The 57,155-nt window shown below is 61.9% G+C and carries 47 protein-coding genes (1 of these 47 running past the window's edge); 20 read left to right on the forward strand and 27 right to left on the reverse strand.

Annotated elements, in window-relative coordinates:
* Positions 1–429: 429 nt before the first annotated feature.
* Positions 430–1,980, forward strand: coding sequence for a glycosyltransferase family 39 protein (locus AC5ZG1_RS20640; RefSeq protein WP_496134004.1), 1,551 nt, complete (start codon positions 430–432; stop codon positions 1,978–1,980).
* Positions 1,981–2,085: 105 nt separating this feature from the next.
* On the opposite strand, the gene AC5ZG1_RS20645 is transcribed toward AC5ZG1_RS20640, so the two are convergent.
* Together AC5ZG1_RS20645 and AC5ZG1_RS20650 are read right to left on the reverse strand one after the other, a co-directional pair.
* The gene (locus AC5ZG1_RS20645) at positions 2,086–3,129 is read right to left on the reverse strand and encodes a YcjF family protein (RefSeq protein WP_496133911.1); all 1,044 of its coding nucleotides are present in this window, start codon (positions 3,127–3,129) and stop codon (positions 2,086–2,088) included.
* Positions 3,126–4,589 carry a YcjX family GTP-binding protein gene (locus AC5ZG1_RS20650; RefSeq protein WP_463328149.1) on the reverse strand — a complete coding sequence of 488 codons (1,464 nt, stop codon included), beginning with the start codon at positions 4,587–4,589 and terminating at the stop codon, positions 3,126–3,128. Before AC5ZG1_RS20650 ends, AC5ZG1_RS20645 begins: the two co-directional genes overlap by 4 nt.
* Positions 4,590–4,803: 214 nt before the next feature.
* Here AC5ZG1_RS20650 and trhA point away from each other — a divergent pair, with 214 nt between their 5' ends.
* The 3 genes from trhA to AC5ZG1_RS20665 all read left to right on the forward strand — a co-directional run bounded on the left by trhA (position 4,804) and on the right by AC5ZG1_RS20665 (position 7,531).
* The gene (trhA, locus tag AC5ZG1_RS20655) at positions 4,804–5,499 is read left to right on the forward strand and encodes a PAQR family membrane homeostasis protein TrhA (RefSeq protein ID WP_496133912.1); all 696 of its coding nucleotides are present in this window, start codon (positions 4,804–4,806) and stop codon (positions 5,497–5,499) included.
* A 31-nt stretch (positions 5,500–5,530) separates the two neighbouring features.
* Positions 5,531–6,325 (forward strand): SDR family oxidoreductase, encoded by a 795-nt coding sequence (locus AC5ZG1_RS20660; RefSeq protein ID WP_456643637.1) that lies wholly within the window; start codon positions 5,531–5,533, stop codon positions 6,323–6,325.
* Between the two features lie 252 nt (positions 6,326–6,577).
* A complete protein-coding gene (locus tag AC5ZG1_RS20665) occupies positions 6,578–7,531 on the forward strand; it encodes an alpha/beta fold hydrolase (RefSeq protein WP_496133913.1) in 954 nt (317 codons plus the stop codon).
* A 26-nt stretch (positions 7,532–7,557) separates the two neighbouring features.
* Here the strand turns inward: AC5ZG1_RS20665 and AC5ZG1_RS20670 are convergent, their stop codons facing one another.
* Positions 7,558–8,205, reverse strand: a complete 648-nt coding sequence (locus AC5ZG1_RS20670) for a winged helix-turn-helix transcriptional regulator (protein WP_496133914.1) — start codon at positions 8,203–8,205, stop codon at positions 7,558–7,560.
* 263 nt (positions 8,206–8,468) lie between these two features.
* Between AC5ZG1_RS20670 and AC5ZG1_RS20675 the strand changes: the two genes are divergently transcribed.
* The 4 genes from AC5ZG1_RS20675 to AC5ZG1_RS20690 all read left to right on the forward strand — a co-directional run bounded on the left by AC5ZG1_RS20675 (position 8,469) and on the right by AC5ZG1_RS20690 (position 12,186).
* Positions 8,469–9,563, forward strand: coding sequence for an NmrA family NAD(P)-binding protein (locus AC5ZG1_RS20675; protein WP_496133915.1), 1,095 nt, complete (start codon positions 8,469–8,471; stop codon positions 9,561–9,563).
* A gap of 108 nt (positions 9,564–9,671) precedes the next feature.
* Complete coding sequence (locus AC5ZG1_RS20680) at positions 9,672–10,010, forward strand: MarR family winged helix-turn-helix transcriptional regulator (protein ID WP_456643633.1); 339 nt, start codon at positions 9,672–9,674, stop codon at positions 10,008–10,010.
* 69 nt (positions 10,011–10,079) lie between these two features.
* Entirely contained in the window at positions 10,080–10,700 is a 621-nt protein-coding gene (locus tag AC5ZG1_RS20685) for a DUF8737 domain-containing protein (protein WP_456643632.1), read from the forward strand.
* A gap of 313 nt (positions 10,701–11,013) precedes the next feature.
* Positions 11,014–12,186 carry an alpha/beta fold hydrolase gene (locus AC5ZG1_RS20690; protein WP_496133916.1) on the forward strand — a complete coding sequence of 391 codons (1,173 nt, stop codon included), beginning with the start codon at positions 11,014–11,016 and terminating at the stop codon, positions 12,184–12,186.
* On the opposite strand, the gene AC5ZG1_RS20695 is transcribed toward AC5ZG1_RS20690, so the two are convergent.
* The 6 genes from AC5ZG1_RS20695 to AC5ZG1_RS20720 all read right to left on the reverse strand — a co-directional run bounded on the left by AC5ZG1_RS20695 (position 12,183) and on the right by AC5ZG1_RS20720 (position 20,208).
* On the reverse strand, positions 12,183–12,473 hold the full coding sequence (locus AC5ZG1_RS20695; RefSeq protein WP_496133917.1) for a DUF3325 domain-containing protein: 291 nt from the start codon (positions 12,471–12,473) through the stop codon (positions 12,183–12,185). The two genes, AC5ZG1_RS20690 and AC5ZG1_RS20695, sit on opposite strands and share 4 nt — an antisense overlap.
* A complete protein-coding gene (locus AC5ZG1_RS20700; RefSeq protein ID WP_496134005.1) occupies positions 12,470–14,047 on the reverse strand; it encodes a PepSY-associated TM helix domain-containing protein in 1,578 nt (525 codons plus the stop codon). Before AC5ZG1_RS20700 ends, AC5ZG1_RS20695 begins: the two co-directional genes overlap by 4 nt.
* Before the next feature lie 65 nt (positions 14,048–14,112).
* On the reverse strand, positions 14,113–14,394 hold the full coding sequence (locus tag AC5ZG1_RS20705; protein ID WP_028161756.1) for a DUF3649 domain-containing protein: 282 nt from the start codon (positions 14,392–14,394) through the stop codon (positions 14,113–14,115).
* Positions 14,391–15,119: a cobalt ABC transporter substrate-binding protein gene (locus tag AC5ZG1_RS20710; RefSeq protein ID WP_496133918.1), complete on the reverse strand. Its 729-nt coding sequence runs from the start codon at positions 15,117–15,119 to the stop codon at positions 14,391–14,393. Before AC5ZG1_RS20710 ends, AC5ZG1_RS20705 begins: the two co-directional genes overlap by 4 nt.
* 10 nt (positions 15,120–15,129) lie before the next feature.
* A complete protein-coding gene (locus tag AC5ZG1_RS20715) occupies positions 15,130–17,439 on the reverse strand; it encodes a TonB-dependent receptor (RefSeq protein ID WP_496133919.1) in 2,310 nt (769 codons plus the stop codon).
* Between the two features lie 417 nt (positions 17,440–17,856).
* Entirely contained in the window at positions 17,857–20,208 is a 2,352-nt protein-coding gene (locus AC5ZG1_RS20720; protein ID WP_496133920.1) for a phosphocholine-specific phospholipase C, read from the reverse strand.
* A gap of 365 nt (positions 20,209–20,573) precedes the next feature.
* Here AC5ZG1_RS20720 and AC5ZG1_RS20725 point away from each other — a divergent pair, with 365 nt between their 5' ends.
* Complete coding sequence (locus AC5ZG1_RS20725) at positions 20,574–21,416, forward strand: MurR/RpiR family transcriptional regulator (protein WP_474418685.1); 843 nt, start codon at positions 20,574–20,576, stop codon at positions 21,414–21,416.
* Positions 21,417–21,712: 296 nt separating this feature from the next.
* Positions 21,713–22,150: a hypothetical protein gene (locus AC5ZG1_RS20730; RefSeq protein WP_130227259.1), complete on the forward strand. Its 438-nt coding sequence runs from the start codon at positions 21,713–21,715 to the stop codon at positions 22,148–22,150.
* A 167-nt stretch (positions 22,151–22,317) separates the two neighbouring features.
* Here AC5ZG1_RS20730 and AC5ZG1_RS20735 read toward each other — a convergent pair whose 3' ends face one another.
* The 3 genes from AC5ZG1_RS20735 to AC5ZG1_RS20745 all read right to left on the reverse strand — a co-directional run bounded on the left by AC5ZG1_RS20735 (position 22,318) and on the right by AC5ZG1_RS20745 (position 25,152).
* Positions 22,318–23,748, reverse strand: a complete 1,431-nt coding sequence (locus AC5ZG1_RS20735; protein ID WP_496133921.1) for a DUF1254 domain-containing protein — start codon at positions 23,746–23,748, stop codon at positions 22,318–22,320.
* Between the two features lie 128 nt (positions 23,749–23,876).
* The gene (locus AC5ZG1_RS20740) at positions 23,877–24,635 is read right to left on the reverse strand and encodes a hypothetical protein (protein WP_496133922.1); all 759 of its coding nucleotides are present in this window, start codon (positions 24,633–24,635) and stop codon (positions 23,877–23,879) included.
* Between the two features lie 130 nt (positions 24,636–24,765).
* On the reverse strand, positions 24,766–25,152 hold the full coding sequence (locus tag AC5ZG1_RS20745) for a helix-turn-helix domain-containing protein (protein WP_496133923.1): 387 nt from the start codon (positions 25,150–25,152) through the stop codon (positions 24,766–24,768).
* Positions 25,153–25,372: 220 nt separating this feature from the next.
* Here AC5ZG1_RS20745 and AC5ZG1_RS20750 point away from each other — a divergent pair, with 220 nt between their 5' ends.
* The 4 genes from AC5ZG1_RS20750 (at position 25,373) to AC5ZG1_RS20765 (ending at position 28,740) form a co-directional block, all read left to right on the forward strand.
* Complete coding sequence (locus AC5ZG1_RS20750) at positions 25,373–26,422, forward strand: AraC family transcriptional regulator (RefSeq protein ID WP_130227256.1); 1,050 nt, start codon at positions 25,373–25,375, stop codon at positions 26,420–26,422.
* Positions 26,423–26,484: 62 nt separating this feature from the next.
* The gene (locus AC5ZG1_RS20755; protein WP_496133924.1) at positions 26,485–27,354 is read left to right on the forward strand and encodes a hypothetical protein; all 870 of its coding nucleotides are present in this window, start codon (positions 26,485–26,487) and stop codon (positions 27,352–27,354) included.
* A gap of 43 nt (positions 27,355–27,397) precedes the next feature.
* Positions 27,398–27,520 (forward strand): hypothetical protein, encoded by a 123-nt coding sequence (locus tag AC5ZG1_RS20760; RefSeq protein ID WP_496133925.1) that lies wholly within the window; start codon positions 27,398–27,400, stop codon positions 27,518–27,520.
* 269 nt (positions 27,521–27,789) lie between these two features.
* Entirely contained in the window at positions 27,790–28,740 is a 951-nt protein-coding gene (locus AC5ZG1_RS20765; RefSeq protein ID WP_496133926.1) for an oxygenase MpaB family protein, read from the forward strand.
* 125 nt (positions 28,741–28,865) lie between these two features.
* Here AC5ZG1_RS20765 and mdlC read toward each other — a convergent pair whose 3' ends face one another.
* The 4 genes from mdlC to AC5ZG1_RS20785 form a co-directional block, all read right to left on the reverse strand.
* Entirely contained in the window at positions 28,866–30,494 is a 1,629-nt protein-coding gene (mdlC, locus tag AC5ZG1_RS20770; protein ID WP_496133927.1) for a benzoylformate decarboxylase, read from the reverse strand.
* A 130-nt stretch (positions 30,495–30,624) separates the two neighbouring features.
* Positions 30,625–31,479, reverse strand: a complete 855-nt coding sequence (locus AC5ZG1_RS20775) for an HTD2 family dehydratase (RefSeq protein ID WP_496133928.1) — start codon at positions 31,477–31,479, stop codon at positions 30,625–30,627.
* On the reverse strand, positions 31,476–32,606 hold the full coding sequence (locus AC5ZG1_RS20780) for a CaiB/BaiF CoA transferase family protein (protein WP_496133929.1): 1,131 nt from the start codon (positions 32,604–32,606) through the stop codon (positions 31,476–31,478). The genes AC5ZG1_RS20775 and AC5ZG1_RS20780 overlap by 4 nt, the downstream gene beginning before the upstream one ends.
* A gap of 10 nt (positions 32,607–32,616) precedes the next feature.
* Positions 32,617–33,783, reverse strand: a complete 1,167-nt coding sequence (locus AC5ZG1_RS20785; protein ID WP_028161769.1) for an acyl-CoA dehydrogenase family protein — start codon at positions 33,781–33,783, stop codon at positions 32,617–32,619.
* A gap of 130 nt (positions 33,784–33,913) precedes the next feature.
* On the opposite strand from AC5ZG1_RS20785, the gene AC5ZG1_RS20790 reads away from it, so the two are divergent.
* Positions 33,914–34,834 (forward strand): LysR substrate-binding domain-containing protein, encoded by a 921-nt coding sequence (locus tag AC5ZG1_RS20790; RefSeq protein WP_496133930.1) that lies wholly within the window; start codon positions 33,914–33,916, stop codon positions 34,832–34,834.
* A 358-nt stretch (positions 34,835–35,192) separates the two neighbouring features.
* Here AC5ZG1_RS20790 and AC5ZG1_RS20795 read toward each other — a convergent pair whose 3' ends face one another.
* Together AC5ZG1_RS20795 and AC5ZG1_RS20800 are read right to left on the reverse strand one after the other, a co-directional pair.
* Entirely contained in the window at positions 35,193–36,467 is a 1,275-nt protein-coding gene (locus AC5ZG1_RS20795; RefSeq protein ID WP_130227250.1) for a cytochrome P450, read from the reverse strand.
* Between the two features lie 123 nt (positions 36,468–36,590).
* Complete coding sequence (locus tag AC5ZG1_RS20800; RefSeq protein WP_496133931.1) at positions 36,591–37,862, reverse strand: cytochrome P450; 1,272 nt, start codon at positions 37,860–37,862, stop codon at positions 36,591–36,593.
* Positions 37,863–38,226: 364 nt separating this feature from the next.
* Here AC5ZG1_RS20800 and AC5ZG1_RS20805 point away from each other — a divergent pair, with 364 nt between their 5' ends.
* The 3 genes from AC5ZG1_RS20805 to AC5ZG1_RS20815 all read left to right on the forward strand — a co-directional run bounded on the left by AC5ZG1_RS20805 (position 38,227) and on the right by AC5ZG1_RS20815 (position 42,000).
* On the forward strand, positions 38,227–39,399 hold the full coding sequence (locus tag AC5ZG1_RS20805; RefSeq protein ID WP_130227248.1) for an isovaleryl-CoA dehydrogenase: 1,173 nt from the start codon (positions 38,227–38,229) through the stop codon (positions 39,397–39,399).
* Between the two features lie 348 nt (positions 39,400–39,747).
* The gene (locus AC5ZG1_RS20810) at positions 39,748–40,899 is read left to right on the forward strand and encodes a DUF898 family protein (protein WP_496134006.1); all 1,152 of its coding nucleotides are present in this window, start codon (positions 39,748–39,750) and stop codon (positions 40,897–40,899) included.
* 3 nt (positions 40,900–40,902) lie between these two features.
* Positions 40,903–42,000 carry a M48 family metallopeptidase gene (locus AC5ZG1_RS20815; RefSeq protein WP_496133932.1) on the forward strand — a complete coding sequence of 366 codons (1,098 nt, stop codon included), beginning with the start codon at positions 40,903–40,905 and terminating at the stop codon, positions 41,998–42,000.
* 1,091 nt (positions 42,001–43,091) lie between these two features.
* Here the strand turns inward: AC5ZG1_RS20815 and AC5ZG1_RS20820 are convergent.
* Both AC5ZG1_RS20820 and AC5ZG1_RS20825 read right to left on the reverse strand, forming a co-directional pair.
* A complete protein-coding gene (locus tag AC5ZG1_RS20820; RefSeq protein WP_496134007.1) occupies positions 43,092–43,841 on the reverse strand; it encodes a DUF2927 domain-containing protein in 750 nt (249 codons plus the stop codon).
* A 134-nt stretch (positions 43,842–43,975) separates the two neighbouring features.
* Entirely contained in the window at positions 43,976–44,548 is a 573-nt protein-coding gene (locus AC5ZG1_RS20825; RefSeq protein ID WP_496133933.1) for a L,D-transpeptidase, read from the reverse strand.
* 273 nt (positions 44,549–44,821) lie between these two features.
* On the opposite strand from AC5ZG1_RS20825, the gene AC5ZG1_RS20830 reads away from it, so the two are divergent.
* Positions 44,822–46,369, forward strand: coding sequence for an acetolactate synthase large subunit (locus tag AC5ZG1_RS20830; RefSeq protein WP_028165416.1), 1,548 nt, complete (start codon positions 44,822–44,824; stop codon positions 46,367–46,369).
* 11 nt (positions 46,370–46,380) lie between these two features.
* On the opposite strand, the gene AC5ZG1_RS20835 is transcribed toward AC5ZG1_RS20830, so the two are convergent.
* Together AC5ZG1_RS20835 and AC5ZG1_RS20840 are read right to left on the reverse strand one after the other, a co-directional pair.
* On the reverse strand, positions 46,381–47,415 hold the full coding sequence (locus AC5ZG1_RS20835) for an HWE histidine kinase domain-containing protein (RefSeq protein ID WP_496133934.1): 1,035 nt from the start codon (positions 47,413–47,415) through the stop codon (positions 46,381–46,383).
* Between the two features lie 181 nt (positions 47,416–47,596).
* Positions 47,597–47,812 carry a hypothetical protein gene (locus AC5ZG1_RS20840; protein ID WP_028165417.1) on the reverse strand — a complete coding sequence of 72 codons (216 nt, stop codon included), beginning with the start codon at positions 47,810–47,812 and terminating at the stop codon, positions 47,597–47,599.
* Between the two features lie 288 nt (positions 47,813–48,100).
* Here AC5ZG1_RS20840 and AC5ZG1_RS20845 point away from each other — a divergent pair, with 288 nt between their 5' ends.
* On the forward strand, positions 48,101–48,265 hold the full coding sequence (locus AC5ZG1_RS20845; RefSeq protein ID WP_496133935.1) for a hypothetical protein: 165 nt from the start codon (positions 48,101–48,103) through the stop codon (positions 48,263–48,265).
* A 21-nt stretch (positions 48,266–48,286) separates the two neighbouring features.
* Here AC5ZG1_RS20845 and AC5ZG1_RS20850 read toward each other — a convergent pair whose 3' ends face one another.
* The 5 genes from AC5ZG1_RS20850 to pgi all read right to left on the reverse strand — a co-directional run.
* The gene (locus AC5ZG1_RS20850; protein WP_496133936.1) at positions 48,287–51,007 is read right to left on the reverse strand and encodes an MGH1-like glycoside hydrolase domain-containing protein; all 2,721 of its coding nucleotides are present in this window, start codon (positions 51,005–51,007) and stop codon (positions 48,287–48,289) included.
* 2 nt (positions 51,008–51,009) lie between these two features.
* Positions 51,010–53,076: a transketolase gene (gene tkt / locus AC5ZG1_RS20855; protein WP_496133937.1), complete on the reverse strand. Its 2,067-nt coding sequence runs from the start codon at positions 53,074–53,076 to the stop codon at positions 51,010–51,012.
* Between the two features lie 144 nt (positions 53,077–53,220).
* Positions 53,221–54,594, reverse strand: a complete 1,374-nt coding sequence (gene zwf / locus AC5ZG1_RS20860) for a glucose-6-phosphate dehydrogenase (RefSeq protein ID WP_496133938.1) — start codon at positions 54,592–54,594, stop codon at positions 53,221–53,223.
* Positions 54,595–54,596: 2 nt separating this feature from the next.
* Entirely contained in the window at positions 54,597–55,628 is a 1,032-nt protein-coding gene (gene gnd, locus AC5ZG1_RS20865; protein WP_496133939.1) for a phosphogluconate dehydrogenase (NAD(+)-dependent, decarboxylating), read from the reverse strand.
* Between the two features lie 73 nt (positions 55,629–55,701).
* Positions 55,702–57,155 carry the 3' portion of a glucose-6-phosphate isomerase gene (gene pgi / locus AC5ZG1_RS20870; protein ID WP_496133940.1) on the reverse strand. Its footprint extends 193 nt past the window's final position, so the window shows 1,454 of its 1,647 coding nt (coding positions 194–1,647); its start codon lies beyond the right edge, outside the window — the gene reads right to left on this strand; it ends in the stop codon at positions 55,702–55,704.

Genomic DNA, 57,155 nt, shown 5'->3' on the forward strand with positions numbered 1-57,155 from the left:
CAACAGACCTGAACGAAACGAGAATTGTGTTACCTATGTCGTCGGTCTGAACTGTTACCTATGTCGCCGGTTGCTCATCGCATCGACAGATGCAATCCGGGTGAGGGGTCCCGGCCTCTCGAGGAACGTCCGCCCACAGATAGACCTGGACCCCTCACCCGGATTCCACGCGTGCCGCGTGAAATCCGACCTCTCCCAAGGGAGAGGTGGGAGCTCGCTGCTCCAGTCGCGCCCAAATTACACACCTGTCATGAGCCGGTCTTCCGGAACGCCCGCCTATCATTCTTTTCCCGCGACACGTTGACACCCCGCTGGGAGTCTAGGAAAAGCGCGGCCGTGACGAATATCCCGCTCAAAACCGGCCGCGCAACGCCGGACGACTATCCTTCCGCGCCGTCATGGCCCGTCGTGATCGCCCTGATCGCGGCGATGACGGTTCTGCGCCTGATCTATGCGGCCGTGCTCGACCTGCGCACGGACGAGGCCTATTACTGGACCTGGTCGAAGGAGAACGTGCTGTCGTTCCTCGATCATCCCCCCATGATCGCCTGGTTCATCCGCTTCGGCACCGCGATCTTCGGCGACACCAATCTCGGGGCGCGCTTTGCCGGCATTCTGGCGATGCTCGTGACCCAGCTCCTGCTCGCCGATATCGTCCGCCGCGTTACCCATGATTTCAGGGCGGTCGTGCTGGCGCTGCTGTTGCCGGAGGCCGCGCTCTATTACGGCCTCTTGATGGCGAAGGTCGCGCCCGACATCGCGATGATCCCGTTTGCGGTCGCGATGTTGTGGTCGCTGGTGCGGCTCACCCAAAGCGGCGAGCCGCGCTGGTGGCTCGCCGCCGGCCTGTTCGGTGGACTTGCGCTGCTCTCGAAATTCACCGCGATCATGCTGCTGCCGGCAGTCGTGGCGTTCATACTGGTGCCGTCCTGGCGGTGGCGCTGGCTCTCCAGCCCCTATCCTTATCTTGCCGTCGTGATCGCGATCCTCGTGTTCTCGCCGGTGCTGATCTGGAATTTCCAGCATGATTGGGCCTCGTTCCGCTTCCAGTCGGTGCGCGCCACCGCCGATCATCCGTTCTCGCTCCGCACCCTGGGTGAGTTTTTCGCGCTGCAGCTCGGCCTGGTCGGATTCGTGGTGCTGCCGGTGGTGCTGTCGGGCATCACGCTGACCGCATGGCGCGGCTATCGCACCGGCGAGCCGGTGGCGATCCTGCTCTCGACCGCGGTGATCGTGCCGTTCTTCTATTTCCTGTGGAAGTCGCTGACACTGCGGGTCGGCGACACCTGGCCGATGTTCCTGTGGCCCGCCGGCTTTGCCGCCACCGCCATCAACATCGCCATGCTCCCGCGCGAAGGTTGGCCGAAATGGATGATCCGCGCGACCATCTCCTGGGCGCGGATCGCGGTGATCTCAGGCATCGCCTTCGTCATCTGCGTGTTCGTCTACTATGTCGCGACGCCCTTCAATTTCATCGGCCGCACCGATCCGATCGGCGGCGAAGCCGGTTACGAGCAGCTCGCCGCGCGGGTCGAAGATCAATTGCAGAAGCAGGGCGCGAGCTGGATCGCGACCACTGACTACCGCACCTATGCGATGCTGCGCTGGTTCTTCAATGGCCGCGTGTCCGTGGTCCAGCTCAACGAGCGCGGCCGCTTCCAGGGCTTCCGCGATCCCGGCATGGACCGCATCAGGGATCACGCCGGCATCTATGTCGTGCGCGAGCTCGACAGCCAGATGCCATTTTTGGATGCGGCAGGCGCCGTGCGCCAGCCGCTCGAACGCGTCGAGCGCGTCTGGCGGGGCATGGTGATGGACAGTTTTTTGCTTGAGAAGCTGACCGGCTACACCCCCGAACTCGCGCCGCCACCGGATTCGCCGCTCTTCCGCTGGCGCGTGCTGGCGATATTGCTCGCGCCGGACGCGACCTGCACCTTCTCCCCTTGTGGGAGAAGGTGGCAGCCGAAGGCTGCCGGATGAGGGGTTCTCTCCGCGAGCGCCCATGCATGTGGAGAGAGACCCCTCACCCGACCGAGTTCGTTGCTGGCGCCGGAGCAGCCCTCTCCCACAAGGGGCGAGGGCACATCAACCCGCGCCACGCTCTTCGTCGTCGCGCTTGCGCAGCAAGTCCTTTGCAAGATCAGCCAGCGCCGGCCTTGGCAATGCGGTGAACGGCAACGGCCGGGTCACCTCGATCGCGGCGAGGCCGAGGCGGGCGGTGAGGAGGCCGTTGAGGACGCCTTCGCCGAGGCGCTGCGAGAGCTTGGCGGCGATGCCGTGGCCGAGCATCTGTTGGATCACGCTGTCGCTGGCGGCCACGCCGCCGGTGATCGCCAGATGCGTGATCACGTGGCGCATCAGGCTGAACATGCCGAGCGCGCCGGGCCGGCCGCCATAGAGATAGGCCAATTGCCGGATCATGCGCAGCGCCGCTACGAACACGAACAGCACGTCGATCGCCGCACGCGGGCTCACGGCCGTCACGACCGAGACCCGCTGCGCCGCCGATGATACCAGCCGGCGCGCTTCCTCATCGAGCGGCGTCATCAATTCGCGCTCGGCGAGCTTGATCATGTCGGCGCCGTCGATGATGTCATCGGCATGGCCTTGCAGCGTGGCGCGGGCGCGGGCGAGTTGCGGGTTCTCGTGCGCGAGCTTGAGCAGATCATTCACGATCGCGCGGCTTGCCGCGCGGTCGTCGCTGAGCAGCACGTCAGCGGCGCGCAGATGGAGTTTCTCGATCGTCGCCAGCCGCGCTAGTCCAAAGGCCTCGCGGCCGATGACGACGAGCAACGCGACCGTCGCGACCACGGCCAATGCGAGTCCGACGAAACCGAGCCCTTGGTTGCGCGCAAACAGATCCTCGATCAGGTGGATGACGCCGAGGCCGGCGCCGAGCAGCATCAATCCACCGGCCGCGGCCCAGAACAGCGTGCCCCAGCGGAAGCCGCGGCGCGCCGGCGCAAGCGACGCATCGACCGGCACCGGCAACAGCGCCGGGTCGGGCTCCGGCGTGATCTGGATGGTGCCGCGGGCGGGCCGGCCCTTCTCGTCCGCGTCGATCACGATTACGGAGGGGTCGTCGAGCTTGAAGGTCGCCGGCCGCCGATGGGGCGTTTTCTCGCTCATTGCAGTCGGTCTCCGATCAGGAACTGGAGCGCGCGGTCAAGACGGATATGGGGCAGGGCGGGTTCCTCGTCACCCTCCCGCACCAGCTTCGGAGGCCGAAATCGCAGGAAGCGGTAATCGGCCTTGTCGGCGGTCGCGCTGGACAGGCCGCGGAAGGTGCCCCTGAACAGTTCCTCGGGATCGGCGGGCAGGTCGCCCGGAAAGGTCGCGACCTCAGTCTCGCCGTCGAAGGCCTCGCCGTTGGCGGTCTCGCCCGGCGCCGGCGTGCCCAGGATCGACGGCAGCTTTTCGCGGCCGCGCGCCACCTGCGCTTCGCGGGTCGCGCGCACCGCGGCGAGCGCCACCACGTCGATTGCGGCGCCGGCAAATTCGGCGCGGTCGGCGGCCTTCGCCACCGTGCGCCGCAGGATCGCTTCCAGCCGGTCATGGCTCTGGTGATGCAGATGATCGGCCTTGGTTGCCGCAAATAAAATGCGGTCGATCCGCGGCCGGAACAGCGCGCTCAGGATCGTGCTGCGTCCGATGCGGAAGCAATCCAGGATGCCGGCCAGCGCGGCTTCGAGATCGTGCAGCGCCTCCGGCCCGGCATTGAAAGCGGCGAGCGCATCGACCAGCACGATCTGGCGATCGAGCCGCGCAAAATGATCGCGGAAGAACGGGCGCACCACGACGTCCTTGTAGGCCTCATACCGCCGCCGCATCATTGCCCATAGCGAGCCGTCGGGCGCGCTGCCATCGATGGGAACCTCGAGCGGCGCGAAGGTCAGCGCCGGCGAGCCGGCGAGGTTGCCCGGCATCAGGAAGCGGCCGGGCGGCAACAGGCTCATGGCAAAGCGTTCGTCGCGACAGGCACGAAGATAGTCGGTGAAGAGTTTCGCCGCCTTAAGCGCCGCCTGCTCGTCCTCGCGGCCTTCGGCATCAAGCGTCTTCAGATGCTCATGCCAGGGTGCGGCGAGTTCGGCGCGAAGCGGTTCGCGTGAAAGCGCAAGGCTCTCCGCCGACCACTGCTCAAAGCTCTTGCTCAGCAGCGGCAGGTCGAGCAGCCACTCGCCGGGATAGTCGACGATGTCGAGGGTGAGCGTGCGGTCCGCGCCATTTTGCCGCTGGTAGTCAATGACGAGGCGAAGCTCGCTGATGTCGGTGGTCGAGTTCGGCCAGCGCCGTTCCTCGACGAGGGTGCGGACATGGTTCTCATAGTCGAAGCGCGGCACCGCATCGTCGGGCTGCGGCTCCAGACGCGCCCGGGCGATCCGGCCCGAGGCATAGGCCTCGAACACCGGAAAGCGGCCGCCGCGGGTCAATCCATGGATCAGCGCCGTGATGAACACCGTCTTGCCGGCACGCGATAGCCCGGTGACGCCGAGCCGCACGGTCGGGTTGAAGAAACTGTCGCCATAGTCCCAGAGCGCCCGCGCCGACAGGCGCGCTTCCTCGACGATATCGGTGAGATTGAGGGCCATGCAGGCGAGGAGCAACCCGGGCGGGAGGAGGGCAGTTGGCGAACGATTATCCGCAAAATGGCAATTGATGGGCCAAAATCAAGCACTTCGTCAGTCTGCCGCTGGCGGCCCCGTTCATCGCCGGTTCAAAAAACAGCCACGACGATAGGGTACTAGATCGGCTAACCTCCCAACGCCGATGTCCCCTCGCTTCTACTGTGCGCGCCGACTGGTCATGACGATATTCCGACTGAAGCAACTCGCCTCCAATTCGATCCACGCGGCCGGTGCCGTGATCTGGAACTATGACCGCGCCGAACTGATCGCCGACGGCATCGTCCATGTCGTCGGCATCTGTTTCGGCCTGATCGCCGCCACCGTGCTGATCGTGCTGACGGCTATCTACGCGACACCGGGCGATGTCGCGGTGGTCTCGGTCTACGTTGCGGGCCTCTTGGCGATGCTGGTGCTGTCGGCGACCTATAATCTCTGGCCGGTGTCGCGCGCCAAATGGGTGCTGCGCCGGTTCGACCATTCGGCGATCTATGTCCTGATCGCCGCGACCTATACGCCCTTCATCATGGAATTGCGGGAGAGCTATTTTGCCATCGCGCTCCTGATCGGGGTCTGGTGCGTCGCGATTGTCGGCATCGTGCTGAAACTGACGCTGCCGGGCCGCTTCGACCGGCTGTCGGTCGGGCTCTATCTCGCCATGGGCTGGAGCGGGGCGATGCTCTATGATGCGGTGGTGAAGGTGCTGCCGGCGATGGCACTGTGGTTCGTGGTCGCGGGCGGCGTCCTGTACAGTCTCGGCGTGATATTCCACGCGTGGCAGCGGCTGCGCTTCCAGAACGCGATCTGGCACTGTTTTGTCTTGCTTGGCGCGGCCTGCCATTATACGGCGATCCTCGACCTCGTGCTCGCGAGTTGAGGCGCTGACAATTAAAAATCGGGAGGGCGCCATGCAGGTGGCAGAAAAAGTCGTGGTCGTCACCGGTGGCGGCAATGGCATCGGCAAGGCATTGTGCGAAGTGTTCCATCGCGCGGGTGCCGCCAAGGTGGTGGTGGTCGATCTCGACCATGCGGCCGCGGAGAAGGTCGCAGCCTCTGTCGGCGGCGCGGCGTTCAAATGCGATGTCGGGCAGGAGAAGAATGTTCTGCACGTGATCGAGGCGACCGAGCGGATGTTCGGCCCGATCGCGCTGTTCTGTTCCAATGCCGGGATCGGCGGCGGCTTCGATCCGCTCTCCGTGAACGCCGGCGGCACCTCCGATGAGCCCTGGGCGCGAAGCTGGGCGATCCATGTGATGGCCCATGTCTATGCCGCGCGGCATCTGGTTCCACGCATGAAGGCGCGCGGCGAAGGCTATTTCCTCAACACCATTTCGGCGGCCGGCCTGTTGTCGCAGGTCGGCAGCCCGGCTTATTCCACCACCAAGCACGCCGCGGTCGGCTTTGCCGAGAACCTCGCGATCTCGCATCGCGCCGACGGCATCAAGGTTTCGATCCTCTGCCCCCAGGGGGTCGACACCAACATGCTGCGCTCGATCCCGAAGGGCCCGCAATCCGGCGACGGCGACCTCACGGCAGAACAGGTTGCGCAGGACGCGTTGCGCGGCATCGAGCAAGAAACCTTCCTGATCCTGCCGCACCCGCAGGTGCTCGGCTACATGCGCAAGAAGACCGAGAACTACGACCGCTGGATCGGCGGCATGGCCAAGATCCAGGCCAAGATGCGTGAAGAGCACGGGAAGTAGGCGCAGGCGGCGCAACTCCCACCGTCATTGCGAGGAGCGACAGCGACGAAGCAATCCATGCCTCCACAAGCGGCGAGATGGATTGCTTCGTCGCTTCGCTCCTCGCAATGACGTGGAAAGAACGGCGCACTCCGCACGATCCCTCTGTGTGGATGAGGTCTCTCCGCCGTTACAGATGTAGCCACGCCTGGCTTGACCCAGGCATCCACGCTGCAGTTGAGTAAAGCGAAAACGGAAATCTGCGAGGACGTCATGGATTTCGTCACGGTGCGGAACGGATCGATCAACCTCAATGTGGCCGTCGCCGGCCGCGGTCCCCTGATCGTCTGCGTTCACGGGTTTCCCGAGCTCTGGTACTCATGGCGTCACCAGATCGATCATTTCTCGGCGCGCGGCTATAAGGTGGCGGCGCTCGACGTGCGCGGCTACGGGCAGAGCTCCAAGCCGCAGGAGATTGCCGCCTACACCATTCGCAATCTGGCCTCCGATATCGCCGCCGTGGTCGATCAGTTGGGTGACGGCAAGGCGATCCTGTTCGGTCACGATTGGGGCGCGCCGATGGTTTGGAATACCGCGCTGCTCTACCCGAGCAAGGTGACGGCGGTCGCCGGCCTCAGTGTTCCCTACATTCCCAGACGACCCGTGCCGCTTCTCGACACGTTCAAAGCCACCTACAAGGACCGCTTCTTCTATCAGCTCTATTTCCAGGACGAAGGCGTGGCGGAGAAAGAGCTCGAGGCCGACATCCGCGTCGCTTTGCGAAAACTCTATTTCGCCATCTCAGGTGGCGCCCCGCTCAACAAGTGGCTCGATCATAAACCGGTGGATGCGAAATTGCTTGACGGGATGATCGATCCGAAGCCGTTTCCGGACTGGATGAGCGAAAAGGACCTGCAGGTCTATGTCGACGCATTTCGCGCCGGCGGCTTCCGTGGCCCGCTCAATCGCTACCGGGCACAGGATATCGATTTTAGAGAATTGGCGGAGTTTGCCAACAAGCCCGTGACGCAGCCATCGTATTTTGTGGCCGGCGAGCGCGACGCGGTTCGCGCGTTCATTCCCGGCATGGATCTCTATGCGAACCCCGGGATCGGCTGCACCGACTTTCGCGGATCGGTCATTCTCCCAGGTATCGGCCACTGGGTGCAGCAGGAAGCACCAGCTGAGACCAACGCAGCGCTGGAGCGGTTCCTCGACGGGCTTTGACGGTTAAGGGCCAATATCCGTGCCTTCTATCGTCGCGCCTTCTGCGTGGGCTTCTTCCTTACCCTCCGCGTGAGCTTTTCTTCTTCAATACCTTTACGAGCCGCGCGCGGCCTGAGCTTCGCCCCTTGCATAGTCGGCGTGCCGCTTCGCGAGACGACGCCGTCATCGACCTTCTGCTTGTGGCGACGCTCAGTGTGGGACAGCCGCCAGCGAACCAAATCGTCCGCACCGGGGCCTTCTTTGATTGCGAGATCCAGGGCGCTGAGCTGCTCACCAGTGTTCTTGTCGATGAAACTCCACTCGACGTCGGCCCCGGTCTTTCGATTGACAAACTTCAGCGGCGGCGCTGAAGCGCCAGAGACGTCGCAGCGATCCCCGATCTGCGCGAGCACCGGCATCACAGAGGCGATTTGCCAGCCCTTTTGGGTCAACAGGTATTCAAATCGTTCCGGATTTACCTGATAGCGCCGCCGCTCGATCAGGCCATTGGCCTCAAGGTGTTTCAGCCGGTCGCTGAGCGTCGCATTGGTCGCGCCAGACGATTGGCGAAAGTCCTCGTATCGGTCGAGACCGAGGACAAGGTCGCGCAGGATCAGCAGACCCCAACGATCGCCGATCACCGCCATCACGCCGGCGATCGAGCATACCATTCCGTCGAAACCCTTCGAGCGCATCAACCATTTCCAGTTACGCGAGGATCATCGTCGCGCAGCTCTCATCATAAGAGCCAACTTAGGTCGGCAACACGGCAAATTCAACGAAGCGTGAGACGAGCCAGACTTTCTTGCTTTTCTGAGTCACTCTTATTATAAGAGTTATGGTCCAGTGACGAGTGCCGTCGTTTCGAATGACCGCGAAACGCCCGATCACCAGGCGAGGCTCCCGTTGGCCGGCCGCGACGCCGCTGCCAATCGGCTCAAAACCTGTGGAGATAACCATGCCCACGCACAGCACCTCCAAGATCTTCGTCATCGGCGGCACGGGCGCTCAGGGCTTGCCCGTCATCGGCGCTCTGGTCGCTGACAAGAAATATTCTGTCCGAGCCCTTAGCCGCGACCCTGCCTCCCGACGGGCAAATGCCCTTCGCGCACTCGGCAACGTGTCCATCCTGGAGGGAACGTTCGCGGACGAGGCCATATTGCGGGAAGGCTTCCGCGGTTGCGACGGGGCATACGTCAATATCGATGGGTTCAACACCGGCGAGAAGGCGGAGACCTATTGGGCAATCCGCAGCTACGAGATAGCCGTGGAAGAAGGGATCAAGTTCTTTGTCTATGGAAATCTGGACTACGCGCTCAAGAAGTCCGGTTATGATTCCAGATTCCGTGCGGGTCACTATGACGGCAAGGGCCGCATGGGCGAATGGATCTTGTTTCAAAACCAAGCGAACAAAGACAGGATGGGCGCGGCGGTGTTCACCACTGGCCCATACATGGAGATGGCAATCTCGGCGATGACGCCCATGACTCCTTCTGTGGAGGATGGTGTCGTGACGTGGCGAGTTCCGCTCGGCAACGGAGCCGTGCCGCACGTTGCTCTTGATGATTGTGGCTATTATGCCCGCTGGCTCTTCGACAACCCGGAGCGGGCGAATGGCATGAATCTCGAAGTCGCCATCGAGCATGTCGAGTATCAGAAACTTGCTGCGGCGTTCGCGAAGGTGACGGGGCATCCGGCTCAATACATAGATACGGACTTGGACGCGTACTGGAATGGCCCGCTGAAGGCGGCCGCTGACTTGCCCGCCGGATACAACGCGGATCCCAACGACAAAAGCACCATGAGTTTCCGGGATAACTTCACCGGGTTCTGGAACGTCTGGAAATACGGAGTCGTCCAGAGGGATTACGGGTTGCTGGATGAAATTCACCCCAATCGAATCAGGAGTGTCGAACAGTGGCTTCGGCGGGAAGATCAGTTGGGAAGAGAGCTTGGGAAGGGGAGCCTTTGGGAAAGAGTTCAACCGGAAAATTTGTACAAGTCGCCGCCGCTTCTGAAGCTGACTGAGGATAAGAGGAAGGGGACGCTTTAGGGTGAACGGATGAAACAGGACGATCTTACAGCGACGGATTTCTACAGGGCTTGCGTATGTCTCGGCCTGAACAGGGCCGCCCGCGCCACATCGCGGAGATACGACGCGATGTTCAAGCCCATCGGCATCACGTCCGGACAGTTCACAATCCTGTCCGCGTTGAAGCGCAACGAGCCGGTGCCGATCAGCGACATGGCCGATCTGCTCGGTATGGATCGCACCACCCTCACGCGCAACTTGAAGCCGCTCGAAACCATGAAGCTCGTTGCGATCCAGCCGGACGTGCGAGATCGTCGTATTCGTAGTCTGACGCTGACGGCCAAAGGCCGGCTACTCCTGAAACAAGCGGTGCCCCTCTGGCGGAAGGCCCAGAAAGAAAGCAACCGCCGCATAGGCGCCAATCGTTGGGACGAGCTCAGACCAACTCTGGACTTCTTATCAGCCTGACGAGCGGGAAGAAGCGTCACGCATTTTTGTGCTCAAGTACGTGTAACTACACCTAAAAGGAGATAGGTCATGGATCGAGAACTCGAGCTCCGCAAACGCCGCGGGACGCGCGTCTTGCTGGTTGTGCTGGCCATCTGGGGATTGGCGGTCGCCTTTGCCGCGGAGGCAGGATTCTATCGTGCCATTCCCCCGCTGTTTCTGGCTGCCATCATCGCCTTGGGGATTGTGGTGCCTATTATTATCTACGCAATGTCCGATGGCTTCCGTGCATACATCGAAGCCATCGGTCTACGATCGATAACGGCATTTCATATCTGGCGCATCGCGGCCGCGTTGGTTTTCTTCTGGTATGGGGCGCACGACCTCCTCCCGGAAGCCTTTGTTCGAAACGCGGGGTGGGGCGACCTCATCGCGGGGTTCTTGGCCCTCGGCGTTTTACTTCTGCCCGAGAGTCGCAACCGGTACTTGGCCTTCCACATCTTCGGCTTTGCTGATTTTGTCGTGGCGGTCGGTACGGGGCTGACCTTCTTCCTCCTCAACGACCCCCGCATGTCCGGCATCCAGACGCTGCCCATGGCGCTGATCCCGCTCTACGGCGTCGGCATTTCGGGTGCGAGCCACATCATGGCGTTTGACCTGCTGCGTCGTGGCCCAGGGAGCGAAGTGAAGCGCGCCGCTGTCCAGACATGAAACGCGTGCTCCGGAATCCACGAAGTCGTGAAAGGAAAAGAGATGACCAACTCAAATGTGAAGGCTCCGGCAGCGCAGGATCCGACTGCTGAGACGAGCTTCTTTAGATGGCTCTGGCAAGGCATTCTGCGGTTTGATGAAGCACTGAACTTTGACCCATGCAGCGACGTTGCGCGTCGGATAACGGACCTCGAGAGGCATATCGAAGCTTCGAAGATCCCGAATAGAACGTCTTCGCCGCTGCGATAGCACGCGCGGTGCACACGATACTGCACAAGGCAGTCCAATCATCGCCAACTACAGGGAATTCATCATGACGTCTCAACGTGCTCGCGCGGCAGCCAGCCTGCTGCTCGGTATCCTGCTTTCTGGAACGATGCTCTCAGGTGTGGGATTCGCTCAATCTAGTTCGCGATCTGCCGCGGCTGCCGGCGAGCCGGCGTCACCTTGGGACCAGCGTGTGAATCCCGCTGCCGTGCAAGCCGACGCCTGGTTTGACAACTATAAGTTCCGTGACGGGGAGACGCTGGCGCGCCTCAAGATTCATTATTCGACTCTGGGCACACCGCACCGCAACGCCAAGGGCGAGATCGACAATGCGGTCCTTGTTCTGCATTGGACCGGGGCAGACAGCCGCGCGCTGCTGAGCCCGACCTACACGAAGGCACTCTTCGATCCTGGTCGCGCGCTGGACGCGCAGCGTTACTATCTGATCTTTCCGGACAGTGTCGGTCATGGCCAATCCAGCAAGCCGAGCGACGGGTTGAAAACGAAATTCCCGAACTACGATTACAGCGACATCGTCGACCTCCAGCATAAGGTGGTGACGGAAACACTGGGCATCAAACATCTTCACGCCATTCTCGGCATGTCCATGGGTGGAATGAATGCCTGGCAATGGGCCGAGGCCTATCCCGACATGATGGACGGCGTGATGCCGGTGGTCTCGCTGCCGATCTCGGTTTCGGGCCGCAATCTCCTCTGGAGGCGCATGGTGATCGATGCGATCCGTGCCGATCCAGAATGGAAAAACGGGGACTATACGGAGACCCCGCGCGGTTGGATCATGGGGTACAACATTCTGCGCCTGATGATCGACAGCGCTCCCGCTCTTCAGCACGAAGTGCCTGACGGCCCCGCGGTCGATAAATTCCTGAGCGCCAACCGTCTCACAGCGGAGCATGTCGACGCAAACGATATTCTTTATTCGCTCAAATCATCATTCAGCTACGATCCTGAGCCTGAGCTTTCCAAGATCAAGACGAAGCTCTTCGCACTCAATTTTTCCGACGACGAGTTCAATCCTGACAAACTGCAAGTTCTCGAAAAGTCCGTTCCGAAGCTCGAACGCGGCCGTTACGCAGTTCAAGCGGGAACCCCGTCATCGCCCGGTCACTTCACCATGACACGGCCCGACCTATGGGCCCAGCATGTCGCCGAGTTCATGCAGTGGCTTGGCGATACGCCTTCTCGGGCGAGCAACTAGAGCAATTTGCGGCCAAACATCCTCGCGCGTCCGATCAGCCCACAAAACACGATGCCGGCAGCTATAGTGGCGTGACCGCTGAACATCACGAGGCCGAGGCTCCAGCCATGCCGAGCGACGAGAATGCCGAGCGCAAAAACCAAGGCGCATGCGCCGGCAATGCGATGGACATATGTCATGCTTGGCCGCAGGAGCCTGCCAAAGATATCGCGCTGCTGGCGAGTCGTGGCGAACGCCAGCGCGGTGAACCCTGTAAGGCACAGCGCAAAGGAAGGGAGATGACTCATCCTGTCGCCTCGCCGGACGCAACGGCGGCCAGAGCCTCGCGGCTCGTCTTGCGCCTGAACTGAGATCCGGTCTGCTGCCGAGCCGTGCGTATCGCCAAGACGGCATGGAGCGCAGCGAGCGCCCAGCACATGAGATCCACACCGGCAAAGACCCAGTCGCTTTCGGTGAGGCTGTGCCACAACGGACGCTGCGTCGTCACGGCGTTGAGGATCGGCAGGAGCAACAGCAGCGCCGATGCCGCCCATAATTGCTCGACCCAGGCTGACTTGGCGGGACGCACCAAGGCATGCAGCAGTGTCAGGGCCCAGACGATGAAGAACAGGTCAATCTCCCAGTTGGCGCGGCCTTCCAACGGGTGTGGCAGCAGGCGGTTGGCCCACAAGAATGCAGTCATTGCGATCGACAAGCCGGCGATGCACGCGATGTTCAGCCGCTCCACAAGACGGAAGCCAAAATAGGGGCGATCCGGGTCAGGCAGCTTCTGTCGCCGCTTCACGGTCCACATCACGAGGCCCGTGCCCACCATGGCCGTACCCATGAAGCTCACGAGAAAATACAGCCGCCGCGTGACGGTGTCGCTGAAGCGTCCCAAATGGAGCGCATAAAGGACGCCTCGGGTTTCGGCCGCAGCCCCCACATGCTCGCGCACTGCCAGCAGTTTGCCAGTGGCGCCTTCGAACTCCAGATATTGCGGACTCATGGAAACGCGGCCGGCTTCTCCCCGCGTCACAGCCACACGCGCCGCCGCATCTCCGGGATGAACCGCATTGACGCGCCCCACATTATCCCGGCCCCAGCGTTCTTGGGCCTGCCGAACCATATCCTCGACCGATGCCAGTGGCACTTTCTGCCCGTTGGGTTTGCCGGGCTGGATGAAGGCACTGAGTTCGGCGTTGAGTTGCTGTTGCTCCGCCGGGCTCTTGAACGCCACGCGCTCGCCCCACGGCATGTACAGCGCCATCAAGGTCACCAATCCGGTGTAGGTGATCATGAAATGGAACGGCAGCCCGAACACCGAAAAGGCGTTGTGGGCGTCCAGCCAGGAGCGCTGTCCTTTGCTCCAGCGGAAGGTGAAGAAATCGACGAAAATCTTCTTATGGGTGATGACGCCACTCACAATGGCCACGAGCATGAACATTGCGGCCGCACCCGCAAGCCATCTGCCCCACACCACAGGCATGTAGTGGAATTGGAAGTGGAAACGGTAAAAGAACTCACCGCCCAGCGTGCCGCGTGAGGTGACTTTCTGGCCGGTGGCGGGGTCGAAATTGGCTTCGTCAAAGGCACGGCCGCCCGGATTGCCTGTGGGTGTACGCCAGAAGGCGTAGACACTGTTATTGCGCGCGTCCGGCAGGCGCATGCTCCACTGCGAGGTTCCGGGCGCGATGTTGCCGAGTTCATCAGCAATTCGCTGCGCCACCACCGCCTGATCGGGCATCTGGGCTAGAGGCGGCAGCTCCGGTCGCATCCATTGCGACAGCTCGTCCTTGAAATAGGACACTGTCCCTGTGAGGAACATGGCATAGAGAATCCAGCCGAGCAGAAGGCCAGCCCACGTATGCAGGCTGGACATACTTTGCCGGATGCCGCGGCCGGCAACTTGCACATCGTTGTCCGTCTTCACGCCTCGGCCCTTCGTCAGGAAACGGACCATGCCGCCAGCGACAGCGGCACCGCCACGACAATCAGGCCGGCCCAAGCCTTCAGCGCGCTGCGCACGGCAAAGACCCAGATCACTGCACCGGCGTAGATGGCAAAGCTCGCCAGCATGCCGGTGAGCACGGCCTGGGGCTTGCTCATGGGCAAAGCGAGCACGGCGACGCTGTTGAGCGCGGCCAGCGCATAGCCGCCGAACAGGGCGGCGACGATGCGCGAGATGAGCGGGCCCGTGGAGCGAAAGCGATGTATCAGGGCGTTCATTTGCCCGGAGTTGCCGGCGGGCCTGCAGGAATTGGTGTCAAGCCGTTGGCATTCACAAAGGTCACGGTGGTGGCATAGCTCACGGCATCGTACTTCTCAGCGCCCTTCGTCCCCGTGCGCTCGCCGGGGCTGCGGTCGTTGAAGCTGACTTCAGCGACGTAAGTGCCTTTCCAAGGCATACTAAACGTTACAAGGCCCTGCTCGTCGGTGTGAGCTTCCTTGGACCAGCCAGATTCCGTTACCAGAGTCACCTTGGTCTTGGCTTTAGGTTGATTTTTGAAGAAGAGCTTGAACTGGCCTTCCTGACCTGTGGGCACGAGGTCCAGTACCAGCTTGGGCTGCTGCGCGGCAAAGCTGGTGATCAAGCGTGCGGCAGGATAGAACCAGTTCGTGACCTCTTTGTCTTGTTGCTTCCAAACATAGAGCGGGTAGCTCGCATCTTCCACGACAATGCCGTCGCCGGGGGCCGTGGAAAATGGCAACGTGAAGCCGTTTGCGGTCTTCGTGGCATCGGACTTTTGCTCGCCCTTGGTGGAGATGAGCGTACCGGTTACCTTAGCGAACTTGTCGAGCAACCCCGGTGACACTTCACGAAGGTTCTCGCCGAACTCGCCAAAGCGAACGACGGCATTCTGCCCATCGGACTGCTCGATCCAGATCTGGTGCGCCTGCACGGGCGTTATCACGCCAAGCAGGGCGACTACTGCGATGAAGGGCTTTGTCATGACAAACACCTTAGAAATCGAATGAAGCGGATACGATGTAAGTCCGAGGCGACGCAACCGTTACGAATGTACCGGTCGTGAGCCAGTAGTTCTCGCCGGTCACGTTTTCGATGTTGGCGCGGATCGTGACAGGTCGGCCGTCGATCGAAGTCGCATAACGCGCGCCGATGTCGACACGAGTCCAATCGGGGAATCGCAGGAGATTGGCGCTGGTGAGATAGGCGCCCGACGTATAGATCACGCGCCCATTGAGAGCGAGGCCCTCGACCCACGGCGTATCCCAGTCGAGGCTGGCCGAGAACGTCTTGTCCGGCACACCCTGGGCATCGTTGCCGCGCTCCAATGGATTGGTCGGGTTGGTCAGCTCCGGACGCAGGAAGGTTGCGCTGGCCATACCGCGCAGACCGGGCAGCAACAGGCCATAAGCGGACAGCTCCACGCCGCGGTTACGCTGTTCGCCGTCATAGGCCAGTGCGTTGGATGCGGTCCGGATCTGGCTGGGTCGTGTAATCTGGAACACCGCCGCAGTCGTCGTGATGGTGCCCCAGTCCACCTTGATACCAGCTTCCTGCTGCTTCGATTTGAATGGGGCAAGCACGGTACCGGTGTTGCTGTAGCCGGGACCGACGATGGTGCCCTGGCTCAGTCCTTCAGCGTAGTTCGCGTAGAGCGAAACATTATGCCAAGGCTTGACTACTACGCCGGCAAGCGGCGTCAGCGCTTCTGCTCCGTAGTTGCTTGTTGGGAGACCGGTGGTGGTGCTGAAAGCGTCCTGTTCCACTCTCTGGTGACGAGTACCGACGATCACCAGCACCGCATCATTCAGGAGTGACATTGTGTCGGCGATCGCAACGCTCCTGAGCGTTATCTCGTTGGCTAACCGCGGCGGCGTGCGCGCGCCAGTGACCACAGGAAGGGGGGATGGGTTGTAGATATTCGATGGGACCGACTGAGCCGGTGTATTGGCAACGTAAGCGTTGCCGTTCTCCTGATAATAGCCGGTGAAAGCGAGATTGATCGCATGACCGACCGGCCCTACTTGGAAACGTGACCGTATGCCTGCGTTGCCGCTCGTCGTCTTGGTGTAGGAGTCATAATACGCGTTGATGAGCCTGAAATTGCCGAGAGCGTCTATGCCGCTAGGGAATCCCGTGACACGGGAATCAGGGAACGTCTGGTAGTTCTCACCCTCACGATAGCCGATGCCCGCATAGGCCGTCAGCGATTCGGTCAGATCGTATTCGAGGCCCGAGGCGATGGTGTTGTCGCGCTGACGGAGCATCGTGTCCGGGTACCAGTTGCTGCGCGCGTCGGGCGGGGCAGGAATGAAGGGCACATTACCCTGAATGGTCATCTGCGGACGGAAGTTCTTGGTGTCGTCGTTCTGCGAAATGGCATCGAGCGTCCAGCGCAGGCGCTCCCCGCGATAGTCGAGTGACAACGCACCGAGACCGGTCCGCCAGTTTCCGCCGTCGATCGAGGCTTCGCCATTGCGCCCCACCCCGTTGAAACGAACGCCCCACTCCTTGTTTTCACCAAAGCGGTGGCTGGTCTCTAGATGGAGACCGTAGTTGCCGGCGCTCATGAAGACCGGCGTCAAACGTGTGAAAGGTACCTCAAGCGCGCGTTTGCTGACGATGTTGACGCCGCCGCCGACGCTGCCGCCAGGGGCTATGCCGTTGATGAGCGCACCGGGCCCCTTGAGCAATTCGATTCGCTCGATGATCTCCGCCGGCACGCGACTGGAGGACACCAGCCCGTAGAGACCGTTGAAGCCAACGTCACCTGAAGGAACGCTGAAGCCGCGGATCTGGAACGTATCGTCGAATCCGTTGCTGCCTGTGGTGAGTCGCACCGAAGAGTCGTTGATCAGCGTATCCGCGGCCGTCCGCGCCTGCTGATTCTCGATCAGTTGCGACGTATAGTTGACGGTGCTGAACGGCACATTCATGACGTTCGTGCTTCCGAGCAGGCCGAGCGTTCCACCCTGTGCCAACTGGCCGCCAGCATAGGCTGGCGCCGGCGCTCCGATCGTCCGAGTCGATCCCATCGTGGTAACAGGCGCAGTCGGCGCAGGAGGCTGTTCGGTTCGCTGCCGGGATGCGACGCGAGCAGAGTGCTGAGCCGAACCGCGAGTCCGAACAGTGCGCGTCGCTCGCGCTCTTTGTTGGGGCGCATCGACGTGCACCGGAGGCAACACGTGCGGCTGCGCGCTCTGCGCCCTGCTCTGAGAAGAGCTCACACCGCTCAGGCATAACGTAACAACGCCCGTCGCCACGCCAACATACAAACGGTTCTTGTAATTCTCGAAGTTGCTCAACAATCGCCCCCAGTTCGCCTAGTCGATGTCCGACTAGGAAATCGAAGGTGCGAAGGCAACGAAGGCGATTTAGAATCTATTGATGCATGCGCGTAAGAGTTTGTGAGTCCGATCTCTAACCACTCTAGTAAGCCAACACTGAAATCTCTCTAATAAGCGAACACTGACAACTCATCGTCCGGCATTGCGACGCTTTGACGCGTGAGGAGTGGAGGTTGTGCTAGCTAACACGTGCCGCCGCTTGATAGTCCGCTTTGCGAAGCTCGCTCGCGCACCATCGCGACGCCACACGTCGAACTCTGCCGTCGGCCAGCTCAGAGCTTCTTTGTGATTCCGAGGCCACGCCTTAGGCCGAGTCGGAAATTGAAGAGGCGCCCGAAGGCGCCTCCAATTCGCTGGAGTGATTGCGCCGCCTCTTTAGAACCGGTCGGCAACGCCCATGCCAGGATCGCTCACCGAACCGCGGCCGGTTTCCACATGGCCGGCGACGCGCCGATAGAAGCCGCTGCCCGAGTCGCTGGTGATGACGAAGTCATACCACAGGCCGGTGGTGCGCAGATTCCAGTACAGTTCACCGGGGTGGCCGGAAGCGGACACTTTGACATCCCACGACGTGCGCGGACCGCCGCCGAAGTCGGGTCCCGGGAAGAAGACCGGCGGATTGAAGCCGAAGCCGGGGGCGCAGAAGTCGGGAGCTTGCCGGAAACCAGGCACCGGGCCGAAGCCCACGGGACGGACGCTCGGACGCGGACCGAAGCCCGGAGGCTCCGGCTGCATCGCGGCGGCGACCGAGGCACTCACGGCGAGCAGCGGTCCATAGATCTTGTTGGACTTCACCGTGAAGCGAAGGTGGCCGTTGCCGTCGTTGCGAAACTGCAGGTGCAGACCGCCGTCGTGGACGTTGTAGCCGACGAAGACTTCCGGGTTCGGCTCATTCTTATGTCGCATCGTGGAGATGTCGCCTTTGAAGTGGCGGTGGAAGCCATTGGGGGCGAGCACCCACAGATCATAAAGGCCGTCGTCGCCAACCGTCCATTCGTCGTCCAGCATCTGGCCCGCCTCGACCGTGTAGCGCCGTGGAATGCGATCCAGGTGCATCTTGTCGTAGACGTGGAACACGGCGCCTGCAAAGCCGGTATTGGCGAACAGCAGCCTCACCTTGCTCTTGCTGGCATCAACCTGCGCGCTGGCGTGCAGAATGTAGGGTAGCGCGCGCGAGAAGCGCACGCCGGTTTCCTGAAACAGCGGCTGCGGCGTCGTCGGCGCGGTGGGGGCCGGCAGTGTCTTCTGGTGCGCATCCGATGCCTGCCAGTTGCTCTGGTCGGGAAGCTCCGGGAAGCGGGGATCGTTGGGGCTCGCGAAGTCGAAGGCGGTGGTGAGGTCGCCCGAAATGGCGCGGTGCCAGGGGCTGATGGAGTCCACCTTGATGCCGAAGCGCTTCTCGAGGAAGCGGCCCACCGACGTGTGGTCGAAGACCTGCGAATTGACCCAGCCGCCCTTGCTCCACGGCGACACGACGTACATCGGCACGCGCGCACTGAGACCCCAGGGACGGATGTTGCCGCTGATCTTGTCGTCGCTGCTCAGCACGTTGCCGACCGTGTTGGAAAAGTATTCACCCGCGAGCGGCATCGTGGCCTTGCCCATCAGGTTGCCGTCGTTGTCATAGGACGGCACCGCCGGTGCCGGCAGGTGATCGAAGAAGCCGTCGTTCTCGTCGAAGGTCAGGAAGAAGACGGTCTGGCTCCAGACCTCGGGGTTGGCGGTCAGTGCTTCCAGCACCTGGTCGGTGAAATTGCCGGCGCGGGTCGGGCTGCCGCCGCCGGGATGTTCGGAGTTGGCTTGCGTCGGCAGGATCCACGATACCTGCGGAAGGTTGCCGCTCATCACATCGGCCTTCAGCCTGTCGAGATAATCCGGGCCACCGGTCAGGCCGTGCACATAATTGGGATCGCCCGGCTGGGCGTGGCGGAAGCTGGCGAACGCCAGGCAGCCGTGCATCGCGCCGGTCCAGTTGTCGTTCATGTCCTGGTAGACGTGCCAGCTGACGCCGGCGCGCTGCAGCAGGTCGGGGAGGGTGGGCCAGTTAAAGTCGCTGCCGACATAGCGGTAGTTCGGCTGCGGCTGAGGCAGGCCGGCCACCCACTTCGAAGGGTTGGGCCAGCAGCGGTTGTTGTTGGGCTCGGAATCGTTCGTCGTGCAGTTGATGCCCTGCGCACGCAGCGCGGGATTGAAGTTGGAGCCCGACCAGAACACGATCCGGTTGGGATCGGTGCCGGTGGTGATGGAGGCGTGGTAGGCATCGCACAGCGTGAAGGCCTCGGCCAGCGCGAACTGGAAGGGAATGTCGTCGCGGCCGAAATAGCCCATCGCGTACGGGGTCTTGTACTTGGCCCAGAAGCCCATCTTGCCCTGGTTCCACGCGGCCTGACTGTCGCCAAACGAGTGCGGCGTGCCGTACCCGACCAGCGCGTTGCTGGTCGCGGAGTCGCGGTGATAGGGCGGGATCTCACGGGCGCCGTCGGACTGAAACCACACCGGCTTGCCGCTTTCGAGCGGAATAGGGAAGCGATCGCCGAAGCCGCGCACGCCGCGCAGCGTACCGAAATAGTGGTCGAACGAGCGGTTCTCCTGCATCAGGATCACGATGTGCTTGACGTCCATGATCGTGCCGGTCCGGCGCCGCGCCGGAATGGCCAGCGCCCGGTTGATGCTGGTAAAGGCAGCCGCCGCCGTGGCGCCCGCCAGAAAGTCGCGACGTGTTGTCATTATTGTTCTACCTTTGGTTGAATAGTTGAAGGAACGGACGACGGCTTGCGGTGCAGGCTTGGTGCACTGCCCGGGCCAGCCGTTCGGCAATACCAGTGCGACTTGACGTCGCTGTGAATAATTTATTTCCGAGAGAATTTTTTGTGAGCTTTTCTCAGTGTAGGGTGACTGAGCACCGAGAGAGGGGAGAGCGGGCCGGACATGACACATGGGCCATCTTCGTCGCCGGCTCATCCCGGCGGCCGACGAGAATTGAAGCTCTGCGCAAGAGGAATCGCGGTAACCTTCCGCGATCCACCAAATGAATTCCCACGTTGTTCGCGAGGACGCGGGTGACACGCTCGAACTTCAATGCAGGGCCGTCCGTGAGCGGTATTCTGTCCCGCGTTCGTGAATTGCAATCCGATCTTCCTCCAAAAGCCAGGCAAATCGCCGAGCTGATTATCGCGCAGCCGGAGTCCTTCATTCACATGTCGATCACCGAAGTTGCCGAGACATGTGGCGTGAGCGAAGGCACGATCGTTTCCTTTTGCGGCCGGGTGGGCGTTCGCGGGTTCCAGGAGCTCAAGATTCTTCTGGCGCGCGATCTGATCGAGCCGGTTCGTCTGATTCAGGAGGATCTGCATCGAGGCGATGATCCGGCGACCGTCACGGATCACATCTTTGCTGCTCACGCCGCTTCGCTCCACGAGACGCGCCGCCTGCTCTCAATGGAATCGCTGGCGAAGGCGGCGAGCTTGTTGAGGGAAGCGCAGCGGATCGAGATCTATGGCATAGGAAGTTCGGCGCCGATTGCGCAGGACCTCTCCTATCGCCTGCTGCAACTGGGGCTCGCGGCGAGCGCAGTCGTCGATTCTCATGTCCAGGCCGTCAGCGCGGGCATGACCGGCCCGGCGGTCACGACCGTTACGGTGTCTCACTCAGGCAGCACGGTCGAGACGGTGCTCGCGACCCGATTGGCGCGGGAAGCCGGCGCTCGGACAATCGGCATCACCCGGCTCGGCAAGTCGCCTCTGGCGGCCCATTGCGACGTTCTGCTCTATACCGTCGCCAATGAAACCAGATATCGGCCCGAGGCCATGAGCAGCCGCGTGGCTCAGCTCGCCATTATCGACACCTTGGTGAGCTGTTGCGCCCTGACCGACACCGAGCGCTCTGTGGACCGGCTTCAACACGCCGCGCGTATTCTTTCCGAGAAGCGCTTTTGACTGCACAGCTTGCGGCGGAGAGCCGCAACAGGATGGCTCCGACCCGAGCCGAAAATCTCCGCCCTAGATGCCTTTCGGAGGATGCCCCCACTTGGCTTTGATGTACAATTGATGCCGGTTGCCCACCACAGGAGGTAAGTCATGAAAAGCCTCTATGCTCTCGCGTCAGTTGGGTTCTCTGCGTAGCTTCGGCGGCCCTCACCATCACCTCGGCGTCGGCTTTTCCAAACGAGGAGATCCCGAAAACCGAACCGGAGTACATCGCCAAGACAAAGACCGCCGCGCCGGCGTCGGTCGTGAACAACGCGACGATCACCATGCCGCAGCCGGATGGGTCTTCCAAGACCGTCCAAACCGGATCGAACGGTTTCACGTGCTTTATCGGCAATGACGGAACACCCGAATGCGATGACCAGAACGCCATGGAATGGCGCAAAGCTCTCCAGGCCAAACAGACCCCGCCGAACAAGATTGGCTTCATCTTCATGCTGGCCGGTGACACCGGCACGAGCAATCATGATTCCTCCGAACGGCACACGCACCAGCATTGGGTCCAGACCGGGCCGCATGTGATGATCGTCGGCGGCGCAGCGCACGAGATGCTCAGTCCGTATCCGCGCGATCTGGATGTCAAAGACCCGACGCAGCCTTATGTGATGTTCCCCGGCAAACCCAACGAGCACCTGATGATCCCGGTGGTCTCGCAAGAGCTTACGACGGGCAGCACGCGGTGACGCGGGTGAACTCCGCCGTGCCTAAGAGCAGCGGGCACGGCGGCTGATTCCGTATGATCGCAGTGGCGGATCTGTGCTGCCCGCGTGATATTTCTTGGCGGTACAGCGCAAAGCCAGAACATTTCAACTCATGCCAGCCTGCTTGGGGCCGGCCTGAGTTCAAGTTCTCAAGCCCCGACCTTCCTGGCGGCAGGAACCGTCCATGTGCCGTTGATGATGGAGGGGTCCGTTTCCTGCGGCCAGTACATGCGCAGCATGAGTATGAAATCTCCCTCGGGAGCGGGCAGCCAGTTTGACTCCTTGTCTTGGCCCGGGGAGTCCTTTTGAATGTAGAGCTCGACCGAGCCGTCCGCGTTTTCCTTCAGATCTTCACGGGCGCTGATCGAGTAGCGGTTGATCGGATTGTTCACGAAGAAGTAGCTGCTATCGTACATCGTGAGCGACCAGAATCCCTCCGCGGGAGGCAGGTGGCCTTTGGGAAACCGCATGACGTATTTGTTTGCGCCATTGTACTTACGGCCATCCGCATCCTTTTGTGAGGTCGGGTAGACTGCGTCCTGCGGACGATTGGCGCCGAGCCCGATCGCGGTCACCAGGGCCCGCATCAGATAGTCGGTCCCGTAGATGCCGGTTTTCGTTGTGAAGGCAAAGCCATTCTCATCCCTGATGGCTTTGTTGATCTTGAACTGAAGCATGATCCTGTCGAACGATACCTCCGGTAAGCGCTTCAGGAAGTCCGCCTTGAGCTTGCTCTCATCAAAATCCTGTCCGGGGACGATTCCAATTCGGGCAAATTTGGCAAGCTGGGGCGCGTCTGCTTCGTAGGGCGGATTGGTCTTCATAAGCTCGCACAGCAGCTTAAAATACGACACCGCGTCCATGCGATTGACCTGCTCGCGGACCGCGGTCTTCATGTCGACCGACGGATCGACTTTTCCCGCAGGTGGCGTGTACGGCTTGCCGTAAGCACTGAGCGGTACGAGTTTGCACTCATCCTGCAGCTTGTGGACGGCGGCGTAATCCTCCGGCGTGCCGGTGCAATAGATGCGGCCAAGCAGCCACACGATACTGGTGGGCGATTTGCACTCCTTCACGCCGGCCGGCAGCGTGCCCTTCCACCCGGGTCCGGTGATCGCGTAAGTCTGCGCCCCCGTGCCGGTGGTGCGCTTCCCTGGGACTTGAAACACCGTCGTCCAGCCGTCCAGCATTGGCATCAGGAAATAGCGCCCCTTCATGTCCGGGATGCTGAGGACCCACGGTTCTTTCCCGACGTCGACGAAGGAGGTTGTGTAGAGAGTGTCCGCATTCGGCGCGGTGACATCCCTGAACGAAGCGTCTGGATATTGGCGCAGCTTGATAAGATGACCCATCGGTCCCCGTGTTCCGACCGGTTCAGCAACATTGGTCATGACCCGGCGAGTCATCTCGATCGTCACCAACGGATAGCCGAAAATGTAGGCGTCGCTCGCGAGCCAGAAATCCTCCAGGCCTTGACCCACTCCGAGGAAAGAATCCTGGGCAAGGACTGATCGTGTGGCGGCCGCGCCTGCCAGCAGCCCCATTCCACCAAACGCAAGGGATCGGCGGGTGATATTCATCGCTATCTCCTTCCTGAAACGAATACAAATGACGGCTAGTGTTTTCAGATGTGACGCTCATGCCCTGTGGGGCGAGGCGGTCAGGATGAATTGCTGGCGGCAGCTACGATGCCGCCAGTCAGCGCAGCTCAATAGCAAGGCGGATAAGGATAATATCCGCACCGGGGCGCGTAGTATGGATAGGCCGCAGCTCCGGCCACTGCGGCCGCTCCCGCAAAGGCCGCACCTCGGTAGAAAGCACCGCGCCAGGCCGTTCGGCGGGCGACGCCCGCAAAGGACAGCGGAGTGAAGGGGCGGCCGATGATGTCGATAAAAACTGATGCCGGCCCATCAGCTCCCACAAGATCGCCTTCGAGAATATCGACATCGAAAGTCAGCTTGTCGTCCTCGAGCTTGGGCGATTTCAGTACGACGACGGCGTCGATCACCGACGATCCGTCTTTCTTGAAACCGGAAACCGTAGCGTTTGGAGGATCTTTGGCGAAGTTGTCGCTGCCGTTGCCCCAATCCTCAACAATTCGCGTCGTGAGATCGTGACCGGCCGCCCGTACAGGTCGATCGGCAAACACGATGGCATTCGGCGAAATTCCCGTCAGCACAAGCTTGCCGTCCTTCAAGCTCGCACCGCGCGAATTGAGGACGAAGAGGGATGGCACGACTTCCGGCTTTGCCTGGCCGATGGATTTCTCAAGCGGAATATGCGGCTTACGTTCGGGGGCCGTTTGAGCAGAAAGTCCTTGGGGGCAGATCAGCAATCCGCCGACGCAAAATGCGATTAAAGCAGTACGAAGTGTCACGGCAATTTTCTCCCTGGAAAGAGGACTATTTTCCTTTCGGCCGGCTCCTATGGCTTTCAAAAATCGTCTGGCGCATCTTCTTCTGCGCATTCTAGAAAGTGGCTCCGCAGCAGCCGGGCAATTGGCAAGCAGCTTCCAATGTGGCAAGCAGCTTCGCTAAGCATTTCGCGCCAATTCAGATCGCAAGTCTTGCCATTTCGCGCCAATCGGCCGGATCAGTTCAGCAGTCAATCGGACAAATTCTTCTGCGATTGGCGTGCCGCTCCTGCTTGCGCGCAAGTTGCTGCTGTCTGTAGACAACGGGTTGAACTTTCATCAAACGCACGAAACTGCGGCTGAAGCTGCTTGCATTCGTATAGCCGAGGAATCTTGCGATATCGGACAGGCGCATGCTTGAGTCCACGAGCAAGCGGCACGCGAGAGTCAGGCGAACTTCCGCAAGCATTGCGCTGTGGCTTGTGCCCATGCGACCGAGATGACGCTGCAAGGTGCGCGTGCTGATTTTGCAGGCGCGAGCTGTGCCATCGAGAGTTGCGTCACCGTGTCGCAGCGATGCGATAATGGCCGCGCGGACCGCCCGAGATGAAGGCAAACGGACAGCTCTCATCGGCTTGTGTGAGACGTGAAGCCCACGATCCCTCTGGAGAGAACCGATGCTTTGAGGCTACACGCATTCTCAGGGACCAATCTGGCCATCAGCCGCCAAAATGTTCGTCAAGTGGAATTATTTGTTGCTCGCCATGCCTGCACGACCTGACAATCAATAAGGCAAGACAGTTGCGAGCCTGCTAGTCTGCTACCGCGGCAGACTTCTTGGGCAGGTAGTGATGACCGTTATTCCATTGACCCGTTGCCAATTTCTAATGCCATTTGCTGAAATTCATTCAGAGATCGGCGGACCCACCGCGGCGCTTCTCGCCAAATTCCGGCTTCCTACGTCTTTGGAGGAAAAAGCGGATCATTACGTGCCGCTGCTGCCGGCCGTTCGCTTTGCGGCGGCCGCCCAGGAAAAGCAGGGGCTGTCGGAGATCGCCTTTCGCGCAGCCCAGAGGCTCTCATTCGATCATCTAAGCGATGCCATGCGAGTTCGAATCCGGCATTCGCCAACTCTGTTGGTTGCTCTTCAGCAGATGTGCAAGTGGGCGCCGGTCGAAGATACAAATCTGCGTCTATGGCTGGAGCCGTACGACGAAAGCGTGAAAATTTGCAGCAAGCTCATTGGAACGGAAGGTATTTCCCATCTTGAGGTGTCCCAATGGCTTCAGAACATATTCGTCCTGCACATCGTCCGTCAGTTCGCGGGCGCGTGCTGGACTCCCAGAGTGATCGCGTTTGAAGCTGATTATATGCCGAGCAGAGAAGTTCAATCGCATTGGCCGGATACACGCTTCATGTCCGGTCAGAAAGCCTCATGGATCGAAGTGCCGCTGCAGTTCTTGAGCTATCCCAATCGCGCAGTTGTTGTCCGGTCTCATTTGCCCGAGACAGAGCGGCAGCCTTTCGGCGGCGACGTCGTCGGCATTCTCAAGTTGACCTTACCATCGTATCTTGACGAGGGAGGCCCGGCGATAGTGCAGGCTGCCGAGATGGTTGGACTGAGCGTCAGGAGTCTGCAGAGGAAGCTCGCGCTGGCCGGGCTGACATACTCGGGCCTGCTTGAGCAGGTCCGCTTCAACAATGCGATGCAGCTTCTAAGCGATACTGAGAACAAGATCATCGACGTAGCATTCTCATCGGGATATGCAGACCCTGCCCACTTTGCTCGTGCTTTCCGACGGATTTCCGGATTCACCCCGCGACAGTTTCGGGAAAGGTCGAGGAGCGGACGGGCGGAGATCGACCTTCGCGCCTCCCAACTTGATGATCATCGTCTCTAGAGAAGATTTACGCCTTGGATGCTCCTCGATGTAGCGGCGTGGAATTTTCGGCTTTCCGGCTGATGTTGAAAGCTGGACTGCACGCGACATTGATCCTCTCCGCTGGGACAGCCTTTGGCGCAAATGATGATGACGGCGCTATCAGCGCATCGATACCGGCGGTCTATCTTGATCTGAGGACAAGCTACGCGCAGGTGCCGGCAGGATCGCTCGCATTTGGCTTTGGACATCCAACTCTATTCGATGCGTTGCGAACGCTCGCAACACCGAACCGCGCGGCGTTTCCGACCGGCCTGCCAGCAGCAAAATCGCTCAACGTGGATTTTCCGTTGACGGTCGATGTCACCGACAGTGTCTCGCTATACGGAGGCGTCTCCGGCAGTTCGACGGAGTTCGGAGGCAGCGGGTGGTCGTCCTTTCAAGCCACAAGCTGGAACGTCGGCTTCCAGGCGGATCTCTACCAGCAGAACGGCGGGACCTTTCCGACCGTGACGCTGCAATCGACGATCACACAATCGATCCCCAATGGTCCGCTGGCCACAACGTCCTTCAACAACATTCTCGAATTCGACTATGCACTTGATTCCGATGAGACCAAAGGCTTCCTCGCCGGTTTCCAGGACACGCGCACTGACGTCGGCACGACGCTCGTGAAGATCAACCCGAACACGATCGTCTATGTCGGCGGCTACTATCAATGGTCCAATAATTGGAAATTCACTGGCCGTGTGGGCGTGCAGTCCTTCGAAGGGGCGCAGCTTCTAACCCTTGCGCCCATTCAGCCGTTCACGCAACCGATCATGCGGCTCGATCTCGATCGCATGGACGATAACGACAATCGGCTGTTTGGCATCACCGCCGAAATCATGTGGGTGCCCAAGCCCGCCTATCAACTGACGGTCAGGACGCCCCTGTACGCAGTCCGTAATTAGCCGGCGCTGCTGGCGCGAGCCGACAAGGACCAAAAAATATCCTATGTCTGCTTTCGACGCCAATGTCCGCGCGGTCTTCCTGTGCCAGCGCTACCAGCTGCCGGTCGTGTTCGCGCAAGGCGCGGGCCGGATCGTCCTGCGGCAATTCTCAGCGCTCCCGCAATGACAGGATGATTTTGCCATTACCATTATGAGTTGGACGGAACAATCCATGATCCGGATCAATTCGGATCGCGATAAGGGTGGGAGCCGAGCCTGGCTCGGGCAGCCGACGTGATTACGGCTGGAACTGTTGTTCGGCTTTGGGCCGGGTCGTATGCGCCCATTTTGGCATCTATGCGTCTTATCTGCTTGCAGGGCAAACTCGGAAATGCCGGCTGTCCGATCTGCAGCCGGCTGGGATAAGCTGTCATCGTCCACACGGAAAGGTGCGCATTGGTCTCTGCAAGCGAACTGGAGGCTGCTCTGGATTTCGTCCGGGCTCGGGCTGCCGGATCTGCCGAGGGCATTTTTGGTCCGGACTCGATGACCTGGAGGATCGATAGAGAAGCGGTCATCTTTTTGGGCGCCGGTCGTGCCTTGCTCCTTCAACTGGCGCATCCCTGGATCGCGGCCGCTGTGGCGGAGCACTCGCGGACCTTTGCGGATCCGATCGGTCGTTTTCATCGAACCTTTGACGTTATGTTTACGATGGTGTTCGGCTCGCTCGATACGGCTCTTGCTGCTGCCCGGCATCTCCACCGCCGCCATGCCACGATCGTCGGCCGCTTGCCCGAAGCGATCGGTCCCTTCGAGCGTGGCTCACCCTATCGCGCCAATGAGGTGGCGGCGTTGCTGTGGGTTCACGCGACCCTCGTCGAGACCGCTCTCATGGTGCACGACATGATCTTGCCTCCGCTCTCGGTTGAAGAGCGCGAGCGATATTGGGCCGAAAGCCGGCTCTTTGGGGCGTTGTTCGGGCTGAAGCCGACTGACTTGCCTGCGGATTGGCAATCATTTGTCGCCTACAACCGGGCCATGATGCAATCGGACACATTGTCGGTTACCGACACCGCCCGCCACGTGGCTGGACAGATCTTCGCCGGCGGTCGTCCATGGTTGCGCGTACCGCGATGGTATCAAGCCCTAAGCGCCGAGCTGCTGCCTGACCGCATTCGCATGGGCTTCGGATTTGCGTTTGACGAACGGGACAGGAAAGCCGCGGAACGTGCGCTCGCACGCATCCGACGCGTATACTCGGCAATACCAACCCGGCTTCGCTACGTCGGCCCTTACCACGAAGCTCAAGCGCGACTAAAAGGAAGACCCCGGCTCGACTGGGCAACCCGCTGCCTTAACAGGGTTTGGATCGGACGGCCTCAGCTAGGTGATCGCCGGAACATTTGAAGCTCCCGTGCTCTCTGTCCCGTGTATGAACGCTTGTATCTCCAGCGTAAGACGGAGGATTCCTGGCTTCCTGAGAGGGACAGCGTGGCCCCGATTGCGCTTCGCTCCATCCGGGTTACGGGCTGCTATCCCTTCTGCGTGTAGAGCAGCGGCACCGCGGAATCCACGACCACCTCGACAAGACTCGTGCCGTCATGTGTAAGCCCACGCTTCAGCGCGCTTGGAAGCTCGGCGGCCTTCGTCACCCGCACCGCGTCGCAGCCCACGCCTTCTGCGATCTTAACGAAATCGATATCTGGCAATTCCAGCCCCGGCACGTTGCGCACCTGCATCACCTGGCTGAACGAGCGCATCGCGCCGTAGCCTGAATTGTTGATCACCACTACCGTCATCGGCAGCTTGCGCTGCGCGGCGGTCCACAGCGCCTGGATCGAATACATCGCCGAGCCGTCGCCGATCAGGCAGACGATGCGACAACCGGTGCGGCCGAGCGCCATGCCGACCGCCGCCGGCAGGCTGTAGCCGAGGCCGCCGCTCGCCATGGTGTAGAAACTGTCCTGCCCGCGCATCGGCATGAACTTCTGCATCGCCAGGCGATGCGAGGGAGCCTCTTCCACCAGCACGTCATGCGGCCCCATCGCGGCGACAAGCAAATGCATCAGGAACTCGGCGGGAATCGGATCGCCGGGTGCGGGCACAGGCGACAGCGCGCGGCCCGCGGGCACGGCTCGCCTGGTTTCGGGCAACAGTTCGAGCAGCGTCGCAAGCGACGGCTTCATCGTGCCGATGATGCTGTTGCCGACTGGCGTGAAGGACGCAGCGTTTGGATCGTCGGTGATCTGGAACAGCGCGGTTGCGCCATCGAAGATCGAAGCGTGGCCCTCGACATGGAAGGTGAACACCGGCGCGCCGATCACGACGACCAAGTCGTGCCCGCGCAGCGCCTCCGAGAGCTGCCCCGGGGAAGCGTGGAGGAAGCCGGCGAATTGCGGATGCCGCTCGGGGAATGAGCAGCGGGCCGAGAACGGGCTCGCCCACACCAAGGCTTGCGTCTTCTCCGCGACCTCAATCATGAGATCGACGGCCTGTGCGCGGTCGACGGCGGGGCCGACGACGAGGGCAGGGTGCTTGCTGTCGGCGAGCGCGGCGACCACCGCCTTCATCGCCGCCGGATCGGGCCCGATCTCGCGACTGATCTGGCGCGCCTCGACCGGCTGCGTCGGCCGGTTCCAGTCGTCGACCGGCACCGAGACGAAGGTCGGGCCGCAGGGCGGCTGCATCGCGATGTAATAGGCGCGTGCTATCGCGCCGGGCACGTCCTCAGGCCGCGCCGGCTCGACCGCCCATTTCACATAGGGCTGCGGGAATTCGGTGGAGCGCTCGGCGTAGAGGAACGGCTGCAATGGCAGGATCGAGCGCGCCTGCTGGCCTGCGGTGATCACCAGCGGCGTCTGGTTGCGGTAGGCGTTGAAGACATTGCCGAGCGCGTGCCCGACGCCGGCCGCCGAATGCAGATTGACGAAGCCGGCGTTGCGCGTCGCCTGCGCATAGCCGTCGGCCATCCCGACGACAGAGGATTCCTGCAGTCCCAGCACATAGTCGATGTCATCGGGCCAGTCGCTCAGGAACGGCAATTCGGTCGAGCCGGGATTGCCGAACACCTTTTTGATGCCGAAGGCACGGAGCAGTCCGAACGTCGCGTCCTTGACCGTGACGGCTTTGCTGTTGGCGGCGGCGGGCTTGCGGGACGACATCAGGCGATTCTCCCTACTTTATTGTTTTACTCCGTCATTGCGAGCGCAGCGAAGCAATCCATCTCGCCCCTTGCGGAGGCGTGGATTGCTTCGTCGCTACGCTCCTCGCAATGACGGCCCTAACACGGCGTCACCACGTCGCCGTGCCCTTCATCGTCGGCTGCCCTTCAGCATTAGCCGTCCACAGATCCAGAGCCTCGCCATTCTCATTGGCGTTGACCGAGAACTCGCTGCCCTCGAACAGCGGCTGCACGCCGCGATAGACGAACTTCTTCGGCGGCTGGCCGCCATGAAGCTTCGCCGCCAGCTCGATGATGAACGCGGCTTGCAGCGGCCCGTGGAAGATCAGGCCGGGATAGCCCTCCACCTTGGTGACGTAGTCGCGATCGTAATGGATGCGATGGCCGTTGAAGGTCAGCGCCGAATAGCGAAACAGCAGCACCGGATCGGCCATGTGGCTCTCGCGGTGCTTTGCAATCGGCGGCGGGGGCGGAGCCTTCGCCGATGTGGCCGCTGGCGTGCTCGTCATCTCGCGATAGACGATATCCTGCCGCTCGCGGATCGCGAGCCCGCGCGGCGTCGTCATCTCGTGATGGACGGAGACGAAGCACAGCGTGCCGGTCGAGCCGCTCTTCAAGCTCACGTCGGAGATGCGCGAGACGCGCCTCGGCTCGTCGCCGACGCGCAGCGTGTCGAGGAATTCGAGCTCGCCGCCGGCCCACATCCGGCGCGGCAGCGGCACCGGCGGCAGGAAGCCGCCACGGGTCGGGTGGCCGTCGGGACCGAGCTGCGACATCGGAAACACCGGCTGCGCCAGGCACCAATGCACCGTGAACGGCGCGGCATCGCCCACCTTGGGCTCGCCGATCTCCTGGAACAGCGTCGCGCGCAGGCCCTTGACGAGCTGCGCCGTGACGGTGTCGGAGGCTTCACTGGTGCGGCCGATCCATTGCCTGAGATGATCGAGGTCGAGTTGTTCGCTCATGATGATTTGGCCCGGGCAGGAGAGGACTTTGCGGCGCTGGTCTGCTCGCCGATCGCCGGCACCGCGCCGTAGTGGCGCGGTTCGCCGACGACAATCGCAGCCGGTGCCGGATAGGCGACGCGGCCGTTCGGCGTGTCGACCTCGATCCGGCGCAGATGCGGATGGTGGGCGAGATCGGCCATGGTGTTGACCTCGGCGAAAGCGATGTCGGCATCGGCCAATTTCTGCAGCAGCTCGTCGCGCGTCAGCTTGGCGAAGGCGTCGCCGACGGTCTGGTCGGTCAGCGCGCGGTTGCGCACCCGCTCGACCATGTTGGCGAAGCGCGGATCCTTCGGTAGCTCCGTCTGGCCCAGCACTTCGGCGCACAGCTTCTTCCATTCACGTTCGCTCTGGATCGAGATCAGGATCTCCTTGCCGTCCCTGGAGCGGAACACGCCGTAGGGCGCGATCGAGGGGTGGGCGAGGCCCATGCGCTTCGGCGGCTTGCCGTCCTCGGCATTGAGCAGCGGCACCGTCAGCCAGTCCGCCATCACGTCGAACATGGAGATGCGGATGTCGGCCCCCTTGCCGGTGCGCCCGCGCGCGATCAGCGCTTCCAGGATCGCCGCATGCGCGGTCGCGCCGGTCGCAACGTCCACGATCGACATACCGACGCGCGAGGCGCCCTCCGGTCCGCCGGTGATCGAGGCGAGTCCACTCTCGGCCTGGATCAGGAGATCATAGGCCTTGCGATTGGCATACGGCCCTTCATCGCCATAGCCCGTGATGGTGCAGCAGATCAGCTTCGGATAATCCTTGCGCAGCCGCGCAAGCGAGAAGCCGAGCTTGTCCATCGAGCCCGGCTTCAAATTCTGCAACAGCACGTCGGCGCCCGCGATCAGCTCTTCCAGCGCGCTGCGGCCTTCCTTGGTCGCCAGATCGACCACGACCGAATCCTTCCCGCGGTTCAGCCAGACGAAATAGCTGCTCTGGCCCTTGGCGGCGGCGTCATAGCCGCGGGCGAAATCGCCCTCGGGCCGTTCGATCTTGATCACATGCGCGCCGGCATCGGCCAGGCGCGACGAGCAGAACGGCGCAGCCACCGCCTGCTCCACGGCGATGACGGTCAGTCCCTCGAGCGGCAGCATGCGTCTCACCTCAGTAGGAGCGGGGCATGCCGAGCACATGCTCGGCGACGAAGGACAGGATCAGATTGGTCGAGATCGGCGCCACCTGGTAGAGCCGCGTCTCGCGGAACTTGCGCTCGACGTCGTATTCCTCGGCAAAGCCGAAGCCGCCATGGGTCTGCACGCAGGCATTCGCCGCTTCCCAGGACGCATCCGCCGCCAACATCTTCGCCATGTTGGCTTCCGCACCGCAATCGAGCCCGGCTTCGTACTTGCGGGTGGCTTCCTTCACCATCAACTCGGCCGCACGCATCGAGGCATAGGCTTTTGCGATCGGGAACTGGATGCCTTGATTCTGGCCGATCGGCCGGCCGAACACGGCGCGCTCCTTGGCGTAGTTGGTCGCCTTGGCGATGAACCATTTGGCATCGCCGATGCATTCGGCCGCGATCAGGATGCGCTCGGCATTCATGCCGGAGAGGATGTAGCGGAAACCCTTGCCCTCGTCGCCGATCAGGTTTTCCGCCGGCACCCGCATGTCCGTGAAGAACACCTCTGTCGTCGCGTGGTTCATCATGGTCCGGATCGGGCGGATCTCCAGCCCCTTGCCCTTGACCTCGCGCATGTCGACGATGAACACCGACAGCCCGTCGGTCCGCTTCTTCGCCTGCTCCTTCGGCGTGGTGCGCGCGAGCAGGATCATCAGGTCGGAATGCTCGGCGCGGCTGGTCCAGATCTTCTGGCCGTTGACGACGTAGTGGTCGCCGTCCTTGCGCGCAAACGTCTTCAGCGACGACGTATCGGTGCCGCTGGTCGGCTCGGTCACGCCAAAGGCCTGCAACCGCAATTCACCGCTCGCGACCTTCGGCAGATACTTCGCCTTCTGCTCGGCATTGCCGTGCCGCAACACCGTGCCCATCGTGTACATCTGCGCGTGGCAGCCGCCACCGTTGCAGCCGGCACGCTGGATCTCCTCCAGGATCGCCGCCGCCGCGGACAGCTTCAGCCCCGCGCCGCCATACTCCTCGGGGATCAGCACCGAGAGATAGCCGGCTTCGGTCAACGCATCGACGAATTCCTTCGGATACGCCATCTGCCGGTCGAGCTTGCGCCAGTATTCACCGGGAAACTGTGCGCAGAGTTTTGCCACCGCATCGCGGATGTCGGAATAGTCGTCATGGTGTTCTTGTGCGGTCATCGGAAATCACCGGCGCGTTCGTTTAAGGGATGGCGGATCTGAAAGGCGCGGCGGACCATTGTGGCGCCGGCGTAAACTCCCTATGCTGTTTTGTTATAGCGTATGAAGTAGCATTCCAAGATTGGCAAGCATGGATTTCCGCCAGCTTAGGACGTTTACCTGCGTCGCGGAACTCGGGAGCCTGAGCAAGGCCTCCGACACGCTGCGCATAGCTCAGCCGGCGCTGAGCCGGCAGATCAAGCTGCTCGAGCACGAGCTGCGCACGGAGCTGTTTACGCGGAACGGCCGCGGCATGGTGCTGACCGATGCCGGTCGCCTCTTGCTCGCGCGCACCTCCGGCATCGTCCGCCAGGTCGACCAGATCCGCGACGACATCCAGTCCGCGCAGGGCCCGCCGTCCGGCCGCGTGGTGCTCGGCCTGGTGCCAACGGTGAGCTGCGTGCTCTCGGCGCGCTTCGCCCGCCGCTGCGTGGAGAATTTCCCCGGCATCTCGCTGCGCATCGTCGAGAGCTATAGCGGCCACCTGATCGAATGGCTGCACCGCGGCGAGATGGATATTTCGATCATCTACGGCCGCACCGCGGACCTGCATCTGGCGGCGCAGCCGCTCGGCCGCGACCAGATCATAGCGGTCGGCCCTCGCGGCTGCGGCTTGTCGCGCAAGAAGCAGGTCGAGATCGGCTGGCTCTTGCGCCAGCGCCTGGTACTGCCCAGTCATTCGCATGGGCTCCGTGCCCTGATCGAGCACGCCGCGGCGCTCAAGAAGATCAAGCTCGACGTCCAGCTCGAGGCGGATTCGTTCCGCGTGCTCACCAGCCTGGTCGAGGAGGGGCTCGGCTTTGCGCTGTTGCCGCCATCCTCGGTGCGGAGCGAAGTCGCCGACGGACGGCTGGAAACCGCGGCGATCGCAAATCCGCTGTCGCGCGAGCTGATCATTGCCTCTCCGATCGATCGTCCCACCTCGATCGCGACCACCGCCGTCACTGCGCTGTTGCGCGAGGAGGTCGCCGCCTGCCGCAAGGAAGGCCTCTGGGACATCAAGCTGGCGTAAGCCGTTGCGGCGCGCCAACAGAAGACTTAAGGGAAGCTCGCGCAGCCTTCCCTTCGCATCTGGTGCAGGCTGTCATGCCAGGTTTTTATATCTCCGTCATTGCGAGCGAAGCGAAGCAATCCATTTCACCACTTGCGGAGGCATGGATTGCTTCGTCGCTTCGCTCCTCGCAATGACGGAGCTGAGGCCCGGCCTGTGGCCTCGCCCTTCGAGACGGTCGCTACGCGACCTCCTCAGGGTGAGGGGATAGAGTGGAGTGCGCCGCTCTCCCCGCGTCATTGCGAGCGAAGCGAAGCAATCCATCTCGCCACTTGTGGAAGCATGGATTGCTTCGTCGCTTCGCTCCTCGCAATGACGATCACCCCGGAATCCGCACCGGCAGCGTCTCATATCCCTTGATGAAGCTGGAATAGATCCGCCGGGGCTCGCCGACCACCTCGATACGGTCGAACCGTTTCAGCATCTCCTGCCAGATGATCTTCAATTGCAACTCGGCGAGCCGCATGCCGACGCAGCGGTGGATGCCGAAGCCGAACGACAGATGCGTGCGCGGCCGCGGTCGGTCGATGATGAACTCGTTGGGGCGGTCGATCACCTCTTCGTCGCGGTTGCCCGAGACATACCACATCACGACGCGGTCGCCCTTTTTGATCGTCTTGCCGCCGAGCTCGGTATCTTCAAGAGCGGTACGCCGCATATGGGCGAGCGGCGTCTGCCAGCGGATCACTTCCGGCACCATCGAGTCGATCAATTCAGGGTTTTGCCTGAGCTTCTCGTACTGCTCCGGGTTTTCGTTCAGCGCCAGCACCGAGCCGGTCATAGTGTTGCGCGTGGTGTCGTTGCCGCCGACGATCAGCAGGATGAGGTTGCCCATGAGGTTGTCGCGGTCCATGTGCCGCGTCGCATCGCTATGCGCCATCATCGACAACAGATCGTTGCGCGGCGGCGCGTTGACGCGCTCGTTCCAGAGCTTGGCGAAATAGGCGTAGCATTCGTCCATTTCCTTCCGTCGCTGCTCCGGCGAGTCGACGATGCCGCTCTTGGGCAGAGCGGTAGCGACGTCGGACCAGCGCGTCAGCTTGCGCCGTTCCTCCCAGGGGAAGTCGAACAGCGTCGCCAGCATCTGCGTGGTCAATTCGATCGAGACCCTTTCGACAAAGTTGAATGTCTCGTTGCGCGGCAGGCCGTCCAGCACCCGTTGCGACCGCTCGCGGATCAGCTTGGCAAGTTCGTCCAGATGCGTCGGCGTGAACATCGGCGACACCGTCTTGCGCTGCGCCGAGTGTTTCGGCTGGTCCATCGCGATGAAGCTCGGCCAGTCATAGCCGACCGGCATGTCGCGGATGCCGATGCCGCCAAGCGTCGCATCAGAGGAGAAGATGCCGTGGTTGGTGTCGACATGCATGATGTCGTTGTACTTCGTAACCGACCAATAGGGCTCGATCGGCGCGTTGGTGCAGTAATGCACCGGCTCTTCTTTGCGCAGCCGCTCGAACCACGGCTGCCACGTGTCGTTCTGGAACAGCCTTGGCGCGCCCGGGTGGAAATTCTTCAGCGGCGTCGAATAGGCCTCCTCGCGCGCCAGGCGCATCAGCTCGTTCCTGTCGACCCTGACCGAAGTCTGCACGTTCATGGTTATCAACTCCCAAAAGCGCTAGAGCATTTCGGTTCTGATGGAATCAGAACCGAAGCTCTAGATTTTCGTTTTGACGCGTTTTCTTCACGCGAACCGGTGTCCACTTCGCTCGAAAACGCTCTAGTCCGCGATGCGGACCGGCAGCGTCTCATATCCCTTGATGAAGCTCGAATACACGCGCTTCGGCTCCTCCACCACCTCGATCGTGTCGAAGCGCTTCAGGATCTCTTCCCAGATGATCTTCAACTGCAATTCGGCAAGTCTGAGGCCGACGCAGCGATGGATGCCGAAGCCAAACGAAATGTGAGTGCGGGGACGGGCGCGATCAATGATGAACTCGTAGGGGCGGTCGATCACATCTTCGTCGCGGTTGCCCGAGACGTACCACATCACGACCTTGTCACCCTTCCGGATCTGCTTGCCACGGAACTCGATGTCGGCAAGCGCGGTGCGGCGCATATGCGCCAGCGGCGTCTGCCAGCGGATCACCTCCGGCACGAAACTATCGATCAAGTCAGGGTTCTGCTTCAGCTTGCGATACTGGTCCGGATTCCGGTTCAGCGCATAGATGCTGCCGGAAAGCGTATTGCGCGTGGTGTCGTTGCCGCCGACGATCAAGAGGATCAGATTGCCGAGGAAGTTCTTCGGGTCCATGTCGCGCGTCGCCGGGCTGTGCGCCATCATCGAGAGCAGGTCGCTCTTCGGCGGCTGGTCGATCCGTTCCTTCCACAGCCGCGAGAAATAGCTGGCGCATTCCATCAGCTCTGCCTGCCTCTCGTCCTCGGTCGCGACCAGCCCGCCGGTGCCCGGAAGCGTGGTGGCGACGTCCGACCAGCGCGTCAGCTTGCGCCGGTCCTCCCAGGGGAAATCGAACAGCACCGCCAGCATCTGCGTGGTCAATTCGATCGAGACCCTGTCGACCCAGTCGAACACGTCGCCGCGCGGTAGGTTGTCGAGGCATTCGGTCGAGCGCTTGCGGATGTTGATCGCCAGCTCGTCGAGATGGGTCGGCGTGAACATCGGCGCCACGGTCCGCCGTTGCGCCGAGTGCCGCGGCTGATCCATTGCGATGAAGCTTTCGCGGCGCAGATCCGGGGCGATGTCGCGGATGGTGATGCCGCCGAGCGAGGCGGCCGAGGAGAACACCGAATGGTTGGTCTCGATCTCCATGATGTCGTTATACTTGGTCACCGACCAATAGGGCCCGAACAGGCTGTCCCGGCAATAGTGCACCGGCTCCTCCCGGCGTAGCCGGTCGAAATAGGGCCAGAACGAATCGGTCCGGAACAGTTCGGGAGCGCTGGGGTCGAATTGATCCAGCGGGATCGCATAAGCCCGCTCGCGGGCGGCCTCCTGGGTTTCGCTCTGGGCGCGATCGACCGTCCCGTGCATGGCGTATCTCCTTGGATCGTCCCGGTCCGGTTGTTCCGTCGGGCGCATTTTTGACGGATTACAACCCGTCACGCCGCGCAGGGCAAGGGCGAGTTTGGCACATTTGGCCGCATCGGCTTCCACCGAGCCGCGCCTGCGGGGAGAGGGAAGGTACCTACCGCCCTCGTCATTCCGGGGCGTCCGAAGGACGAACCCGGAATCCATTGGGCCGCATATACGTGCGGAGAAATGGATTCCGGGCTCGACGCTTCGCGTCGCCCCGGAATGACGGCGGTGCGGGGAGCGGAAGAAGAAACCTCCCCGTGACAAGCCGCCCGGCAGCGAATAAGCCTAGGGCAACAAGCCATTCTGGAGGCAGCTCGCCATGATTCCCAACGCGCAACGGATGTTCAATTTCGACCTGGGCGAGACCGCGGATGCGATCCGCGAGACCGTGTACGATTTCGCGAGCAACGAGATCGCCCCACGCGCGGCCGAGATCGACCGCACCAACCAATTCCCGCGCGACCTCTGGCCGAAGATCGGCGCGCTCGGGCTGCACGGCATCACCGTCGAGGAGGAATATGGCGGAACAGGCCTCGGCTATCTCGAGCACTGCATCGCGCTGGAGGAGATCTCGCGTGCCTCCGCGTCCGTCGGCCTGTCCTACGGCGCCCATTCCAACCTCTGCGTCAACCAGATCCGCCGCAACGGCAACGAGGCGCAGAAGCGGAAATATCTGCCGAAGCTGATCTCGGGTGAGCATGTCGGCTCGCTCGCAATGTCCGAGCCGAGCGCCGGAAGCGATGTGGTCTCGATGAAGACCCGTGCGGAGAAGAAGGGTGATCGGTTCGTGCTCAACGGCAACAAGATGTGGATCACCAACGGTCCTGTCGCCGAGACGCTGGTGGTCTATGCCAAGACCGATCCGAACGGCGGTCCGCGCGGCATCACCGCTTTTATCATCGAGAAGGGCATGAAGGGGTTCTCCACCGCGCAGAAGCTCGACAAGCTCGGCATGCGCGGCTCCGACACGTGTGAGCTGGTGTTCGAGGATTGCGAGGTGCCGGAGGAGAACGTGCTCAGCGAGGTCGGCCGCGGGGTCAACGTGCTGATGAGCGGCCTCGACTATGAGCGCGCGGTGCTGGCGGCCGGCCCGATTGGCATCATGCAGGCCTGCATGGACGTGGTGATGCCCTATGTGCACGAGCGCAAGCAGTTCGGCCAGCCGATCGGCACTTTCCAGCTCGTGCAGGGCAAGGTCGCCGACATCTATACCACGATGAACGCCTCGCGGGCCTATGTCTATGCGGTGGCGAAAGCCTGCGACCGCGGCGAGACCACGCGCGAGGACGCCGCCGGCGCGATCCTCTACGCCGCCGAGAAGGCGACGCAATGCGCGCTCGACGCCATCCAGCTCCTCGGCGGCAATGGCTACATCAACGACTATCCGACCGGCCGCCTGCTGCGCGACGCCAAGCTTTATGAGATCGGCGCCGGCACCAGCGAAATCCGCCGCATGCTGATCGGCCGCGAACTGTTCGACAAGACCGCGTAGCGGCATTCTCTCCACTTGTCATTCCGGGGCGACGCGAAGCGTCGAACCCGGAATCCATTTCTCCGCCTGCACAAATGGCGAAATGGATTCCGGGCTCGCGACTACGTCGCGCCCCGGAATGACAGGGCGATGTGTGGCTCGATGGATTCTCTGATCTGCAATTGCACATCATAGCTCGTCCTTCGGACGCCCCGGAATGACGGGCACCGGATACCTCCGTCATCTGCACGGCACGTCATTCACTTTACACTCGACTCCTGCGCGAATATCTCGATCACACTTCCTTTGATAAATCTGTGGTTTTGTGCGATCCGCAGAGACTGCCTGGAGTTGATCCCCGTGCACGAGATGAGCTGGACCCCGATTGGGCCTCCGCAACCGCCACCCCTGCCTGTACCGCCGCAGATACCGGTTGCGTTTACCGGCAGCCGCCGCGAGTTCTTCGACCTGGTCAAGCGCGGCGCCGGGCTCGAATTCGTCACGCTCGGCTTCTACCGGTTCTGGCTGGCGACCGACATGCGCCGTCATCTCTGGTCCAACACCGAGATCGAAGGCGACGCCGCAGAATATACCGGCCGCGGCAAGGAGCTTCTGATCGGCTTCCTGGTCGCGCTCGCGATCCTGGTGCCGGTTTACCTCGCTTATTTCCTGGTCGGCCTCGAGGCCGAGCGCGCCCAGGCTTTCGCGAGCATTCCGCTGGTGGCGTTCTTCTATCTGTTCGGACAGTTCGCGATCTTTCGCGCGCGCCGCTACCGCCTGACGCGGACGGTGTGGCGCGGCGTGCGATTCTGGATGAGCGGCTCCGGCTGGGCCTATGCCGGGCTCTCGGCGTTGTGGGGACTCGCGGTGATCGTCACCCTCGGCCTCGCCCTGCCGTGGCGCGTCGCGGCGCTCGAGCGCTACAAGATGCGCCATTCCTACTATGGCGACCTGCAGGGCAGCTTCGAGGGGCGCGGCTGGGAGTTCTTCAAGCGCGGCTGGTGGCTCTGGCTGTTGGTGCCGGTGGCAGTCTGCATCGTGCCGCTCGCGCCCTTCACCTACGGTGCCTACAAAGCGGTCGAATGGCGATGGTGGTTGTCCGGCCTCCGCTTCGGCGGCGTGCGGCTCGAGTCGACGCTGAAGCGCAGCGCGCTGATCGGGCTTTATTGGAAAGTGATCGGCTGGATTGTCGTGCTCGGCCTCGTGTTTGCGGCCTGGCTCGCGCTATCCGCGGTGCTGGTCGCCAGCATGAGCGCAACGCCGCTCAAGGAATTCTTCGCGAGCCAGGAATTTACCGGGAGCATTCCGTTCCTGGTGCTCCTGGGCGTTGGCTATCTCCTGTTCGCGCTGGCCATCAATGTCGTGATCCGCGTCTATCTGATGCGCGATCTCTGGGTGAAGGTGCTGGGGTCGACGATCGTCCATGGCATCGACGCGACGGCCAATGTCTCCGCCCGAGGTGAGCTCGCCAACGCGCTCGGCGAGGGCTTCGCCGACGGTCTCGACGTCGGGGGCTTTTGACCCATGAGCGGGGCGATCGACAGTGGACTTAGCTCCGCCTTCTATTTCGACGGCACGTCGAGCAAGCGGCACGCGGTCACGCTGCGATTCGCCGACGTGCTCGAGATCGAGGAGGACGGACAGCGGATCGCCGCCTGGCCCTATGCGGATATCCGCCGCGCCGACGGTCCGTCCGGCAAGCTGCGGCTCGCCTGCATCTCTGCGGCCGCGCTGGCGCGGCTCGAGATCCGCGATGCCGCGCTCGCGGCCGAGCTCGTCGCGCGCTGCGAAAAGCTTGACGAGCATGTGCTCGGCGGCCGCGGCGTTGCGAGCATCGTCGGCTGGTCGCTGGCGGCGACCGTGTCGATCGTCCTGGTCGTGCTGTTCGGCGTGCCGCTTGCCGCCGACCGGCTGGCGGCTCTGGTGCCTGTCGCGTTCGAGCGGCGGCTCGGCGAAGTCGCCGACAGCCAGGTGAAGATGGTGTTCGACGGCAAGTCGTGCGGCAACCCCGCCGGCCAGCGCGCGTTTGAAAAACTCGTCAACACGCTGCGCGAATCCGCTGGCATGGACACGTCGCTGCAATCGGGCGTGCTCTCGACCTCGATTCCGAACGCCTTCGCGTTGCCGGGCGGCAGGGTCTATGTGTTGGATGGGCTGCTCGCGAAAGCCGAAAATGTCGATGAGCTCGCGGGCATCCTCGCCCACGAGCTCGGCCATCTCCAGCATCGCGACGGCCTGCGCGGCATGATCCACAATGGCGGCACCTCGTTCCTGATCGGCCTCTTGTTCGGCGACATCACCGGCTCCGGCGCGGTGATCTTCGGCTCGCGCACGCTGGTGAACGCATCGCATTCCCGCGAAGCCGAACAGAACGCCGACAGCTTCGCGATCGAGACCATGCACCGGCTCGGCCGGCCGACCAAGCCGATGGGAGAATTGATGTTCCGCATCACCGGCAAGGAAGGCGACAGGGGCCTGTCGCTGATCGCAAGCCACCCCATGACCGAAGACCGCCTCGCCCGTATGACCCGCGAAAACCGCCCCGCCAGCGGCCCACCATTGTTGACCGCGGGAGAGTGGCGCGCGCTGAAGTCGATCTGCAGCGCCGGCACCAGGCTGTAGGAGCCGACCACCGGCGTCATTCCGGGGCGCGCGCAGCGCGAACCCGGAAACTATTTCACCACATATCCCCCTGTCATTCCGGGGCGGCGCGAAGCGTCGAGCCCGGAATCCATTTTTCCGCCTGCACAAGTGGCGAAATGGATTCCGGGCTCGTCCTTCGGACGCCCCGGAATGACAGCGTGTGTTGGGTCGCGAGCTGCGACAAATCAACCCGACGGGCAAATCACCTAAAGTCTGTCCAGCCCTCGCGGAAAAAACATTCCGCTTCCGTCGTCGGGCAAATCAGTGATTTAACTCCGCGCGTCTCACGGCGGATGAGGGGCGGCTCGCGATCGTCACGAACGTTGCGGTGAGATGCGGTGGACGTGATGGGTGTGACTGACGAGCATGCACATCACGGACGGCGAAGTCGTGTGGTCCTGGCGCCCCGACGCTGGCGCTAAGCTCGCGAGCAGCAAGAGCTGCCGCGGGTGACGGTGGCAAGAAAGCCCGGTCACCGAGGAGAGCACGAAGGAAACCGTAACACCATCGCGCAGGGAAAGCCGGAATGCTTCGGTTGAACCTGTGGTCCTACCCCCGTGCTTTTTGTTGCACGGGACCCACGGGTGCAACCGGCACCCGGCTTTCCCTGCGCCCTCTATTGAATGAGAGGGTGGAAAGTGCAGCAAAGCTCGGACGCAATGCGCCGCGAGAACGCGAACTCACATCCGCCGGGTCACACGTAGGATGGGCAGAGCGAAGCGAAACCCATCATGCGTGCGGCTTGCTCCATCGCGATGGGTTTCGCTTCGCTCTACCCATCCTACGGAATTGCTGTTTGAAAATTGAATCAGAACTTTCCGCGACGCCGTAGGGTGGGCAAAGCGAAGCGTGCCCACCCTCGCGAGCACTGCGCTGGATGGTAGGCGTGGCGCTGTCAATTGGTGCGCCCTCTCCCCTTGTGGGAGAGGGCTACTCCGTCGCTAGCCAAGAGCGCACATGGGTGAGGGGTCTTTCTCCACGCGCACCGTCGCCCGCGGAGACAACCCCTCATCCGTCGCGCATTGCATGCGCGCCACCTTCTCCCACAAGGGGAGAAGGGAAGCACCCCCTCACTCCGGCAGATTGTTCACCTTCTTCACCCACGCGCGGACGTCGGCGAGGACGTCGGGCAGCAAGGCCTTGACGTCCTGCACGGTCATGCCGGCCTTGATACGGGGATCGTAGAGCAGGTTGAGGATGTACTGGTCGTAGATGTCGAAATAGCCCATCGAGACGTTGTCGTTGAACATGGTCCAGGGCACGCTCGAGGTATCGTTGATCGGGCCGAGCGACTGCAGCAGTTCCTCATAGGCGCAATCGAAGAAGACGAAGTCGCCGTTATCGACCGTGAGGATCACGTCGGAATGCTCGATCTCGAAATTGTCGTTCTTGCGAAAGCCGCTCAGGCATTGCGGGTCGAGCGAGGAGCGGATTTCTTTCGCGCGCTCGCTGCCATAGAAGGTCGTGATGGTGCGATAGAGATCGCGGTCGCGCACCAGCCTCACCCTCACATTGGCGATCTCGCTGCTCTCGGTCATGGCGATGTCGAGGTGCTGGACCTTGGCGGCGACATCGCCGACGATCTTTGCGAGCTGGGCCTTGCGGTCGGCGCGGGTGCCGTCGGCGAACACCCTGATCGGGGAGTCATATTTGCGGATGCGGTCGACGCGGCCGGCGAGGTGGTACTCGGCGCCGAACGCCGTCTTCATGAAGCCTTCGATGATCTCGCTATCGGTGAAGGCTTTCTTCTCGTTGCGCTGGCGCGCGGCGATCGATGGGTTCTCGCCCGACCATGCCGGCGGCGCAACGAGGCCGGGCATGATCGCGGCCGAGGCGATTGCGAGGACGAGGACAGCCAGGATACGGTGAAGCGTGCACATCGCTATAACGCTGCCGCAATCACCGTGCGCGCGCAAGCTTGCTTGCGCATGGCAGCGCTGGTTCCCGCACCGTCCTAATTCTTGACGACGACGGTGGTGCCCACGGAAACGCGGCTATAGAGATCCACCACATCCTCGTTGGTCATGCGGAAGCAGCCAGACGATACCGCCTGTCCGATCGTCTCCGGCTCGTTCGAGCCGTGGATGCGGTAGAGCGTCGAGCCGAGATACAGCGCGCGGGCGCCGAGCGGATTTTCGACGCCGCCGGCCATGTGGCGCGGCAGGTCGGGACGGCGTCGCAGCATCTGCGCCGGCGGCGTCCAGCTCGGCCATTCCTTCTTGGCGGTGATGCGATGGGTTCCGCCCCAGCGGAAGCCGTCGCGGCCGACCCCGATGCCATAACGCAGCGCCTGGCCGTCATTGAGGACGAGATAAAGCCGTCGCTCGGCGGTGTTGATGACGATGGTGCCCGGCGCATAACGGCTCGGGTACATCACGGTCGTCCGTTGGATCGGGCTCGCGCCGGTGCCGAAGAAGCTGGGGCCGCCGCCCATGATGTCGCGGGTGTCGAAGAATTGGGCCTGCGCCTGACCGGCGCCTCCCAGCATCAAGAGCGCCGCCGCCAGCAAAACCCTGCCCCGTGTCATTGCCTTCCTCGCGTTATTTCCAGCCTCATGAAAGTGAGGCCATAAGTTGTTCGAATGCGCAACCCACGCCGCCGTGAGCAAGGGATTTTCGAGCACCGCGGTTAAAAAAGGCAACACATCAGAAACGATGGCAGCAATGTCCCGCTAAACCTTTGACGAAACGGGCGAACAATGGTTGATCTGGGCTCGGAACGCCGGGCTTGGGATAGTCGACTTGGGCCAACACAACATTACTTAGGCCAACAAAACAGCGCGGGAATGCGGGAGCGAGACATGAATGGTGCGGAAAGTCTGGTGCGGACATTGGTCGCGGGCGGCGTCGACGTCTGCTTCACCAATCCCGGCACCTCGGAGATGCATTTCGTCGCCGCGCTTGATAGGGTCGAGGGCATGCGCTGCGTGCTCGGCCTGTTCGAGGGCGTGGTGACGGGGGCGGCCGACGGTTATTTCCGTATCAAGGAAACACCCGCTTCGACGCTGCTGCATCTCGGCCCGGGTCTCGCCAACGGCCTTGCCAACCTGCACAACGCCAAGAAGGCGAATTCCGGCATCGTCAACATCGTCGGCCAGCACGCGACCTACCACATCGCGTATAACGCGCCGCTGACCTCCGACATCGAGGGCCTGGCGCGGCCGATGTCGGCCTGGGTCAGGACCTCGCCGGATGCCAAGTCGGTCGCCGCCGATGGCGCTGCCGCGATTGCCGCCGCCAAGAGCACGCCGCCGCAGATCGCGACCCTGATCCTGCCCGCCGACACCGCATGGAACGAGGCTGACGGTATCGCCCAGGTCCCGGCCGAAAGCCAGCGGCCGAACTATTCGGCACAGGCGGTGGAAGCGGCGGCCAAGATCCTGCGCGAAGGCGGCGCGCAGAACCTGTTGCTGCTGACCGGCAGTGCGCTGACCGAGCATGGGCTGGCGCTGGCCCAGCAGATCGCCGGCAAGACCGGCTGCAAGGTAATGGGCCAGACCTACAATCCGAAGATGGCGCGCGGCAGGGGCCGCTTCCTGATCGACCGCATTCCTTACGTGATCGAGCAGGCGCTGCCTATTCTCAAGGACTTCAAGAACATCGTGCTGGTCGAGGCCAACGACCCCGTCGCCTTCTTCGCCTATCCGAACAAGCCGAGCCTGCTGAAGCCGGAGGGGTGCGAGGTGCATCGGATGACCGCGGGCGGGGAGAATTCGGTGGCGGCGCTGGAGGCGCTGGCTGGCGCGCTCGGGGCCAAGCCGCAGGACGTCAAGCCGCAGAAGCTCGTCGAGCTTGCGAAGCCGACTGGCGCGCTGACGTTTGCCTCGATCGCGCAGGCGATTGCGTGCGCGATTCCGGAGAACGCCATCGTGGTCGATGAATCCATCACCACCGGCCGCGGCTTCTTCCCGCCGACGGCGGCCGCCGCGCCGCATGACTGGCTGCAGAACATGGGCGGCTCGATCGGCTTCTCGCCGCCGGTTGCGACCGGCGCCGCGGTGGCCGCTCCCGATCGCAAGGTGATCTGCATGGTCGGCGACGGCTCTTCGATGTACACGATCCAGGCGCTGTGGACGCAGGCCCGCGAGAACCTCAACGTCGTCACCATCGTGTTCGCCAATCGCATCTACCAGATCCTGCGCGGCGAGTTCGACGGCGTCGGCGCCGGCGAGCCGGGTAAGCGCGCGCAGGACATGCTGAAGATCGACCGGCCGACCATCGACTTCGTCTCGCTCGCCAAGGGCATGGGCGTGCCCGGCCGCGCGGTCACCACGGCCGACGAGTTCAACAAGGCGCTCGCGGAGGCGATCGCCGAGCCGGGACCGAGGCTGATCGAGGTGCAGATGTAAGGGGCTGCTCGCTACGCCGCGATATCCGGGAAGCAGAATTCGCAGATCAGGCCTTCCGGCTTCCACTGCCGGATGATGGTGCCGCTCAAGGTTCGGACCACGCCGTCGACGGCGTCGACGCCAAATCCGGTGCGGGTGGGCTCGGCCACTCTTGGTCCGCCGCTCTCCTGCCAGCGCAGGGAAAGGTTGGCGTTATCGGTCCGCCAACTGACGGCGATCTTTCCCGAGGGGCTGGAGAGCGAGCCATATTTGGCGGCGTTGGTGGCGAGCTCGTGCACGGTGACCGCGATCGCCTGCGCCAGCGTGGCCGTCAGCCTCAAATCGCCGCCGTCTATCGCGACCCGTCTCGAGTCGTCCACCGCATAGGGCTTGAGCTCCTGTTCGATGATCGCGCGGATGTTGGCGCCGGTCCAGCGCGACACCGAGAACAGCCGCTGCACATTGGCGAGCGCGCTGAGGCGCCCCTGGAAGACCGCCTGGAACTCCTCCGCAGTATCAGCCTTGGTCAGGCGCAGGATCGCCTGGATCACCGCCAGCAGATTGTTGGCGCGATGATCGACCTCCCAGGCGAGCCGCATCATGCGCTCCTCGGCCTGCTTGCGCATGGTGGTATCGACCAGCATGTTGACGGCGCCGATCAGCCGGCCGTCAGCGTCGCGCAAGGGCGTGGGGTAGGGCATGAAACAGATGCGCGAGCCATCGGGCCGTTCGGCGATTGCTTCCACGTTGCGCACCGGGCGGTTCTCACGAAGCGCGATCGCCATCGGGCATTCCTCATGCGCAAGCGGCGTGCCGTCCGTGCGGAACAGCTTCCAGCTCACGCACCACATGTCGCCGATGGCAGGCACACGGCCGGCGAACTCGATGCAAGCGTGGTTGAAGAAGGTGATGCGACCGTCTGCATCCGTCGTGTAGATCGCGGCGGGCAGCGCCTGAAGCACATCGCGAAACTGCTGCTCGTCGGGGTCGGCGCTGATCGCGGTGTGATGCGCCAGGATCTTTTCGATCTCTGCTTCTTCTTCCGAATCGTCAAAGAGGTTCAGCATCACCCGTCCATGCCCGCAGGTCTTCAGCCGGTAATTCGACACCAAGGGAAATGTTCCTCCCGGTGCGTACAGTGGCCTGCAAATTCAGTGGAAATCCGGACGCAAGGACGGTGAGCACAGCGACGAGGCACATCAAAAAAGGCCGCCCCGAAGGACGGCCTTGATCCCCATGAAGCCTGTCTTACTGATGCATCGTGTCTTCGCCGGATTTCTTCGACGACTTCTTGGCCACCTTCTTCGAGCTCTTCTTCGGCGCCATTTTCGACGCATCATCCTTGCTCGCATTGTCGCTCTGCGCCGCGGGGCCAGTGGTGCCGCCGGACTTGTCGGTGGTCTGTGCTGAAGCGGCCGACGAAATAAACGCCAGTGCGGTGGCGGCGATAATCAGTTTACGCATCGGATGGTTCTCCCAAGTTGGCCCCCGCCCTCAACGGAACCGCGATACGTCCGGTTCCGTCGCCCCGATCAGCAGTCCGTGAACGGCGCGTGAACTCCCGCACGGACGCTGCGATCTAGAACCCCGATCCGAAGATCCTAGCCAACCAAACTGGCGTCACGCTAAACTAAAAAAATCCATGTATTATATGGATTTGTGTCGGTATGTAGCCATAGTGGGCCATTGGCGGCGCCAGGGGCAACAGCGAAGCCGCCTTTGTCGAGACAAAGCGTGTCTGGCGCAAGGTCGGTGCTGCCGGACGCGCCTTGTTCGAGCCTCAAGAAGACTTCATGGGGCTTCGGTGGTGAGGATAACGACGAAGGGCAACGGCGCCCGATGGAAGAGCAGCAGCGCAATCTGACCGAAGAGGAGCGAAGGAAGTTCCATCGCATCGACCCACAAAGCACGCTGTGACCGAACCCCACATTAGGAAACTTATGCCTCCTGACTCGCGCTCGACGTAGGTGATGAACAAAGTGAAATATTGCGCCATCTGCAGGCGTCCCTATCATTTCGCAAACGCCGAGTAGCCACCAGCGCGCCGGCGAGAGCGGTCCAGCCGGTCTGATGCGAGGCGCCAAGGCCCTCGCCGGTGTCGCCATGAAAATACTCGTAGAAAAGCAATAAATCGCACCAAGCCCCGCCGCGCCGGAAGCGGGGATTTGATCCCAGCGCTGGTCGCTCGCCCTCTGCGTTCCGGAGAAACAATTTGAGCAGTCGACGCTCGAGTTCTTCGGCCACTTGCTCGAGGCTCGCCTGCCTGCCTGATCCTGTCGGCAATTCAACGGTAAAGTCTTCGCCGAGGCTGGTATGAAGATGTCGTAGCGACTCGATCGCGAGAAAGTTGAGCGGGAACCAAATCGGTCCGCGCCAATTCGAATTGCCGCCGAACAGTCCGGTCCGAGATTCGCCGGGCTCATAGTCGAGACGAGCGACATGTCCGTCCAGGTTGACGATAAGCGGATGTTCGCGGTGGTAACGCGACAGCGATCGGAGCCCGTAAGGCGACAGAAATTCCGACTCATCGAGCATACACGTGAGGATCCGCTTCATCCGCGACTTGCCCACCAGCGAGATCAGCCGAGGGCGTTCATTGGCCGGCGACATGTGCAGAAATTCTGCAAGGCCCGGCTTGTTCTCGATGTACCAGAGCGCGCGCTTGCGAAACATCGGCAGTCGTTCCCACAGCGCCGCATCGAGCTGTACGGCCGCAAAGATTGGCAACAATCCCACCATGGAACGCGCGCGCACCGTGAAAGTCGAGCCGTCGCGCTTGCGAAGTCGATCGTAGAAAAATCCGTCTTGGTCGTCCCAGAGCCTGCTCATGGCGGCGGCGATGAGAGCGAAATGCTCGAAGAACTTTACCGCGACGTCTTCGTAGCTAGGCTGATGGTTGGCAAGTAGCAGAGCCATCTCCAGCATGTTGAGACAGAACTTGGCCATCCAGGCGGTGCCATCCGACTGCTCCAGGACGTCGCCGTCGGGAAGCATCTGCGAGCGGTCGAACGGGCCGATATTGTCGAGTCCGAGAAAGCCGCCCTCGAACACGTTGTCGCCACATGCGTCTTCTCGATTTACCCACCAGGTGAAGTTGATCAGGAGCTTTTGAAAAGTGCGAGCCAGAAAATCGAAGTCGGTGCCGCCATCGATCCGGAACACTGCAAGCGTGGCCCACGCCTGAACTGGCGGATTCACATCTCCAAAATTCCATTCATACGCCGGCAACTGGCCGTTCGCGTGCATGTACCATTCGCGCGTCAGCAGCAGCAATTGATGCTTCGCTGCTGAGGGGTCGATGTGCGCCAGCACCACGCAATGGAAGGCGAGGTCCCATGAGGCATACCACGGATACTCCCATTTGTCGGGCATGGCGATGATGTCGTGGTTGTTGAGATGGCGCCAGCCCGCGTTGCGACCTGACGCGCGTGCCTCGGGCGGACGTATGATGTCGCCGTCGAGCCAGCGCGCGACGTCGTAGTGGTAGAACTGCTGGCCCCACAGCATTCCGGCGAACGCCTGCCGCATGACTGCGGCCTCGTCCTCGCTCGCGCCGCCAGGGGTCAGCGCTTTATAGTATTCGTCAGCTTCGCGGCTCCGGTCGGCGTGGATCCGCTCGAAGTCTGCCCCGAGGCTCGTAGTCTGGCCGTGCCCATCACGTGCGAGGCGAAGCCTGAGCTCGACAGTTTCGCCGGCAGCGACTTCGAGGCGATACCAGCAGGCCATTTTTGTACCCTGCTTGGCAGGATTTACCGTTGTCGCACCGTGAACGACGTGGTCGTTGATGCCGTCCTTTGGATACGGCGTCTGCTCGGCGGTGATATCATACAGGTACCGGGCATTGGTTTCGTTCTCACAGAACAGCAGCCGTGGCGGCTTTCCCGCCGGATCCGTCCCGGCAGTGAAGCGCCAGCGACCCAGCAGTTCTTCTTCAGCGATCGCGCCGACGTTGCCAGTTTCAGCGGTCGCCCGGATCATCGGCCGCGCGACGCCGGCCTCCCATGACCAGCGGTTGCGGAACCACAGAGTCGGAAGCACGTGAAGCTCAGCCGGATCGGGTCCCGCGTTACGAACGCTGATGCGCATGCATATGTCATCAGGTGACGCCTTGGCGTAATCCGCCGTGACCTGCCAGTAACGGTCCCCTTCGAAAATGCCGGTATCCACGAGTTCAAATTCGACCTCGTCCTTGTTGCGTCTTGCGTTCTCCTGCCGAAGCAACGCGTAGGGAAACTCCGCGTGCGGATAGTGGTAGCGCCAACGAAGCCACGAGCTGGTCGGTGTTGCGTCGATGTACCACCAGTACTCCTTGGCGTCTTCGCCATGATTTCCTTCTGGACCGCCGAGACCGAAGATACGTTCCTTCAGGAAAGGGTCTCGTCCATTCCAAAAGGCAAGAGCAAAACACAGGCGCTGCGCTCGATCGCAAAGGCCGGCAAGACCGTCCTCGTTCCACCGATAGGCGCGCGAGCGCGCATGTTCGTATGGGAAGTATTGCCAGGCCTGTCCGTCGGCACTGTAGTCTTCGCGCACGGTACCCCAGGCGCGCTCGCTGACGTATGGCCCGATCGTTTTCCAGTTGCCAGGCGTATCCGGCGACGAATCTTGAAGCCGCGCGTGCTCCGCCGACAGCGGTTTTCGCTCCTCAAGGATATTCATGGCTATGTGGCTTTTGCAGGCCGCAAGAGCGCCTTGGCCGTCGTCACAACGTTATCGACGGTGAATCCGAACTCCTGCTGCAGGGCCTTCAGCGGGGCGGAGGCGCCGAAAGTGTGCATGCCGATGACCCGACCGGTCGGGCCAACGTAACGCTCCCAACCGAACGTTGACGCCTGCTCGATTGCAACGCGCGCCGTGACCTCCGGCGGCAAGACGGCGTCGCGGTATTCCTGCGTCTCGCGTTCGAAGACATCCCAGGAAGCCATCGAGACCACGCGCGAGCGGATACCATCCAGGCTAAGTCTCTCATGAGCGTTGGCTGCGAGGCTCAACTCACTGCCGGTAGCAATCAAGATGATGTCGGGCTTGCCGTCAGGAGCGTCGGCAAGCACGTAGGCGCCTCGTGCGACGCCGGATGCCGATGCATATTTGCTGCGGTCGAGGGTCGGTAACGGTTGACGAGACAGGACCAGCAAGGCTGGCCGATGACGAAGCTGCATGACGTAGCGATAGACTTCCACCACTTCGTTGGCATCACCCGGCCGGAACAGCGTCATACCCGGCATTGCCCGCATTGAAGCGAGTTGCTCGATTGGTTGATGCGTTGGGCCGTCTTCGCCGTCGCCCATGGCATCATGGGTAAAAGCAAAGATCACGGGTAGTTCCATTAGCGCCGCCAGTCGTATCGCGGGCCGGGCGTAGTCGCTGAAAATCAGGAAGGTCGCGCCGAACGGCCGCAGCTTCGAGAGTGCCAGACCGTTGAGAATTGCAGCCATCGCGTGTTCGCGGATGCCGAAATGGAAGTTCTTGCCGCCCGGTGTGGCGGCCTGAACATCGCCTGCGCCTTCAAAGGTTAGCAGCGTCTTGGTCGATGGACCCAGATCTGCCGAACCGCCAATCAACCAGGCAACGTTTTGCGCCAGAACGTTCAGGACCTTTCCCGACGCCTCACGCCCCGCGAGCCCCTTCAGATCTGCCGGGAATGACGGCAGGTTGCGGTCCCAGCCTGCCGGAAGCTCGCGGCGTTGCATCTGATCAATCTCGGTCGCCAGCGGGGCATACTTCGAGCGGTAATCAGTGAACAGAGCTTGCCATTTGCGGTGCGCCTCGCCGCCTCGCTCACCGACGCCGGCGGCGAAGTGTTCGAGAACGCCGTCAGGCACCAGGAAATTCGAGTCTTCGGGCCAGCCATAGGCGCGTTTGGTGAGTTTGACTTCTTCAACGCCGAGCGGCTCGCCATGCGCCGCGGCCGTATCGTGGCGGTGTGGCGAGCCATATCCGATATGGCTGTTGAGTATCACCAGCGTCGGTCGGCCTTTCGTATCGCGAAACGTTGCCAGGGCCTGTTCAATGCCGGCAATGTCGTTGGCGTCATTAACGTGAAGGATATTCCAGCCATAGCCGGTGAAACGAACGGCCACATCTTCGGTGAACGCCAGCCGCGTGCTGCCTTCTATCGTGATGTGGTTGTTGTCGTAGATCCAGCACAGATTGTCGAGGCCGAGGTGGCCGGCGAGCGATGCCGCTTCAGAGCCAACGCCCTCCATCAGGCATCCGTCTCCGCATACGGCATAGATGTCGTAATCGAAGATGGCAAAATCCGGCTTGTTGTAGCGCGCAGCGAGCCAGCGCTGCGCGCTTGCCATCCCGACGCTGGTCGCAATGCCTTGTCCGAGCGGGCCGGAAGTCGTCTCCACGCCGGATACCAGGTGGTATTCGGGATGCCCTGGCGCATGACTTCCGAACTGACGAAAGCGCCGGATATCGTCGAGGGTGACAGCAGGCCTGCCCAACGTCTCGTACTCAGCATTCACGGCCTGCGTACGGGTAAGGTAGAGCACTGACCACAGTAGCATCGATGCGTGGCCGTTCGACAGCACGAAGCGATCACGGCCGGGCCAGATCGGATCTTGCGGGTCGAAGCGCATGACTCGGTTCCAGAGCGTATAGACGAGCGGCGCAAGCGCCATTGGTGTGCCGGGATGGCCCGAGTTGGCGGCCTGGACCGCGTCAATCGACAGTGTGCGAATGGTGTTGATCGCGAGCTGGTCGAGTTCGGCGTCTGTCATGGCTGATTTCCTCCCGCGGGTGTCGATTACAGGCCGCCTGCGCGCGGCAGCCGTGTACGTGCATCGTCAGCGATAGGCTGCCGTCATCAAGCAACAGAGCCGGGGATCGAGGAGCACTTCGATCTTCATTCCTCACTCTCTGCGTTACGCTACCGTTGGGTTGTGCCAGCCGCCCGGGGGGGTGACATTCTTGTCCACTTCGTGAGGCCCCCAGCTTCCGGCTTGATATTCGTAGACGGGAGTCGCCTTCTTCAAGACCGGATCGACGATCCGCCATGCTTCTTCGACATAGTCCTGTCGTGCAAACAGCGTTCGGTCGCCATTCATGGCGTCGCCGAGCACGCGTTCATACGCATCCATTTCCTCTGGGCCTGGGCGCCGGCTCGCCAACAATTCAACCGGCTCGCCGACCTCTCGGTCATCCTCGTCCATCACCATCGTGCCAAGGGCAATGGCCATGTCGGGATTGATGCGAAACCGCAAATAATTGGGTATCGCGGCGCAATGGGGAAAGATCCGCGGCGCCTCACGAAGGCGTACGATCACTTCCGTGCAAGTCACCGGAAGCGATTTTCCGGCACGGATATAAAATGGCACTCCCTGCCAGCGCCAGGAGTCGATCTCCAGCCGCAACGCAGCGAACGTCTCCACTTGCGAGTCCGGAGCAACGCCAGGCTCCTGCCGGTAGCCGTGAAACTGTCCGCGCACCAGCTCGTTCTCAACGATCGGCGGAATCGATCTCAAGACCTTGACCTTCTCGTCGCGCAAGGATTCGCTGTCGGATCGGGCTGGCGGTTCCATCGCCAGATTGGCCAACACTTGAAACAGATGATTCTGGATCACGTCGCGAATTGTGCCAGTTTGATCATAGAACGCGCCACGACCCTGCACGCCGAAATTCTCCGCCATCGTGATCTGCACGCTGCTCACGAACTTGCGGTCCCAGAACGACTCCAGGAACGCGTTAGCGAAGCGAAAGAAGACCATGTTGTGAACAGGTCGTTTTCCGAGATAGTGGTCTATGCGGAAGATGTGATCTTCGTCGAATCTGGCGAGCAGAATCCTGTTGAGGTTGCGTGCGGAGGCGAGATCATGCCCGAATGGCTTCTCCACAATGACGCGCGCGCCGTTGGTGCAATCGGCAGTGTCGAGCCGTTCCACTACGGTTGCAAACAAGGCCGGTGGGATCGCCAGATAGTGTGCTGGCCGCTGTGCCGAACCGAGCTGCTTGCGAAGGGCATCGAACGTAGTCGGATCGGCGTAGTCGCCGTCTACGTAACGCAAAAGGCCGGCCAGCTTGTCAAACGCAGCGGCGTCGAGGCCGCCGTGCTTTTCAAGGCTGTCTCGTACTCGGGCCTTGAGCTGGTCAAGTGTCCAGCCGGCCTTTGCGACGCCGATGACGGGCACATCGAGGTGGCCCCGTTTCAGCATCGCTTGCAACGACGGAAAGATCTTCTTGTAGGCAAGATCGCCGGTCGCTCCGAAAAATACCAATGCGTCGGATCTAGGTTCGCTCATGGCTATCTCGGTCTCTCATTGGCCGCCTTTTCCAAGTGTCCACCGAACTCGTAGCGCATTGCCGAAAGCAGCTTGTTCTGGAAATCGGCCTCGCCGCGAGAGCTGAAACGCTCGTATAGCGCCGTCGTCAGGACCGGGGCGGGGACTGCTTCGTCGATCGCTGCTGCAATAGTCCAGCGTCCTTCGCCGGAGTCGGAGACGCGCCCAGCGAATTTGGACAGAGCCGGATCTTCCAGCAACGCGGTTGCTGTCAAATCGAGAAGCCACGAGGCTATCACGCTGCCGCGCCGCCACACCTCTGCGATGTCGGGTAGCTTTAGGTCGTATTGGTAGTGCTCGGGAATGCGAAGCGGTGTTGTTTCGGCGTCCGCCGCGTGCGCGTGCTTGCCGATGTTCGCTGCGCGCAGGATACCGAGCCCCTCGGCATACGCCGCCATCAGCCCGTACTCGATACCATTATGGACCATCTTGACGAAATGACCGGCGCCGCTCTGCCCGCAGTGAAGATAGCCTTGCTCGGAGGTGCCTGCGGAGGCGCGCTCTCGTCCCGGGGTGCGCGGGATTTCGCCGAGACCGGGAGCGAGGGTCTTGAAGATCGGATCCAGCCGCTGCACGGCCTCGTCAGGGCCGCCGATCATCATGCAGTAGCCGCGCTCGAGACCCCACACGCCGCCGCTGGTGCCGACATCGACATAATGGATGCCGTTGTGCGCCAACTCCTTGGAACGCCTGATGTCATCGATGTAGTAGGAGTTGCCGCCGTCAATCAGAATGTCGCCGGCTTCGAGCAGCGGCAGCAGATCACCGATCGATCTATCTACGACTGCCGCCGGAACCATCAACCAGATCGCGCGCGGCTTTTCGAGCTTCGCCACGAAATCCGCCAGAGAGGCGCTTCCCGTCGCTTTCTCTTTCACCAGTTCTGCAACGGCGTTCGGCGACATGTCGAAGACGACACATTGGTGACCATGTCGAACAAGTCTTCGCACCATATTGGCGCCCATTCGGCCGAGACCGATCATCCCGAGTTGCATGAGTGGCTCCTCTTTTTTTCGCGGTGTGACTTCCTCCGGATGCGCAGGTATCCTGGCGTGTCGAGATCAGTATTTAGTGCGACTTCTCCCTGAACGTGCGATGTCGGCGGATCAATGTGTTGGTCGAGCTGTCGTGTCCGAATTTGGGTTCGGCTTCATTGGTGAGTTCCGGGATGATGCGTTGCGCCAGCACCTTGCCGAGTTCGACGCCCCATTGGTCGAATGAATCGATCTGCCAAATTGCGCCCTGCGTGAAGACGTTGTGCTCGTACAGCGCGACGAGTTTGCCGAGAGCCGCGGGTGTTAGCCGTTCCAGCAGAATCGTAGTCGACGGCCTGTTTCCTTCGAACACGCGATGCGGAACGAGCCAATCGGCAGACCCCTCCCGCCTTACTTCGTCAGCCGTCTTGCCAAATGCGAGCGCTTCGCCCTGAGCAAAGACGTTCGCGAGCAGCATGTCGTGCTGCTCTCCAAGATGGTTGAGTGTCTTGTGAAACGCGATGAAGTCGCAAGGAATGAGACGGGTGCCCTGATGGATGAGCTGATAGAAGGAATGCTGACCGTTGGTCCCAGGCTCGCCCCAATAGATCGGACCGGTGTTGTAGTTGAGAGGATTGCCCTCGAGCGTGACGTGCTTGCCGTTGCTCTCCATCGTCAACTGCTGGAGATATGCCGGGAACCGTTTCAGGTATTGTTCGTAGGGCAGCACCGCCACCGTCTGCGCGCCAAAGAAGTTATTGTACCAGATGGCGAGCAGCCCCATCAGCACCGGCAGGTTACGCTCGAACGGCGCGGTGCGGAAATGCTCATCCATCTCATGGAAGCCGCCGAGCATGGCGCGAAAGTTGTCCGGGCCGATGGCAAGCATCGTCGAGAGTCCGATCGCGGAGTCCATGGAGTACCGTCCGCCAACCCAGTCCCAGAAGCCGAACATATTGGCGATATCGATGCCGAACTTCGTCACTTCCTTCGCGTTGGTCGACACCGCGACGAAATGCTTCGCGACCGACTTCTCGTCTCCCCCAAGTCCCGCGAGCGACCAATCGCGCGCGCTCCTGGCATTGGTCATGGTCTCTAGCGTTGTAAAGGTCTTGGAAGAGATAATGAACAGGGTCTCCGCCGGATCGAGATCGCGGGTCGCTTCCGCGAAATCGGTGCCGTCCACGTTGGAGATGAACCGGAACGTCATCGCGCGGTCGCTGTAATGCTTGAGCGCCTCGTAGGCCATCACCGGCCCCAGATCGGAGCCGCCGATGCCGATGTTGACGATGTTGCGGATTGGCTTGCCGGCGTGGCCGCGCCACGCACCGCCGCGTACGCGATCGGAAAAATCGGCCATGCGGTCGAGCACCGAATGGACCTGCGGCACAACGTCCTCGCCATCAACCAGGATCGATTGCCCCGTCGGCGCGCGGAGCGCGACATGCAGGACGGCCCGCTTCTCGGAAACGTTGATCTTCTGGCCTCCGAACATCGCATCGATCCGCGCGCGGAGCCCGGACTGTTCGGCCAGTTGCAACAGCAGAG

Source organism: Bradyrhizobium sp. Leo78 (assembly GCF_059512425.1).

Excerpts from the sequence above, each read along its gene's own strand:
- AC5ZG1_RS20640 (WP_496134004.1), top strand. The coding sequence starts at position 430 with ATGACGGTTCTGCGCCTGATCTATGCGGCCGTGCTCGACCTGCGCACG.
- AC5ZG1_RS20645 (WP_496133911.1), bottom strand. The coding sequence starts at position 3,129 with ATGAGCGAGAAAACGCCCCATCGGCGGCCGGCGACCTTCAAGCTCGAC.
- AC5ZG1_RS20650 (WP_463328149.1), bottom strand. The coding sequence starts at position 4,589 with ATGGCCCTCAATCTCACCGATATCGTCGAGGAAGCGCGCCTGTCGGCG.
- trhA (WP_496133912.1), top strand. The coding sequence starts at position 4,804 with ATGACGATATTCCGACTGAAGCAACTCGCCTCCAATTCGATCCACGCG.
- AC5ZG1_RS20660 (WP_456643637.1), top strand. The coding sequence starts at position 5,531 with ATGCAGGTGGCAGAAAAAGTCGTGGTCGTCACCGGTGGCGGCAATGGC.
- AC5ZG1_RS20665 (WP_496133913.1), top strand. The coding sequence starts at position 6,578 with ATGGATTTCGTCACGGTGCGGAACGGATCGATCAACCTCAATGTGGCC.
- AC5ZG1_RS20670 (WP_496133914.1), bottom strand. The coding sequence starts at position 8,205 with ATGCGCTCGAAGGGTTTCGACGGAATGGTATGCTCGATCGCCGGCGTG.
- AC5ZG1_RS20675 (WP_496133915.1), top strand. The coding sequence starts at position 8,469 with ATGCCCACGCACAGCACCTCCAAGATCTTCGTCATCGGCGGCACGGGC.
- AC5ZG1_RS20680 (WP_456643633.1), top strand. The coding sequence starts at position 9,672 with ATGTTCAAGCCCATCGGCATCACGTCCGGACAGTTCACAATCCTGTCC.
- AC5ZG1_RS20685 (WP_456643632.1), top strand. The coding sequence starts at position 10,080 with ATGGATCGAGAACTCGAGCTCCGCAAACGCCGCGGGACGCGCGTCTTG.
- AC5ZG1_RS20690 (WP_496133916.1), top strand. The coding sequence starts at position 11,014 with ATGACGTCTCAACGTGCTCGCGCGGCAGCCAGCCTGCTGCTCGGTATC.
- AC5ZG1_RS20695 (WP_496133917.1), bottom strand. The coding sequence starts at position 12,473 with ATGAGTCATCTCCCTTCCTTTGCGCTGTGCCTTACAGGGTTCACCGCG.
- AC5ZG1_RS20700 (WP_496134005.1), bottom strand. The coding sequence starts at position 14,047 with ATGTCCAGCCTGCATACGTGGGCTGGCCTTCTGCTCGGCTGGATTCTC.
- AC5ZG1_RS20705 (WP_028161756.1), bottom strand. The coding sequence starts at position 14,394 with ATGAACGCCCTGATACATCGCTTTCGCTCCACGGGCCCGCTCATCTCG.
- AC5ZG1_RS20710 (WP_496133918.1), bottom strand. The coding sequence starts at position 15,119 with ATGACAAAGCCCTTCATCGCAGTAGTCGCCCTGCTTGGCGTGATAACG.
- AC5ZG1_RS20720 (WP_496133920.1), bottom strand. The coding sequence starts at position 20,208 with ATGACAACACGTCGCGACTTTCTGGCGGGCGCCACGGCGGCGGCTGCC.
- AC5ZG1_RS20735 (WP_496133921.1), bottom strand. The coding sequence starts at position 23,748 with ATGAATATCACCCGCCGATCCCTTGCGTTTGGTGGAATGGGGCTGCTG.
- AC5ZG1_RS20740 (WP_496133922.1), bottom strand. The coding sequence starts at position 24,635 with ATGCGCAGAAGAAGATGCGCCAGACGATTTTTGAAAGCCATAGGAGCC.
- AC5ZG1_RS20745 (WP_496133923.1), bottom strand. The coding sequence starts at position 25,152 with ATGAGAGCTGTCCGTTTGCCTTCATCTCGGGCGGTCCGCGCGGCCATT.
- AC5ZG1_RS20750 (WP_130227256.1), top strand. The coding sequence starts at position 25,373 with ATGACCGTTATTCCATTGACCCGTTGCCAATTTCTAATGCCATTTGCT.
- AC5ZG1_RS20755 (WP_496133924.1), top strand. The coding sequence starts at position 26,485 with ATGTTGAAAGCTGGACTGCACGCGACATTGATCCTCTCCGCTGGGACA.
- AC5ZG1_RS20760 (WP_496133925.1), top strand. The coding sequence starts at position 27,398 with ATGTCTGCTTTCGACGCCAATGTCCGCGCGGTCTTCCTGTGCCAGCGC.
- mdlC (WP_496133927.1), bottom strand. The coding sequence starts at position 30,494 with ATGTCGTCCCGCAAGCCCGCCGCCGCCAACAGCAAAGCCGTCACGGTC.
- AC5ZG1_RS20775 (WP_496133928.1), bottom strand. The coding sequence starts at position 31,479 with ATGAGCGAACAACTCGACCTCGATCATCTCAGGCAATGGATCGGCCGC.
- AC5ZG1_RS20780 (WP_496133929.1), bottom strand. The coding sequence starts at position 32,606 with ATGCTGCCGCTCGAGGGACTGACCGTCATCGCCGTGGAGCAGGCGGTG.
- AC5ZG1_RS20785 (WP_028161769.1), bottom strand. The coding sequence starts at position 33,783 with ATGACCGCACAAGAACACCATGACGACTATTCCGACATCCGCGATGCG.
- AC5ZG1_RS20790 (WP_496133930.1), top strand. The coding sequence starts at position 33,914 with ATGGATTTCCGCCAGCTTAGGACGTTTACCTGCGTCGCGGAACTCGGG.
- AC5ZG1_RS20795 (WP_130227250.1), bottom strand. The coding sequence starts at position 36,467 with ATGAACGTGCAGACTTCGGTCAGGGTCGACAGGAACGAGCTGATGCGC.
- AC5ZG1_RS20800 (WP_496133931.1), bottom strand. The coding sequence starts at position 37,862 with ATGCACGGGACGGTCGATCGCGCCCAGAGCGAAACCCAGGAGGCCGCC.
- AC5ZG1_RS20805 (WP_130227248.1), top strand. The coding sequence starts at position 38,227 with ATGATTCCCAACGCGCAACGGATGTTCAATTTCGACCTGGGCGAGACC.
- AC5ZG1_RS20810 (WP_496134006.1), top strand. The coding sequence starts at position 39,748 with ATGAGCTGGACCCCGATTGGGCCTCCGCAACCGCCACCCCTGCCTGTA.
- AC5ZG1_RS20815 (WP_496133932.1), top strand. The coding sequence starts at position 40,903 with ATGAGCGGGGCGATCGACAGTGGACTTAGCTCCGCCTTCTATTTCGAC.
- AC5ZG1_RS20820 (WP_496134007.1), bottom strand. The coding sequence starts at position 43,841 with ATGCCCGGCCTCGTTGCGCCGCCGGCATGGTCGGGCGAGAACCCATCG.
- AC5ZG1_RS20825 (WP_496133933.1), bottom strand. The coding sequence starts at position 44,548 with ATGACACGGGGCAGGGTTTTGCTGGCGGCGGCGCTCTTGATGCTGGGA.
- AC5ZG1_RS20830 (WP_028165416.1), top strand. The coding sequence starts at position 44,822 with ATGAATGGTGCGGAAAGTCTGGTGCGGACATTGGTCGCGGGCGGCGTC.
- AC5ZG1_RS20835 (WP_496133934.1), bottom strand. The coding sequence starts at position 47,415 with ATGCTGAACCTCTTTGACGATTCGGAAGAAGAAGCAGAGATCGAAAAG.
- AC5ZG1_RS20840 (WP_028165417.1), bottom strand. The coding sequence starts at position 47,812 with ATGCGTAAACTGATTATCGCCGCCACCGCACTGGCGTTTATTTCGTCG.
- AC5ZG1_RS20850 (WP_496133936.1), bottom strand. The coding sequence starts at position 51,007 with ATGAATATCCTTGAGGAGCGAAAACCGCTGTCGGCGGAGCACGCGCGG.
- tkt (WP_496133937.1), bottom strand. The coding sequence starts at position 53,076 with ATGACAGACGCCGAACTCGACCAGCTCGCGATCAACACCATTCGCACA.
- zwf (WP_496133938.1), bottom strand. The coding sequence starts at position 54,594 with ATGAGCGAACCTAGATCCGACGCATTGGTATTTTTCGGAGCGACCGGC.
- gnd (WP_496133939.1), bottom strand. The coding sequence starts at position 55,628 with ATGCAACTCGGGATGATCGGTCTCGGCCGAATGGGCGCCAATATGGTG.